The sequence below is a fragment of the Trinickia soli genome, assembly GCF_002879855.1.
Taxonomy (GTDB): Bacteria; Pseudomonadota; Gammaproteobacteria; order Burkholderiales; family Burkholderiaceae; genus Trinickia; species Trinickia soli.
Genome location: NZ_PNYB01000029.1, coordinates 1 through 57,671, shown reverse-complemented (window position 1 = coordinate 57,671; position 57,671 = coordinate 1). Strand labels below are relative to the sequence as shown.

Sequence of the window (57,671 nt, the reverse complement as noted above, 5' to 3'; positions counted from 1 at the left end):
CGATGACGGTGCCGTTCATGCGCGCCTACGCGTTGCATCTGCTCAAGACATGCCATCGACGCAATGCGCCGGCGATCGGCGGCATGAGTGCATTGATTCCGATCAAGAGCGACGCCGCCGCGAACGACAAAGCGATGGGCGGCGTGCGCGCCGACAAGAAGCGCGACGCAACGGATGGCTACGACGGCGGTTGGGTCGCCCACCCCGGTCTCGTTCCGGTCGCGATGGAAGAGTTCGTCAGCGTGCTCGGCGACAAGCCTAATCAAATCGCCAAACAACGCGACGACGTTCAGGTGACGGCCACCGATCTGCTCGACTTCCGCCCCGAAACACCGATTACCGAAGCAGGCCTGCGCAACAACATCAACGTCGGCATTCACTACCTGGGTTCATGGCTGGCCGGCAACGGCTGCGTGCCGATTCACAACCTCATGGAAGATGCAGCGACAGCGGAAATCTCGCGCTCGCAGGTTTGGCAGTGGATTCGCTCGCCGAAGGGCAAACTGGAAGACGGCCGCAAAGTGACCGCCGATCTCGTGCGCGGTCTCATCGCGGAAGAACTGCCGAAGATCAAGGACTCAGTCGGGGGCGACACCGCATCGTACGAGCGCGCCGCGACGATCTTCGAGAAGATGTCGACCTCGGAAACGTTCACCGAATTCCTGACGTTGCCGTTGTACGAGGAGGTTTAAGCAAGCCAGGAAAACTGCGGCGGGCCTCATCGTTGGCCCGTCGCGGGCGCCGCGCAGCTGTCACTATGCGCGGCGCAGATCGCTAAGGAGACAGCACGCCGATCAGCTGCCGTATTTCAGTGAGGTCTCCACGACCAGATCGCGCGCGAGGCGATAACTGACCCAATCGCCAGCCTCGATACGCGGCCGTCCCAAAGCCGAGGCGTTGTCCACCGGATAGAAGAAACAACGCACCGGATGCCCCGCGACGGCAACGACCAGTTCGCGCGATTTGAACAGGCTGTCTGCCCCCGGAGCCACTCCTTCGATTTCGTCGAGCACGGGCACCAGCGCATCGTCGATCTCGTAGACGTCGCCTCGCACCGGACCCGCCAAGTCGTCGGGCACGAGTCCCGGATATTCGCCGAAATCGTACAAGCGCCCACTGGCAGCAGCGCGCCCGATGAGCTTCGGCGCTTTGACGCCATGGCGCGCTGCCGCAACCCCGATGTCGTTGATTTCGCCCGCTCGCAGCGTGCCGTAGATGAATACGTGTCGCATGTGCCCTCGTCCTTGTTGTATGGAATGGACGTCGCCGATCTTGATTCGATTCGTTGCATGGACTTCGCCGGCGAACGTTCAATGCCTGGTATGGTGGACTACCTCACGCCAGGAAAGCGCATTATGCATCTCGAATATCGCGGCCGCGAGGGCATACAATCACTAACATCCTCGCCTTTTTCAGGCATATTCCTTTCATTTCACCAACGGGCCTTCGCCGTGACCCCGACCGACCCGTCGCCCCCGACCGCCCGTGTGCGGCTACTCGACATTCCCCCGCACGTCGCCCCCACGCCGACGCATCCGATCCGTGTGCGCGCCCGCCCGATGCCGGCCGGCGAGCGGATCGCGCTGCATATGCACGCTTGGGCGCAACTGGCGTACGCGTCGCGCGGCGTCATGCGACTTGGCGCCGAAGGCTGCACGTGGATGGTCCCGCCGTCGCGCGCGGTCTTTGTACCGCCGCATGTGCCGCATGAAGTCGTCATCGTCGAAGATGCGTACCTGCGCACCCTCTATATCGACGAATCGGTCGTCCCGCCGGGACTCGACACCTGTCGCGTCGTCGAAATGTCAGGGCTGCTGCGCGAGATCATTGCCGCGCTCGATGCGGACGGACTCGACGCACGACGCGAACGGCTGCTCGGCGAACTTGCGCTGGACGAGATCACGCGGTCGGAACCGTTGCCGCTGTCCGTTCCTATGCCGAAGGAAAAGCGGTTGCGCGCGCTTTGCGAATCGCTGCTGGCCGACCCTGGCAACACAGACCCGCTCGAATACTGGGCGACAAGCGTAGGCGCCAGCACCCGCACGATCGCGCGGCTTTTTCGCCAGGAACTCGGCATGAGCTTTTCGCAGTGGCGCCAGCAAGCCGTGCTGGCGCGCGCCATTCCGCTGCTTACGCGCGGTCGCGCGCTGTCGCAGATCGCCCATGAACTCGGCTACCAGAGCCAAAGTGCATTTTCGGCCATGTTTCGGCGCGCATTCGGCCAAAGCCCGCGCGCCTTCATGATGCGCGACGCCGAGCAGACGCCTGAGCGCACGGACGATGTAGACGCCGACGACAGCATCATGGAACAGTTCCCGCAACCGTGACGTACCGGCATACACACCGCTAGTCAAACGCGCCGGGCCATGTGCCGAATCGGACCCAGCTGTGCGAAACGTGGTCCGGCAACGCGATAGCCCATGCGCAGATAAAGCCTCGCCGCCGGATTATCGACAAACACGCGCAGTTGGAGTTCGCGCAGACCTCGCTCGCGCGCCCAACGGTGCGAAGTTTGAAGCAGGAACGTTCCCGCTCCGCGGCCTCGGTGGCCCTCGGCAATCTGGACATCGCGAATGTGCAGCGAATCGTCCTCTTCGGTCAGCCGAAGCAGGCCGATCGGCTCGTTATCGACTTCGAGGATGAAGTTTTCGGATTCGCGCCAACTGGCGAGAAACAAATCGGCTCGCCAGGTCAATCGATGCCGTTCGTAGTAGTGGCCCATGTTGGTGCGTGTCAACGACTCCGCGAACGCGAAGTCGCTCAGGGACGCTCGGCGCAAGTGAAACGGCGATGGCGCGTACGTTGACGGTGCGTCGGTCGGATCGAACATCGTGGCTCAGATGTAGGAGATCATGACCACAGTAAGACAGCGCAGCGGGACTTGCAATGGCGGATTGTCCGATGGCCCACGCAAGCCTCGAGCCGCTCCGCTGCGTGCCGGCGTTGTTTGGCGTATTGGTTGCGCACAAGAAAAATCCCGCTTGAACCAATGTTCAAACGGGCTTTGATTTGGCGGAGTGGACGGGACTCGAACCCGCGACCCCCGGCGTGACAGGCCGGTATTCTAACCAACTGAACTACCACTCCAATCTTGCATCTTCGCTCGCGAGCGTTGGCTTGTCTCGCGAACCGCAGCACTTCGTTGCCCAGGGATGACCAACAAGCACCGCCGATGTTTGGCGTCCCCTAGGGGATTCGAACCCCTGTACTCACCGTGAAAGGGTGATGTCCTAGGCCTCTAGACGAAGGGGACAACAGTACTGCTTACACTTTTATTGAAAAAGCCCGTTCAAGAAACACCTGAACGGGCTTTGTCTGGCGGAGTGGACGGGACTCGAACCCGCGACCCCCGGCGTGACAGGCCGGTATTCTAACCGACTGAACTACCACTCCTTTACTGCTCATCATACCCGCGAGCGTCGGTCTCGTCTCGCAAGCTGCTGCGCTCCACACTGAAGCGCCGCCGATGTTTTGGCGTCCCCTAGGGGATTCGAACCCCTGTACTCACCGTGAAAGGGTGATGTCCTAGGCCTCTAGACGAAGGGGACAAAATCTTTTCACTTACTGCTTTTCGCTCTCAACTTTCGTCAACAGCGAAGAACGCTATTCTAACTCGCCTTTTAGGCTTTGTGAAGCTTTTTCTTTCAATCACTGCCTGTCGAAAGCACTTCACTACTGGCCCCGGGCCGGATCGCGCAATATAAAGCCACACGCAACACCTTGAACAGCAGAGCCTCGAATTATACGCATAGCTTGCGCCGCTCTGCAAGCGGTTTTGCATCGCGGCAGTCATGCCGGCACTCAGCCCATCGACGCCGCCGCCTTATCAAAAAGACAGGACAAATGGGCCACCCCGCGATCGAAACGTTGCCGCAATTATCGACGTAAGACGGCGACGCGAAACCGTGGCGGAAATAAAAAAAGCCCTGGAATCCAGAGCTTTTCTTGAGTCTGTCTGCGTTGTTTGGTGGAGGTAAGCGGGATCGAACCGCTGACCTCTTGCATGCCATGCAAGCGCTCTCCCAGCTGAGCTATACCCCCTTGCAGAACAGAAATGAGATTGTATAGACCCTTTCTTAGCTTGTAAATACCCTGGGCTGAACTTTCTTCATTTTTCTACGAAAAGGCGTGGCAGATAGCAAACGACGCGTTGGAGCAACCCGCGCTCAGCCGGCCAATCCCTTTTCAATACGGCCCACGACCGCCTCGCGCCCGAACAACACGAGCACCGCGTCAATCGACGGCGTGTGCGTCGTGCCGGCGACAAGCAATCGAACCGGCATCGCCAGTTGGGGCATCTTGAGCTTATGCGCCGCAAGGGTCGCCTTCAACGCGGCCGAAACGCCCTCTTTCGTCCACTCGCAACTTCCCAATGCGCCCGCGAGTTCCGCCAGCGCGGGACGCACGGCATCGGTCAGATGCTGTGCGAGGGCTTCGGGCTCCGGCGCCGGTACGCGATAGAAGATCGCCGCGTTCTCGGCGAGCTCCTTGATCGTCGTAGCACGGTCCTTCATCAGCGCAACGACGCCAGCCGCATCCGGGCCTTGCGCGATTGCGCCCTCGTCGATGCCGAGCGCCGCGAAGAACGGCTTGGCCAGCTCGGCAAGCCGCGCGTTGTCGGCCTCTTTCATGTAATGGTTGTTCAGCCAGTTGAGCTTGTTGTGATCGTACTGCGCAGGCGATTTGCCCAGGTGCTCGAGGTCGAACCACTCGACGAATTGTTCGCGCGAAAACACCTCGGCATCGCCGTGCGACCAGCCCAGGCGCGCCAGGTAATTGAGCACGGCTTCCGGCAGGTACCCGGCATCGCGATAGCCCATCACGCTCATCGCGCCGTGTCGTTTGCTCATCTTCTCGCCGGCCTCGTTGAGCACGGTGGGCAAGTGAGCGTAGACCGGCGTTTGTCCGCCCAACGCACGCAGAATGTTGATCTGGCGCGGCGTGTTGTTGACGTGATCGTCGCCACGAATCACGTGCGTGATGCGCATGTCGAGATCATCGACGACTACGCAGAAGTTGTAGGTCGGCGTGCCGTCGGGCCGGGCGATGACGAGATCGTCGAGTTCGTCGTTCGAGATTTCGACGCGTCCTTTGACGGCATCGTCCCACGCCACGACGCCGGTCAGCGGGTTCTTGAAACGGATCACCGGCTCGACGCCGGCCGGCGGCTGCGGCAAGGTCTTGCCCGGCTCGGGCCGCCACGTTCCGTCGTAGCGCGGCTTTTCGCCGGCGAGACGCTGGCGTTCGCGCAACGCCTCGAGCTCTTCCATCGACATATAGCAACGATACGCAAGCCCCTGATCGAGCATTTGCGCCACGACCTCGCGATAGCGATCCATGCGCTGCATTTGGTAGAAAGGCCCTTCGTCGAAGTCAAGACCCAGCCAGGCCATGCCTTCGAGAATCGCGTCGACCGATTCCGACGTCGAACGCTCCAGATCCGTATCCTCGATGCGCAGAATGAAGGTGCCTTTCATCTTGCGGGCGAACGCCCACGGGTACAGCGCGGAGCGGATGTTGCCAAGGTGAATGAAGCCGGTCGGGCTTGGGGCAAAACGAGTGCGGACGGTCGTCATAGGTGGCGTCGAAAGTTCGGCAGCGCGCGTCGGAAACCGATGCGCAACGAAGCCGAGCGAACAAAAAGTAAACGGCAATTATAACCGCCGCCTTCCCCTGCCTGCCCCGCACCGACCGTCCGCGCCCCGATCGAGCCGATTCGCTTTTGCCGTATCATGTGCCCGCGCCGCCTGGCGGCACAGATCACACCCTCATGCCGGCGCATCGTTGCGCGCCGGTTTGGGCGCGTTGTTGGAGATACCGTTGAAACCGTCTTCCCCCCGCCTCACCCGCCGAAGCTTCACCGTCGCGTGCGCATCGGCCCTGCTCGCCGCGTGCGCCTCGCCCGCGACCAGGCAAACCGATTCGAACACCGAAGCGCGACCGCCCGCCGCGCCGCCCAAACCGCTGCGCATCGGCCTCGCGCTCGGCGGCGGCGCCGCACGCGGCTTCGCTCACATCGGCGTGATCAAGGCGCTCGAAGCGCGCGGATTGCAGGTCGATCTCGTGTGCGGCACAAGCGCCGGCTCGGTCGTCGGCGCACTCTATGCCTCGGGCATGAGCGGGCTGCAAATCAACAAGCTCGCGCTGACGATGGATCAGGCGTCGATCAGCGATTGGGCCATGCCGTTTCGTACGCGCGGTTTCCTGCAAGGCGTCGCGCTGCAGAATTACGTGAATTCGACGCTGCATGGCCGGCCGATCGAAAAGATGACGCGACCGCTCGGTATCGTCGCAACCGACCTGCGCAGCGGCCAGCCGATACTGTTTCAGCGCGGCGACACGGGCATCGCCGTGCGTGCATCGTGCAGCGTTCCGTCGATCTTCGAACCCGTGAAGATCGCGGGGCGCGAGTATGTCGACGGCGGGCTCGTGAGTCCCGTGCCGGCGTCGTTCGCACGCAGAATGGGCGCCGATTTCGTCATCGCTGTCGACATCTCGGCCGATCCCGAAACCGCATTGACGCAAAACTCGTTCGATGTGCTGCTCCAGACCTTCACGATCATGGGTCAGACGATCAAGACATACGAGCTGGAGAAGTACGCCGATTTCGTCATCCGGCCGAACCTCGCGGCGATGAGCGGGGCCGACTTCGGTCAGCGCAACGCCGCGATTCTCGCAGGCGAAGAGGCGGTGGCGCGGCTTTATGCGGACTTGCAGCACAAACTCGTCGAGCACCGGTCAGGTGTGGCCGCCGCGGCCTGATGTGGCGGGCTCGCGGCGGCATCGGGGGTCGCCGAGCGGCGGCCGGACGGCCACCGGACCATGAGCGATGCTTGAAGTGCCGCGATGCTTGTCAATGCGCTGCTTGTGGGGGCGGCCTTGCGGCCAACGCATGCAGGCATGCAGGCTGCCCCGCCCGACGGCACACGCAAAAAAGCCCGCGTGAGCGGGCTTTTTGCTTGTCTCTTTAGCGAAGCCGGCGCTGAAGCCGGAATCAGTCAACCTGGACCGGTGGAACCGTCAGTTGCCCGTTACGCCGTCGCCAAAAGTGGCGCTGACACGCTGACGCAGATCGTCGTCCTTCGTCTGGAACTGCGTTTCGATCCGACGCGCGCCCGTGAACCGCTTTTCCCAGTAGCCGTCGTCGAGGTCGTCGACACGAATGGTGCTACCCGTGGAAGGCGAATGCACAAACTTGTTGCCGCCGATGTAGATACCGACATGCGAGAACGTCCGGCGCATCGTGTTGAAGAACACCAGATCACCCGGTTTCAAATCGGCCATCCTCACCTTTTCGCCAACCCGGCTCATTTCCTCGGCGCGACGCGGCAGCGCCATCCCAAGCGTATCCTGGAACACATAGCGCACGAAGCCGCTGCAATCGAGCCCCGAATCGGGCGAGTTGCCGCCCCAGCGGTACCGCACGCCGATCATGTTCAGCGCACCCACCACGACATCGCCGGCTTTGCCCGCGACACCGGACAGGAACGCCTTGGCGCGCCCACTCGTGGTGCTCGGGTTAAACGATTGCGAGGAAGCGGCAAGTGGAGAAGACGACGCATCGGACTCGTGCTGAGCCGAAGCGGTTGAAGCGATCTGCTGCGAATTGTTGGTTTCTTCTGCGAACGCGCCGGCTGTTGCCGTCATCAACACGCCAATGAACATCCCGGCGACGACGCGCGTACAAGCCTGGGCAAAATATCGGTGCTGCATTGGTCGGTAGGTTTTGCTTAAGAATCAGGGATCTGCGAAAAGTTTGGACGATACTAGCCACGAAGTTACCGAATGTCAAAACAAATTAAAAAAAACAATCGGGGTACCGTCGTAATTGTCAGAAATCACCCTTGAAGGCTCGCGTCCAGGAGTTTTTGCGTATACGGATGCCGTGGATTCGAGAAGATTCTTTCCACGTCCCCGGTCTCGACAATGACCCCGTTCTGCATGACTGCCACCCGATGGGCCATCGCCCCGATGACGGCCAAGTCATGACTGATGAAAACGAACCCGAGGTTGTATTTGCCCTGGAGCGCAGTCAGCAGGGTCAGAACCTGCTGCTGAATCGACACGTCGAGTGCGCTCGTCGGCTCGTCGAGCACGAGCATTCGGGGTTCCAATACGAGCGCTCGGGCGATCGCAATCCGTTGTCGCTGTCCGCCTGAAAATTCATGCGGGTATCGCGCGAGGACGGTGCGATCCAACCCCACTTCCCGCAGAACTGCGATGACCTTCTCCCGGCGCGCTGCGGCGCCAAGCTGCGGACGATGCAACGCGAGCCCCTCGCCGACGATTCGTTCGATCGTCTGCCGCGGCGACAACGAGCTGAAGGGATCCTGAAAGACAACCTGCATATTCGAGCGCAGCACCGTCTGCTCGCGCCCTCGATAGCTCGATAGCGCGCGTCCCTGGAATTCGATCGAGCCCTGTGCCGTTTTCTGCAACCCGAGCAGCGCCATCGCGAGCGTCGATTTGCCCGAGCCCGATTCGCCGACGATGCCGAGCGTCTCCCCTTGCCTGACGTTCAGCGTGGCGTTGGACACGGCGTCGAAGCGGCCCGCTCGGAACCAGCCGCGCAAACCGCCCGTCTTGGTCGCAAATGAAACCGACACGTCGCGGGCGTCGAGTAGCACCGGGGCAATGGGCAGCACCGGCGTCACGTGGCGCTGCGGGCGACTTGCGATCAGTCGCTGCGTGTAAGGATGCTGAGGCGCTGCGAAGACGCGTTCGACGGGGCCGCTTTCCACCAACACGCCCCGCTCCATCACCGCAACGCGCTGCGCGAAGCGCCGCACGAGGTTCAGGTCGTGCGTGATCAACAGCACGGCCATGCCGCGCTTTTGCGCCTCGTCGCGCTGGATTTCGAGCAGCAGATCGACGATTTGGGCACGAATCGTCACATCGAGCGCCGTGGTCGGCTCGTCGGCCAGCAGCAGGCGTGGCCGGCAAGCAAGCGCCATCGCGATCATGGCGCGCTGCCGCTGCCCGCCCGAGAGCTGATGCGGATAACTGAGCACGCGCCGATGCGGCTCGGTGACGCCCGTGCGCGCCAACAGCTCGATCGCGCGCAGGCGGCCCTGCTGAGGCGATACGCCCTCGTGCGCGACGATCGTCTCGGCGATCTGCTCGCCGACGGTATAGAGCGGATTGAGCGCCGTCATCGGCTCCTGAAAGATCATGGCGATCTCCGAGCCGCGCAGCCCCTGCATCGCCCGCTCGCTTTTGCCGAGCAGATCTTCGCCGCCGAACCGGACCGCCCCGCTCACCTGCGCGTCGCGCAGCAGCCGCAGGATAGCGAGTGCCGTCACGGTCTTGCCCGAGCCCGATTCGCCGACCAGCGCCACGCGCTCGCCCTGCCCGATCGCGAAGGTCAGATCGTCGACAGCAACGGTTTCGCCGAAAGCGACGTGCAGATGTTCGAGTGCAAGCAACGGCTCGGATTGCATCGCTGCCGCGCCGGGCGGCACGCCGGAAGTGGTCGACGTTGCGCTCATTGATTGCCTCCCGCGCGCATGGCGTCGGCAATCCGGGTATCGAGCGCATTGCGTAGCGCATCGCCCATGAACGTCAGCAACAACAGCGTCACGACGAGCACCCCGAACGTCGATAACGAGATCCACCATGCGTCGAGATTGGCTTTACCCTGGGCCAGCAATTCGCCGAGACTCGGCGTCGGCGCAGGCACGCCCAGGCCGAGAAAGTCGAGGCTCGTGAGCGCCAGAATGGAGCCGCTCATGCGAAACGGCAGGAACGTGATGACGGGCGTCAAGCTGTTCGGCAGCACATGACGCCAAATGATCTGCCAGTTCGACAGCCCCATCGCACGCGCCGCGCGCACATAGTCTTGCGTGCGATTGCGCAAACATTCGGCCCGCACGTAGTCGGACAAACCGATCCAACCGAACAGCGACAGCAAGACGAGCAGCAACAGCAAGCTGGGCTCGAAAATCGAAGCGAAGATGATGAGCAGGTACAGCTCGGGCAGCGCACTCCAGATCTCGATCAGGCGCTGGCCGACGATATCGATCCTCCCGCCGAAGTAGCCTTGCACGGCGCCGGCCACGATGCCGAGGATGCTGCCGATCAGCGTCAACACCAACGCGAATTCGACCGACACGCGAAAGCCGTACAGGAGCCGCGCAAACACATCGCGCCCCTGCGAGTCGGTGCCGAGCCAGTTCTCGCGCGAAGGCGGTGCCGGATTGGGTTCACGCGAAAAGTAGTTGAGCGTGTCGTAGTAATAGTGATTCGGCGGATAGAGCGCGAAATTGCCCGGCGCGGCAAAGCGACGGCGCACGTAGGGGTCCAGATAATCGGTCGGTGTGGGAAAGTCGCCGCCGAAGGTCGTCTCGGGATAGGTCTTCACGATCGGGAAATAGGTCTTCCCGTCATAGCGCACGACGAGCGGTTTGTCGTTCGACCATAACGGCCCCGCAAGGCTCGCGCCAAAGGCCACGAGAAACAGCACGAGACTCCAGTAGCCGAGGCGCTGCTGTTTGAAGCGTCGCCAGACGCGCCGCATCGGCGACGGAGAAGCCAGCACGCTCGGCAGTTCGCTACGCGGTTGCGCGTCGGCGCCGGTACGAGGGCGAACATGACTCACCGTTAGCGCTCCAGTTGTTCGAATTGAATGCGTGGATCGACCCAAACGTAGCAAAGGTCCGACAGCAGTTTGGTTGCAAGCCCGATCAACGTGAAGATGTAAAGCGTGCCGAGCACGACAGGATAATCGCGACGGACGACCGATTCGTACGAAAGCAGCCCGAGACCGTCGAGGGAGAACAGCGTTTCGATCAACAGGCTACCCGTAAAAAAAGCGCCGATGAACGCAGCGGGAAAGCCGACCACGAGCGGCAGCATCGCATTGCGGAACACATGCTTCCAAAGCACGCGCTTTTCGCTCAAACCCTTTGCCCGCGCGGTCAACACGTATTGTTTCTTGATCTCGTCCAAAAATGCGTTCTTCGTCAGCATCGTCACGACGGCGAAGCTGCCGACGACGGACGCCGTGACGGGCAACGCGATGTGCCACAGGTAATCGGCGATCTTGCCTCCCAAGCTCAATTGCGCGAAGTTGTCCGACACGAGGCCGCGTAACGGGAAGATCTGCAGGAACGAGCCGCCGCCGAACAGAACGAGCAACAAGACGCCAAGCACGAAACCGGGAATCGCATACCCGACGAGGACGACGAGACTCGTCGCGACGTCGAACGGCGAGCCGTTGCGGACGGCCTTCGCGATCCCGAGCGGCACGGAAATCAGGTAGGTGAGGAAGAACGTCCAGAGCCCGATGCTGATCGATACGGGCAACTTCGAGACGACGAGCGACCACACGCTCTGATGATGAAAGTAGCTTTGCCCGAGGTCGAAGCGGGCGAAACGCGTGAGCATGAGCCAGTAACGCTGCAGCGGCGGCTTGTCGAAGCCATACAGCGCTTTCAGTTGAGCGAGTTGCTGCGCGTCGACGCCCGAGTGCGCGCGCAAGCCGAACGACGGCGCCTGCCCCTCCTGGGCCGCCCCTTTGCGCAGTTCGTAGACGGCTTGCTCCACCGGCCCGCCGGGGACGAACTGAATGACGGCGAACGTGACCGTCAATACGCCGATGAGCGTCGGGATCATCAGCAGCAATCGTTTGAGAACGTAGCTCCACATATTCGTGTGTCCGTAATTGAGCGAAGCGCGGGCGATGAGCGCCGCGCGCCCTACTTCGCCGAAACCGGCGCGAACCACCAGGTCGAGACGATCCAATCGCTCGCGGAATAGTACAGCGGCAGCGTCGACGGATACCGCAACGCGCGTCGATAGGCGATCCGATGCGTGGTGCTGTACCACTGCGGCACGACGTAGTACCCGTGCATCAGCACCCGATCGAGCGCCCGCGCCGCATCGACGAGTTGCGCGCGCGTCTGCGCATGCACGAGCCTGCGCAAAATCGCGTCGACGGCCGGCGACTTCAATCCCATCAAATTGTCCGATCCCTCTTCGTCTGCGGACTTGCTGCCGAAGCGCGAGACCTCTTCGGTGCCGGGCACCTGAACATCCGGGTAGCGCAGCGACGTCATGTCGAAATCGAACGTGTCGAATCGTTTTTGAATCAGCGCGAAATCCACCGTGCGAAAACGCGCTTCGATCCCGAGCTTCTTCAGGTTCCGGATGTAGACGCTGGCTACGGGCGCCATCGCCGCACCGGAATCGTCGAGAATCTCGAATGTGAAAGGTTGTCCAGCCGCGTTGCGCAGCGCGCCGTCACGATAATGCCAACCGGCTTCGCCCAATAGCGCGCGGGCTTTGAGGAGATTGGCACGCAGCGAGCCCGGCGGATCGGTGTCAGGCTGCACCGTCATCGGCCCGAACACGGCCGGGTCCAACTGAGCGCGCAACGGCTCCAGGATGGCCAGCTCGCCAGCGCTCGGCGTGCCGCGCGCTTGTTGCTCGCTGTCGGCGAAATAGCTGTCGAGCCGCGTGTAGCCGCCGAAGAACAACTGTCGGTTCAGCCATTCGAAGTCGAACGCGAGGTCGAGCGCCTGGCGCACACGCACGTCTTGAAACAGCGGACGCCGCAGGTTCATGACGAAGCCTTGCATGCCGGCGCCGTTGTGTTGACGGAACTCCCGCTTGATCAGTTCGCCGTTGTCGAACTGCTTGCCGACATCGCGCCGCGCCCAATTGCGCGCGATGTACTCGACGAGGGCATCGTATTCGCCGGCTTTGAACGCTTCGAGCCTGGCGGTGTTGTCCGCATAAAGCTTGTACGTGATGTGGTCGAAGTTGTTGGTGCCCACGCGAACGGGCAACGCGGCGCCCCAATACGACGTATCGCGCCGATAGGTAATCGTGTGGCCGCCGTCGTAATGATCGATGACGTACGGCCCGCTGCCAATCGGCTGTTCGAACGCAAGTTGATCGAACGGCACCTGCGTGCCATCGGGCTTTCTCCCCCACTTGCGCGAGAAGACCGGGATGCCGCCCGCGATCAGCGGCAACTCGCGGTTCGGCTGGCGAAACTCGAAACGGATCGTGGCGGCGTCGACCACGACCGCACGCGTGATGTCGCTGTAAAACACCGCGAACTGAGGCGCGGCTTTGGGGCTCTTGAGCGTGTCGAACGAATATTTGACGTCCTCGGCCGTGACCGGATCGCCGTTCGAAAAATGCGCTTGCGGATTCAGATGAAATGTCACCGAGAGCCGATCGGGTGCGATGCGAATGTCGTCAGCCAATAAGCCATAAGCCGAAGCGACTTCGTCGGAGCTGCCCGTGGTGAGGCTTTCGAACAGCATCCCGATGCCAGGCGCCGGATTGCCCCGCATCGTGAACGGATTGAACTTGTCGAAGCTCGTGAGCCGGTTCGGATTCGCCAGCACGAGCGTGCCGCCTTTGGGCGCCTGCGGATTGACGTAGTCGAAATGCTTGAAGCCGGCCGGGTACTTGGGCTCGCCGAATTGGGCAATGGCATAGATGGCCATGGCTGGGCGCGCCATGCCGAATGTCCAAGCAAGACAGCATGCGAACAGCAGACGCCAAGCGAGGCGCGCGCGGGTGTTTCGTGGCGCAAGCGGGCGCCGGCCTGGAGTCGTCGTCACCGTCATCGGATGATCATAAGTGCCAATGTGAGAGAATTCTACCCAAACCGATACCCGCCACCGCTGTGCGGCGCTTGCGCGCACGGCGCCCGGCACTGACAACGCTAGGAGAATTCATGGGCTTTCTCGCTGGAAAACGCATTTTGCTGACCGGTCTGCTTTCGAACCGCTCGATCGCTTACGGCATCGCGCAGGCTTGCAAACGTGAAGGCGCCGAACTCGCCTTCACGTATGTCGGCGATCGCTTCAAGGACCGCATTACCGAATTCGCTGCTGAATTCGGCAGCGAACTCGTGTTTCCTTGCGACGTCGCCGACGATGCGCAAATCGAAGCGCTGTTTGCCGCGCTCAAGCCGCATTGGCCGACGCTCGACGGCCTCGTCCACTCGATCGGCTTTGCGCCGCGCGAGGCGATCGCCGGCGATTTCTTCGACGGCATGACGCGCGAGAACTTCCGCATCGCTCACGACATTTCGGCCTACAGCTTCCCGGCGCTCGCGAAGGCCGCGTTGCCGATGCTGTCGGAAAACGCAGCGCTGCTGACACTCTCCTACCTCGGCGCCGAAAAGGTCGTGCCCAACTACAACACGATGGGCGTGGCGAAGGCTGCGCTCGAAGCCTGCGTGCGTTACATGGCCGGCCCGCTCGGCGCGAAGGGCATCCGTGTAAACGGCATCTCGGCCGGCCCGATCAAGACGCTCGCGGCAAGCGGCATCAAGGACTTCGGCAAGATCCTCGGCTTCGTGGAACGCAATGCGCCGCTCAAGCGCAACGTGACGATCGAACAAGTCGGCAATGCGGCTGCCTTCCTGCTGTCGGATCTCGCAAGCGGCGTGACGGCCGAGATCATGCATGTCGATAGCGGCTTCAGCACGGTGGTGGGCGGCATGGCGGGCGACGCGGCCGAGTAAGACCGCGTAAGACCGGCTTCAAGGCGTCGATCGTCGGCGCTTGTTGGACGCGGATCAAGATCGGCAGCGCAATCAGCGCTCAACGTTTCACAAAAAAACCGCCTGCGGCGTATGCCGAGGCGGTTTTTCTTTATGTCGTTCGGCACGCGATGTCCGCATACCGAAGTTGTTCCCTGATTGCCTGTCGTCTACGATGAGCGCCAATATGCGCGGGCGATTTCACCGCAAGCGCGCTTCGGGCTCTGCGTTCGTCAACGATCCCGACCGCGGTGCCCTCCGTGCCCCCAACCGTGGCCGCGACCATGATCCCAATCCCCGCGACCATGATCCCAATCCCCGTGGTGGTGATACCACTCGTCGCGTCCCCACCAGCGCCGGCCGTCCCAGTAGCGGTCGTCGTGCCAACCGATGACGATCTGCGGTGCGACATAGACGGGCGCCGGCTGGTAAATGACGGGGGGCGGCGGTGCGTAGACCGGTGCCGGCGCCACATAGACCGGTGCGGGCACACCGATGTTGACACCGATGTCGACCCTTGCCATCGCCGCGCCAGAGGCGCCGATAGCGAGCGCACCAACCGCCAACGAAACGATGCGGGCAACGGACTTCATGATTTCACCTTTCAAATAGGTAGCGTGGTTGGATGCCACTATAGCGCGCGTCAACCAATAGGCGTATTTCAAACTTGTAACTCTTGCTGCAGAAGTTCCAACGCCGACGCGCATCGCGGCAATGTTTCCCGGATGAAGGCGCTGACTTGATTGTCTCGCTCTTGCAGACGCGCCCACCGTTTCCTTCGGATGTCAAGGAACGTCGAAACGCTTGCACTACTTGCGGGCAGGCGGTTCAGTCAAGGTCGCCGAATGCGAACAACCGCCTTGGCAATGTGTTCCGATAACGCAGGATCGCGCGTGGTTTCAGACCACGCACGATGCCTGTTGCCCTCGCGGCGCAAGAGCAGAAGCCTGCTCAGATGAAAACGAACATCGCGATCACCGCGGCGGCCATCACGCCGGTTGAAAGCCATCCCAACAATCGTAGCGGCGCAGGCGTAACGAAGGTGCCCATGATCTTCCTGTTCGACGCCATCAGCATCATCAGCACCATGATCGGCACCGATGTGACGCCATTGATGACGGCACTCCAGAACAGTGCCTTGATCGGGTCGATCGAGGTGAAGTCGAGGGCGAGGCCTACGACCGTCGCAAGCACGATGATCCCGTAGAACCGCTTCGCCATTTGCGGTTCGAGCGCAAGGCTGTTTTTCCAGCGGAAGGTGCCGGCCATCGCGTAGGCCGCCGAGCCGGCCAGGACCGGTAGCGCGAGCAGCCCCGTGCCGATGATGCCGAGACCGAAAAGCAAAAACGCGAACTGGCCGGCGATCGGTTTCAACGCGGACGCGGCCTGCGACGAACTCTGGATGTCGGTCACATGGTGTGCATGCAGCGTGACCGCGGTCGTGAGAATGATGAAGTACGCAACGAGATTGGAGAACGCCATCCCGATTATCGTATCCATGCGGATGCGGCTCAGGTTTGCAGGACCCTGCGACGGCATTTGCGTCAACGCCTGCTGTCCTTTCTTCGCATGCAGTTCCTCGACTTCCTGGGACGCCTGCCAGAAGAACAAATACGGGCTGATGGTGGTGCCGAACACGGCGACCACCGTCGTAATGTAGCCGCCGCTCCACGAGACGTGCGGGAGTATCGTGCGCACGGCGACTTCCGCCCATGGGATCCGGACCGCGAAGATCACGCCGACATAGGCGAACAGTGCCAGGGTGAGCCATTTGAGCACGCGCACATACCGGCGATATGGCATGAAGACCTGCAAAGCCAGTGAGAACAGGCCCAGCGCGACCGTGTAAGCGCGCGTGGGACCGCCGACGAGCAGATTGACGGCCGCACCCATGGCCGTCAGGTCAGCTGCAATGTTGATGGTGTTCGCCGTCAGCAGGAGGACGACAACACCGTACAGCAGCCACCGCGGATAGTGGCGTCGCAGATTCGACGCGAGACCATGGCCGCTAACGCGGCCGATCCTCGCACTCACTACCTGAATGGCGACCATCAGCGGATACGTCAGCAAGACGGTCCACAGCATGTTGAAGCCGAATTGCGAACCGGCCTGCGAATAGGTGGCAATACCGCTCGGGTCGTCGTCCGCCGCACCGGTGATGAGTCCTGGTCCGAGCTTGGCAACCCACGAATCGGCTCCGCTGTCGACTTCGGTATCGACTTTTGAAGACGAGGTCATGTCGTGTGCCATAAGCGCTCGCAGGGGTGCGCGTCACGTGAGGCGTCGCTCGGAACACCGATCGGACCGGCGCCTTGGCCTTGCATCGCTAACGGGGCAGCGCCAGCGCTCGGGCGCAGACGTTGTCGGTAGTGAAACCATACTCGCGCAACAGAACATCGGATGGCGCCGACGCGCCGAATCGCTCCACACCCAGTACCTCGCCACGTTCGCCGACATAGCGATGCCAACCTTGCGGCACGCCGGCCTCGATCGCCAGTCGCGCGCCGACCGAAGGCGGGAGCACCGCATCCCGGTACGCTTGCGGCTCGGCATCGAATAACGTCCAGCATGGCAGCGAGACCACGCGCACCGCGATGTTCTGCGCCAGCAACCGCTCACGTGCGGCCATCGCGAGCGCGACTTCCGACCCGGTGGCGATCAGGATCAGCGTCGGCTTGCCGCCGGGTGCGTCGGCGAGGATGTAGCCGCCGCGCCGCAAGCCATCGGCGGGAGCGAACTGGGCGCGGTCGAAGGTCGGCACGTTTTGGCGCGTCAGGATCAGCGCGGTCGGCCGATCGCGCGTTTCCAACGCTACGCGCCAGGCGACGGCGGTTTCGTTGGCGTCGGCGGGGCGAATCACGTTCAGGTTCGGCACGGCCCGCAGGTTAGCGAGCTGCTCGATGGGCTGGTGGGTCGAGCCGTCCTCGCCGAGCGCCAGACTGTCGTGCGTGAAGACATAGATCACCTGCAGATGCATGAGCGCGGCAAGCCGAATCGCAGGACGCATGTAATCCGAAAAAATCAGGAACGTCGCGCCAAATGGCACGGTTCCACCGTGCGCGGCCAGGCCGTTCAGGATCGCACCCATGCCATGCTCGCGCACGCCGAAGTGCAGATTGCGGCCGGCACGACTCCAGCCGCCGCCCTCGGAACCTTGCCGGTCGCGAGCGCTGGCGCCGGGAGCTTCGAAGTCGCCAAGCCCGGAGAGCGCGGTAAAGGTAGACGGATCGAGATCTGCGGAGCCACCCATGAACGACGGCAGACGCTGCGCGATCGCATTCATCACCTTGCCCGATGCGACGCGCGTGGCGATGCCTTTGACGTCGGCGGGAAAGTTCGGGATATCCTGATCCCAGCCGGCCGGCAATTCACCGCGCGTCGCATTCAGCAGTTCTTCCGCGAGCGTTGGAAACGCTTGTGTATAGGCGCGGAAACGGGTGTTCCATTCACTCTCCGCGTGTCCCCCCTGTTCCAGCGCGCGACGAAAATGGACCTGTGCGGGCTCGGGGATATAGAAAGCGGGCTCGGTCGGCCACCCCAGGTTCTGTTTGGTCAGGCGCACTTCTTCCTCGCCGAGCGGTGAGCCGTGTGCTTTGTAAGTGTCCTGCCGGTTCGGCGAACCGTAGCCGAGATGCGTGCGCACGAGGATCAGCGAGGGACGGCGCGTGTCGGCGCGCGCGTTGTCCAGCGCCTGCCCGATGGCGGCAAGATCGTTGCCGTCGTCGACAGACTGGGTATGCCAGCCGTACGCCTCGAAACGTCGCGCGCAGTCTTCCGAAAACGTGAGATCCGTGCCCGCAGAGAGCGTGACCTGATTGTCGTCGTAGAGATAGATCAACTTGCCGAGCTGCAAATGGCCGGCGAGCGAAGCGGCTTCGGACGCGACCCCTTCCATCAGATCGCCGTCGCTGACGATACCGTAGGTGAAGTGATCGACGATGTCGAAGCCCGGGCGGTTGTAACGTGCAGCGAGATGCGTCTCCGCCATCGCCATACCGACCCCGTTGGCGAAGCCCTGACCAAGCGGCCCTGTGGTCGTTTCGATACCGCGTGTCAGGTCGCGCTCCGGGTGACCGGGCGTGAGGCTGCCCCATTGGCGAAACTGTTTGATCTGCTCGAGCGGCATATCGTAGCCGGTCATATGCAGCAGGCTGTATAGCAACATCGAGCCGTGGCCGGCCGACAGCACAAAGCGATCGCGGTTAAGCCACGACGGATTTGCCGGGTTGTGGCTGAGAAAGCGGGTCCACAGCACGTACGCCATGGGCGCGGCGCCGAGCGGTAGACCAGGATGGCCACTGTCGGCCTTCTGCACCGCATCGACCGACAGAAAGCGCAGCGTGTTGACGCACAGATCATCCAGCGTCGAAGCCGCAGTCCGTGGAGTGGAAATCGCTGGGTTCATGCAAACTCTCCCTGGTTGCTGGCGACATGGGCCATACACCGTACGGGACCATGCGTCGTCATTGGCAAACCGATCCGCATTCCAGTCTCACGCCGCGCGATGCATGCAGGGTCGCAGGTATTCAGACATGCGCAGGCATGTGGATGTGGCGTCGTCCAGCCCGCTGCATGCACCATTTATCCCCTCAAGTGCAGTAGCACGTACCGAGCCAGGGCACGTCAATTGGCGTTGCCGGCAGTGCCGACTGGCCCGGCGAGCGCAGCTGTATTCGTAGCGAGCAGTATTCAGGCATAGCCGAAACTTACGATGGCGCCCTGCGCATAGAGCGGTAGCGCCGGATCAACGCATTGGTCGAGCTGTCGTGCGCCAGTTCGGACTCGTCCACGCGCTCGAGCTCGGGCGCAATGCGCTGTGCCAGCACCTTGCCCAGCTCGACGCCCCATTGGTCGAAAGAATCGATATTCCAGATCGCCCCTTGCGTAAAAACGCTGTGCTCGTACAGCGCGATCAGCCGCCCCAGCGAATCCGGGGTCAGGCGTTCGGCGAGAATGGTGCTGGTCGGGTGGTTACCCTCGAAGACGCGATGCGGCACCAGCCACCCCGGCGTCCCTTCGGCTTCGACTTCGGCCTGCGTCTTGCCGAATGCCAACGCTTCGGTCTGCGCAAACAGATTCGCCATCAGCAGGTCATGTGTATCGCCGAGCGGGTTCAGGCTCTGGCAGAAGCCGATGAAATCGCAAGGAATGAAGCGAGTCCCCTGGTGGATAAGCTGGTAGAACGAGTGCTGGCCGTTGGTGCCCGGTTCCCCCCAATAGATGGGGCCGGTCTGATACCCGACGCGCACGCCATGAAGCGTGACGTGCTTGCCGTTGCTCTCCATCGTCAATTGCTGCAGATACGCGGGAAGGCGCTTCAGGTATTGCTCGTAAGGCAGCACCGCGACTGTCTGCGCATCGAAGAAATTGCTGTGCCACACCGCGAGCAGTCCCATCAACACCGGCAGGTTACGCTCGAACGGCGCGCTCCGGAAATGCTGGTCCATCGCATGAAAGCCGGCCAGCATGGCGCGAAAGTGCTGCGGTCCGATCGCGAGCATCGTCGATAGGCCGACCGCTGAATCCATCGAGTAACGACCGCCCACCCAGTCCCAGAAGCCGAACATGTTGGCGGGATCGATGCCGAACCGGGCAACCCCCTCCGCGTTGGTGGACACCGCAACGAAGTGTCGGCGTATCGCACGCTCGTCAGCCAGCTTGCGCAGGCTCCAAGCGCGAGCGAGGCGGGCGTTGGTCAGGGTCTCCTGCGTCGTGAAGGTTTTCGAGCAGACGACAAAGAGCGTCTCCTCGGGATCGAGATCGCGCGTGGCTTCGGCGAAGTCGGTACCGTCGACGTTCGAGACGAAACGCAAGGTCAGGTCGCGCTGGCTGTAATGACGCAGCGCTTCGTAAGCCATCGCGGGGCCGAGATCGGAGCCTCCGATGCCGATATTGACGACGTTGCGAATGGGCCGATCCGTGTGACCGCGCCAGTGGCCGCTACGGACGTCTTCGCAGAAGGCGGCCATGCGGCCGAGTACCGCGTGCACGCCGGACACCACATCGACACCGTCGAGCAGAATCTGCTCGTGTTCCGGCGCACGGAGTGCGACATGGAGCGCAGCCCGCCGCTCGGTCACGTTGATGGTGGCACCACTGAACATAGCGTCGATCCGCTCTGCGAGACCGCATTCGCCAGCCAACCGCACGAGCAGCGCGATCGTCTCGTCGGTCACCCGATTCTTCGAGTAGTCGAGGTACAGACCGGCGGCTTCGACGCTCAGGCGTTCACCTCGCAGCGAATCGCCGGCGAAAAGTTGCCGCAGATGCAGGGGGCGCACCTTCCGGTGATGCGCCGCCAGCGCCTTCCACGCCGGCCGCTCAGTCAGCGGTTGAAGCTGAGGATCCCGTTTCGTGGTCACGAATGTCCCTCACGCGTTGGATTGCCCTTCTCCGGCGCGGTGCTCTTCCCGTCGATGCGACCGATGAGATCTTTCCACGACTGGTCGAACGCTTGCGCCCCTTCGCGCTGGAGTTGCGCGGCGAGCGCCACATCGTCGACGCCGGCCCGCGCGAATTGCGCGAGCACGTCCTCCGCATCGCCGCCATCGATCGGCAATACGCCCCTCAGTTCGCCATGATCGGCGAAGGCCTGAAGGGTCTTGTCGGGCACGGTATTGATCGTATCCGGGGCCGCCAGCGACTCCACATAGAGCGTGTCGGCGGCGGCCGGGTCCTTGGTGCCGGTGCTGGCCCAGAGCAGACGCTGCGGCCGGGCGCCGGCAGCAGCAACGTGTTGCCAGCGGGGCGACGCCAGCAGGTTCCGATACGCCTGGTAGGCGCGTTCGGCGATGGCAATCCCGAGGCGGTTGCGAAGCGGCGGAGGAACCTTGTCCTTCACCGCGACATCCCAGCGGCTGACGAAAATCGACGCGACGGAACCCACCCTCGGATCGAGTCCCGCGGCGATCCGTCGCTCGATGCCACGCAGGTAGGCCTGCGCGGCATCGATGTATTGCTCGCGCGAGAACAGCAGCGTGACATTCACCGGCACGCCGGCGAAAATCGACGCCTCGATCGCGGGAATGCCCTGCTCCGTGCCCGGAATCTTGATGAACAGATTGGGACGCTGCGCGGCGTGATGCAGGCGCGCAGCCGCGCTGATGGTGCCGGCCGTATCACCTGCCAGCAACGGGGACACCTCCAGCGACACCCAGCCGTCGATCCCACCCGTGCTGTCGTGGACGGGGCGGAACAGGTCGGCGGCCCGAGTCAGATCCTCGATCGCGAGTTCGAAAAACAGCGCCTCGCCGGATTTCCCTTCGGCCGTCAACCGCTGGATGGCAGCATCATACAAGCCGCCCTCCTGAATCGCTTTATCGAAGATCGTAGGGTTGGACGTCAATCCGGTCACTGAAAACTCGTCGATATAACGCTGCAGTGTGCCGTGCGTCAGTAGCCCGCGCGTGATGTTGTCGAGCCAAATGCTTTGGCCGAGGTCATGCAGTTGTCCGGTCGGCTTCATACGTACCTCCTGCTATGCGCCTGCCCTGCCGTTCCCGAACAGCGCGGTCAGATCGGCATCGGCCAGCTCGCCGATGCGCTCGATCGTGATGTCGGCCGGGGGATAGGCGGCGAGATTCGCCGGGTCCAGCGCGTAGTGTCCCTGGCGTGGGAAGATCGTCGTCAGGCGATCTTCCCAGGTCTCTTTCATCGCTGCCAGAATACGCAGCTTGTCGTCGATCATCACGTAGCGCCGGGCGGGATAACGCTGCGCAACCGCATCGAGTTGCATTTCCTTATGGATATAGATCAGCACGCGACCATCGACCGCCCCCCAAAGCCCGGAGCGCTCGATCTTGCGCGGCTGGAAGACCACATCGCCATCGGAAAGGATGACCGTCAATCCCCGGCTCCGAAGATGCCGGATGGCGTCGAGCGCGCCCGGGTACAGCACGTTGGCAAACGGGTAGTCGATGAGAAATGAGGACATCGATAGCATCCGCGTGTCGCTCTGATCTTCCAGCCGATAGCGTTGCAGCGCGCCCAGGTAGTCGGCATAACCCAACTCGGCGCGCAGGGCTTCGAAGATTTCCCAGTATCGGTCGCTGGCCGCAGAACCGAACTCGCGTGCGAGATGGGCGCGCAGATCCTCGATGACACGATCGTTGTCGAGCAGCGTGTTGTCGCAATCGAACAGAAACACCACGTCATCGGGCGCGCTCATTCGGTCGCCTCCTGCGTGACGGGATTGTGCCAGCCATCTTCGTCAGCCACGATCTGTCGCGCCGCGGCGGGCCCCCAGCTATCGGGCCTGTATCCGGAAACCGGTGTCACGTTACCGAGGACCGGTTCGACCACGCGCCAAGCCGCCTCGACGCATTCATCGCTCGCAAACAGCAATGCATCGCCGCGCAACGCGTCGCCGAGCAGACGCTCATACGGCATCATGTCGTCCCCCGTGTGGCGCCGCGCGATGAGCTCCACCGGTTCGCCGATCATCGCCTCGCCCGGCTTTTTGACACTCGCGCCTAGCGAGAGCAGGACGTCCGGACTGAGCCGGAAGCGGAAATAGTTCAACGGGACGGCCCCCGTTTCGTCGAAGACCGGGTGCGGCGGCCGCCTGAGCTTGACTATGACCTCGGTGGTCGTCACCGGAAGTCGTTTTCCGGTCCGCACGTAGAACGGAACGCCCGCCCAGCGCGGCGTGTCGATGTGCAGCCGCAGTGCGGCGAAGGTCTCGACCTGGGAGTCGGGCGCCACACCGGCCTCGTCGCGATAGCCTTCGAACTGGCCGCGTACGAGCTCCGCCGGGATCAGCGGACGCATCGATCGGACGACATCCAGCTTCTTGTCGTGGAGAGCCGGCGGACCGCCGGTTGGCGCCTCCATCGTGAGCAGCGCCATCACCTGCAACATGTGGTTCTGCACCACATCGCGAATTGCGCCCACCTCTTCGTAGAACTGGCCGCGGCCGGTCACCCCGATCCGCTCCGCCATCGTGATCTGGACACTCGCGACATAGTCGCCATTCCAGACCGGTTCGAGAAAAGCATTGGCAAAGCGGAAATAGAGAAGATTCTCGACGGGCTCCTTACCCAGGTAGTGATCGATGCGAAAGATGGCCGATTCGGGAAAGGACTGGTGGAGCGTGCGGTCGAGCGCCTGCGCGGAGGCGAGGTCGCGGCCAAACGGCTTTTCGACGATGACGCGTGCATCCCTCGCACAGCCCGATCTGGCCAGTCCATCCACCACGGTCGCGAACATGCCGGGCGGGATAGCCAGATAATGCAGTGGCCGCGCCGCACCGCCCAGCGTATGGCGCAGCTGTATATACGTCGCCTCGCTACCGTAATCGCCGGAAATGTATTGAAGTTGCGCCGCCAGCTTCGCGAACGCGGCGGGGTCGAGGCCTCCGTGCTGCTCCACGCTGTCGCGCGCACGCGCTCGAAACTGATCGAGACTCAGGTTCGCCCTGGCCACGCCGATGATGGGGATGTCGGGGTGACCGCGCCGGATCAAGGCCTGCAGCGCCGGGAAGATCTGTTTGTATGCCAGGTCGCCCGTCGCGCCGAAGAACACAAAAGCGTCTGAATGCGAAGCCGGCATTCGATCATCCCTTCTGCGTGTCCGGCTGATCAGCGGTCTTTTCCACGTGGCCACCGAAATCATGCCGCATAGCGGACAGCACCCTGTCGGCAAAATCGGCCGCGCCGCGCGAACTGAAGCGCTCAGAGAGCGCGATGCTGAGGATCGGTGCGGGCACGCCTTCGTCAATGGCAGCCGAGAGCGTCCAGCGCCCCTCGCCCGAATCCGACACGCGCCCCGTGTAGTTTTTCAGTCCAGCGTCGTTCACGAGTGTCGCGGCAATAAGATCCAGCAACCACGAGCCGATCACGCTGCCACGGCGCCAGACTTCCGTCACCTCGGCCAGGTCCAACTCGTACTGGTAGTGCTCGGGGTTGCGCAACGGCGTCGTCTCGGCATCCGCATCGCGCGCCCGCTTGCCGGCATCGGCATGGCGCAGGATGTTGAGCCCTTCGGCGTAGGCCGCCATCACGCCGTATTCGATGCCGTTGTGGACCATCTTGACGAAATGACCCGCACCGATCGGCCCACAATGCAGATACCCCTGCTCAGCAGTGCTGTTGCCCTTCTTGCGCCCGGGCGTGGGCTGCGCCGCGTCGACGCCGGGAGCCAGCGTAGCAAAGATCGGCGCGAGATGCTGCACGACGTCTCTTTCCCCGCCGATCATCAGGCAGTAGCCGCGATCAAGTCCAGCGACACCGCCGCTCGTTCCGGCATCCACGTAGTGAATCTGTCGCGGCGCCAATGCCGCGCTGCGCCGGATGTCGTCCTGGTACCAGGAATTGCCACCATCGATGAGCACGTCGCCGGATTCGAGAAGCGGCACCAATCCCGCCAGCGTCGAATCGACCACTGCCGCGGGCACCATCAACCAGACCGCGCGCGGCTTCGCCAGTCGAGCGACCATGTCTTCGAGTGAAGACGCACCTGTGACACCTTGCTGGAGGAGCTTCTGGATGGCCGCCGGCTGGACGTCGTAGACGACGCATTCGTGGCCGCCCCCGATCAGGCGCCGCACCATATCGGATCCCATGCGTCCCAATCCGATCATACCGAGCTGCATGTTGCCACCTCCCTGCGAATGCGACGCTGCCCCCCCGAGACGGCGAACGCGGCTCGCCAGTCCGTCGCGCCTGGTCTGACGCCGCTCAGCGCGTCGTAACGATTGGCAGTCTGAGCGTGAATTCGCTACCGGCACCCGGCCCGGCACTCGTCGCCGACACCGTCCCGCCGTGGGACTCAGCGACCGCTTTTACGACAGCAAGACCCACGCCCATGCCGCCGCCGCTAGCCGAAATCGTCCTGCTCGATTGCGCAAACAGTTCGAAGACATGCGGCAGGATGGCCTCCGAAATGCCGAGTCCGTTGTCCCGAACGGAAACAATCAGCTCGATTCCCTCGGCCCGCGCAGTCATGCTGATCTCGCCATCGGCGGGCGTGTACTTCACCGCATTGTGCAGGAGGTTGGCGACAGCCTGCGCAAGCCGTACCGGATCGCCCTCAACGCGCAATGGGCCGTCCGGCATATGCACCGTAAACGTCTGCCGTCGCGCGGCAGCCGCCGACGCGATCATCTCGCATGAATCGGCCAAAATGGTAGCGAGATCGACATTGAGCTTATCGAGGCGGAGCCCGCCCTGACCGACTCGCGTCGCGTCCACGAGATCTTCGGAAAGTCGCGCTATCTCGTTGGTTTGCCGCTCGATCATGTCAAGCATCCGAAGCATGTCGGGGCGATCCGCCAATGCCGAGCGCATGATGTGGGCGCCAAATCGCAACGGAGTCAAAGTCCCGCGCAGTTCATGTGCGACCATCGCCAGGACTTCGTTCCTGAGTTGTGGCGCATGGCCGTTGTGAGCCGGCCATGGGGAGTCGTTGAGAGCAGGAACGCCGCCCCGTTGGGCCGGCGATTTCATGATTTCGTCCGCTAAAGGATGTTTAAAGCCAGAATCGTCGGGAGACGACCGAAAGAACACCGGATGCGCTGACATGTTCATCCTCATTTCGCGCAACACGAGGCGCGATGAAATAACGGGCCCACCGAATGGCGGACCGTACAGTCGCTACGAAGGCCCGCGGCGCAGCACCGTTCACCGGAGGTTCGCAAACGCCTGCGTCGGAAGAGCGAGCCTGAGTCGGCCGATACGAGCAGGTTTGAATCAGCACAATCGCATGGAGGATGGGGTGGGTCTGTACGGTGACGGTCAGATCGGCAAAAAGGCTCGGTCCGCGTGGATTCGCCAGGTACCTTTTCGGGACCCGGTACGGCACCGTACCGATTTCTCTTCCCGGTTGCCTGCATCGTTGCATCGTCACCACCGGGCGCTCTGGATCTCCGTTCTCGATACCCGGCTCAGGAGGAAATCATGACCACACTCGACCCGACCATTCGGCCTTCGACCAGCAGCACAGGTGCCGCGATTGTCGGCAGCGGGACCGGTGCGGGGCCTGGTCCCGACGTGATGGCGGCGGACACGCTAAAACGCAATAAGCTCTTGACCTCTGACCGCGTGGAAATCGGGAGAATTTCCGAAATCATGCTGGACGTACGCAGCGGCCGGATCGCCTATGCCGTGCTGGCAAGCGGCGGGTTTCTGGGCATGGGGGAGCGGCTTTTTGCCATTCCGTGGAACGCGCTGACGCTGGACACGGACGAAAAGTGTTTCCGGCTGGACGTCACCGCAGAACGCATCAAGAATGCACCCGCCTTCGACAAGGACCATTGGCCCGCGATGGCCGATGAGCAGTGGGGTTCGTCGCTTCACCAGTACTACGATCGCGAGCCGTATTGGTTGACCACGCAGGACGTTGCCGGGAATCGCCCGCCCGAACACTGAAATGCACTCGGCAGCCACACAGTCGCCGATGATGTCTCTGGAATACCGATTCGTCCGTGGCGGCTTTCACGCTGAGACGAGGCCATCGGGATCGCACAACCGGCAGGCCGACGGTGAGCGATCCTCCTCCTCGCTCGCGTGCTCTCGCGTGCTGATAGCACGTCACCTATAGCGCTTTCAAGTCAGGCAACAGCCGATCGAACTCTCGTTTCACGACGCCATAGCATTCGCAGACACGTTTTTCCAGCCCCGGTCGATCCAGCACCTCGATGTGACCGTAGCTGTAGCGGATCAAGCCTGCCTCCTGAAGTTTCATGGCGGCTTCGGTCACGCCTGGCCTGCGCACGCCGAGCATGTTGGCGATCAGTTCCTGAGTCATCTTCAACTCGTTGGACGGCAGCCGGTCGATGCTCAGCAGCAGCCAACGGCACAACTGCTGATCGATCGAATGATGCCGGTTGCACACCGCGGTCTGCGCCATCTGCGTGATCAGCGCCTGGGTGTACCGCAGCAGTAGCCGCTGCATCGGCCCGGCGCGATGGAATTCCTCCTTCAGAATTCGCGCATCCAGCCGGTACGCCTTGCCCGCGCTCTGCACGACCGCGCGACTTGGCGTGGTTTCGCCCCCCATGAAAAGTGCAATGCCGACCACCCCTTCATTGCCGACGATTGCAATCTCGGCAGATGCGCCGTCCTCCATCACATACAGCAGCGAGATGATCGCAGTCGATGGGAAATAGACATGATGAAGGCGGTCGCCGGATTCGTAGACGACCTGCCCCAATGGCATATCCACCTCCACCATATGCGGGCCAATGCGTTCCCACTCCGCTTCCGGCAAGACCGCAAGCAGGTGGTTGTCATGAGGTTGAGTTGTGTTCGACATAAGTACGACGTTTCGACGGGATGAGGCCAGCGCACGCCTGCCGAACTTCCAGCCGTTCACGTCAGCCGGCGAATGGCGCCGACCGCTCAGGAACAAGACGGGGAATGGGCAATGCGAGGGAAGTCTACCGGATGAAGGGGGTTGTGCTTTGACCGATACCGTACATCCGGTTGGCCAAGATCGCCCTGCTTCTGCGCTCGAATGGCCTCGTTGCACAAGCCGATTCAAACAGAAACATTTTCAATTGCTTCAGGATGCCCCGTCGTCCTCTTGCGCTTCGATGTCCGGCGGCGCACGAGGTGCAGGTTGTGGCAACGGATCGAGTTCGAGGCCGCCCCCCGGAAAGACGACCCGGAACACTTCAAGCAACTGCGCCACGCACCGGCGTGCGTCGTCGGGCGCATTCGCGTCCATCACCTCGACGAGGTTGACGAACACCGCCAGGAATGCGTCGGAAACCGGCGTTTCGCGCGAATGCGCGCGCAGATAGGCACAGTAGCCAAATACATGCTTGATGAATTCGACCTGATGAGCCGCAAATTGATCGTCGTCGAGCGGAGTGGAAACGACGGCCAGGGTGCGGTCGGAAAGCGAGAAGGGAAGACGGACAAATGAAGGCGAATCGCTCATGCGGCTATCCTAAGAAGTGCACGAGCGCGGCATGAATGCAAAAGGCATGAACCTGGCATCACGACAAGAGGGTGCGTATGCTATAAGTGTCGAACGGATTTGACACATTGACCCGCTCGTCACTATCTCATTGCGCTCGGTCAATGTCAAATAAATTTGACACTTTCTTTGGCCAACCCACGATGCAGTTCGATTGGTATGAGTTGTTCGATGAGTTGAAACGCAGAGGCCAGTTCGCCAGCGATGCCCAACTGGCCGAGAGCCTCGCGCTCACGCGCGCGCAAATCTCCGCGTGGAGGACCGGCAAGAGCGACCTCGGGACGTTGACCAAAATCAAGATTCTGGATGCGCTGGGCCATGACACATTGCGCTCGGCAGTGCTGAGCCTGCTGCCCGAGAAGAACCGGGAGGAGCAGATTCGACAGCAGGCGCTCCTCATCGCGAGAGTCCGCCGGCGAGATCATGCGCTCGATGGCGGATCCACGAGTTCGCGTGGGACTGCCGGCCCCCGCTCCCACCTGAATTATCTGCTGGCTGCACTGCCCCGGGACGAGCGCGACCGTATCGAGCCGCATCTGTCGCCGGTGGCCATGCCGCTCGGCCAGGTGGTTTACGAGTCGGGCGACCATCTCAGCCACGTCTACCTGCCTACCACCGCCATCATTTCGATGCTGTACGTCATGGAAAACGGCGCGTCGGCGGAAATCGCCGTGGTAGGTCGCGACGGTCTTCTTGGGGTTGCGCTGTTCATGGGCGGCGAGACCATGCCGAACCGAGCGATTGTGCAAAGCGCCGGCGAGGCGTTCCGCTTGAGCGGCCAGGTGGTGAAGGAGGAGTTCGCGCGCGGAGGCGCAATACAGCGTCTGTTCCTGCGCTACACGCAGGCGCTGATCACGCAGATGGCGCAGACAGCCGTGTGCAACCGGCATCACTCGATTGCGCAGCAGTTCTGCCGCTGGCTGCTGCTAAGCCTTGATCGTCTGGACTCGAACGATGTGCGGATGACCCAGGAACTGATAGCGAACATGCTGGGGGTACGCAGAGCCGGTGTGACAGAGACAGCAAAGAAGCTTCAGGAGGACGGCGTCATCCGTTATAACCGGGGGCTGATCGAGGTATTGGACCGCCACGCCCTCGAGGCGCAGGTTTGCGAATGCTACAAGGTAGTCAAACGCGAAAGTGACCGCCTTCTGAACGCACTATGACCGGACGGCGCAGAAGTTGCGCGCCCGTTCACTGTACGCTGTCGTACGGCATCCGCACGCCCGATGGCGTAGCGTCACACTGATTCCGCGAGATCGCGAGGGATATTATTCCGCTTACCGCCGCGTTCCGGCTGTCGCAAGCCGTTGCGCGCTCCGCGTTTCTTTCGACGTGCTACCCGGGCTATTCGTCACTCCCCCGCTCTAGCCGGAATCACCCGCGAAAATGAGTGCATTTGCGAGCACCGGCAGTCATGTCCAAGTCGATGGAACCGCGTCCTACGAGGCCGGCAACGCAAGTCGGGCCTTCTGAAACGCCGGGCGTGCAGGGCTTGATCACGCTCGCCGTCGGGCTGGCGGTCGTCGCGAGCCTCTATTTTGCGCGGGAGATTCTGGTCCCCGTCACGTTCGCCATTCTGTTGAGCTTCCTCGTTTCGCCGCTGGTCAATGTTCTGATCCGCATCCGGCTCGGACGTATCGCTGCGGTTTTCGTCGCCGTATTGATTTCACTCTCGGTGATCGTCCTGCTTGGCGGCGCCATCGCCACCCAGTTGAGCAACCTCGCTGTCGGCATTCCCCGGTATCAGGCGACGATAGAAACGAAGATCGATGCGGCCCGCGCGCTGACGCTTGGAAAATTGAACGATCTGGCCGCCGCCGCTGGCGATGCGCTTCAACAGGCAACAACCCGTCACCCACAACCCACTCGCGAGCCCGCCTCCGCTACGTCCGCGAACCCACCCACGGCCGCGCTTCCGGTCGAGGTGCGCGAGCCGGTTCCCACCGCCTTTCAGCTTATCGGGCGCGTGCTGGCCCCAGCCGTCCGTCCGCTTGAAACGACCTTCATCGTATTCGTCGTCACTATTGTCATCTTGCTTCAGCGCGACGATCTACGGGATCGAGCGATCAGGTTGTTCGGCTCACGAGATCTGCACCGCACGACGACAGCCATGGACGAGGCCGCGCGGCGCCTCAGCCGGTATTTCGTCTCGCAACTTGCCGTGAATACCGGGGTGGGTGTGGTCATCGGCACAGGCCTGTTCTTCATTGGCGTACCCAATCCCGTGCTGTGGGGCATTCTGGCCGCGCTGTTGCGCCTTGTGCCCTACGTGGGTATTTGGATATCGGCACTCCTGGCTACCGTACTCGCAGCCGCAGTCAGTCCCGGATGGTCGATGGCGATCTGGTCGCTCACGCTTTTTCTGACGGTCGAGTTGCTGGTCGGTCAAGCCGTCGAGCCCTTGCTATACGGACATAGCACGGGCCTCTCCCCGTTTTCGGTCGTCGTTGCCGCGATTTTCTGGAGCTGGATATGGGGGCCTGTGGGACTCATCCTGTCCACCCCGCTCACGCTTTGCGTTCTGGTTCTCGGTCGCCACGTTACCCGGCTCGAATTTCTCGACGTGCTGCTCGGCGACCAACCAGCGCTGACCCCGATCGAAAATTTCTACCAGCGCGCGCTCGCCGGCGACCCCGATGAAGCACTGGAGCAAGCGGAGATCCTGCTGCGCGATCGGTCGCTCTCCACCTATTACGACGAGGTCGCCATCAAGGGATTGCAGCTTGCAGCCGACGATGTAATGCGCGGCCGTGTCACAGCCGCACAACTGACTCGAATCCAGAACGCTGCGACGGACCTCATCGAGGGTCTGGACGGCTTCGCGGATATTGAGCCGACACCGGCCGCTGCCGATGACAATCCGAGCGCGTTGGCGCCCTCCGGCGCTGAACACGAGGTGCCGCCCTCCCTCATCCCTCCCATCCCGCCGACCGACGCAGACACTTCGATCTCGCAGCGCGCCGACAATCAGATTCTTTGCATAGCAGGAAGGGGCCCGCTCGACGAATTGGCATCGACGATCCTCGTTCAGCTTCTGAGAAAGCACAATCGCGATTGTCGGGTCGTCCCGGACGATGCTGTCTCGCGCGCGCGAATCGCCAGTCTGGACGTCACCGCGGTGACGGTGGCGTGCATCTTCTATCTCAGCATCGAGGGTATTCCATCGCACTTGCGCTACCTGCTGCGACGCCTGCGGCAACGCTTGCCGAACGCATCGATCGTCGTAGGCCTGTGGCCGGCGGACGGAGCGGATCAGTGGAGCGAAGACCTTCAGAACGCGATCGGCGCCGACCACTACGTTATTTCCGTTCGAGAGATGGTCAGCGCATGCCTTGCCGCGACGGGCACAGTCGGGGCAGTCGGCCCTCAACCTCAAGACGAAGGCGTGACGGGGTAACAGATAGATCCGGCGCGATCGGACTTCGCCGATGCGTCGTTCAACAGACCGTGAGCGCCGCCGCACGATCGCGGCCTTACGTGGCACCCGCAAGCGACTATAGAAGACGGCCCCACAACCGGGCTGTCCACTCTTTGAGGCGCAGTATCAAGGACCTGTGCTTCCAGCTCTCCTGACTGATTTCATCGGAGGCGGCCATGTCGTCGGCGAAAGCGGTCTCCATTCTTTGCGCGAATGTCGGACTCAAGATGACTGCATTGATTTCATCGTTGTCCAGCGCGCTGCGCCAATCGAGGTTGCTGGAACCGACACATGACCACACGCCATCCACGATTGCGGTTTTCGCGTGCAGCAGCGCGCCCCGCCGCTCGTAGATTTTGACGCCCGCGTCCAGCAGAGCCTGGTAGTGCGAGCGGCCGGCATAAAACGCCGATGCCGAATCGGATTTGCCGGGCAGAATCAGTCGGACGTCGACGCCGCGCTTCGCAGCGTCGACCAACGCCTTGACCAGTTGCGGATCAGGGACGAAGTAGGCGTTGGTGATGTAGACACGTCGTTGCGCATTGGTGATCGCTGCGATGAGCATCAGGTAAATGAGACTGAACGGATCATCTGGCGTGCTTCCAACGGCGCGAACGATTTCCTGGCCCTGAGGCAACAACGCAGGAAAATAGTGACGATCGGTCAGCGGTTTTCCGTTCTGCCTGTTCCAGCTGACCATGAATAGTTTCTGAAATTCAGCGACGATCGGGCCGCTGATCTGCACGTCGGTGTCGCGCCATCCGAGCGCTGCGGCGGCGCCGGTCGAGTCCGAACGACGTTTACCGGAAGATCCGCTCGAGTAGACGCTACTGATGTTGATGCCGCCAAGGAACGCAGTGCGCCCATCGACAATCAGGAGTTTGCGGTGATCGCGATGATTCAGCGTCCAGGCCTTGTGCGTCGACAACGGATTCACCGGATTGAATTCGACCACCCGTATTCCGGCGGCCCGCAGTCGATCGAAATACGATTTGGGCGTGCCAAACGCACCGACGCTGTCGTAGATCAGATTCACCTGGACACCGCGCGCTTGCTGGGCGATCAACACATCGGCGAAACGTCGGCCTACTTCACTGTCGTCAATGCCGAACGTCTCCAGGTTGATGTGATCTTTCGCCGCGGCCATGGCCGCAAACATGGCCTGGTACGTCGTCGGACCATCCTGCAACAAGCGGACCTGGTTGCCGACGACGAGCGGACTGCCCGTGATGGTTTGCGCGAGTGCAATCTGCTTGTCCAGAAGCGTCGTATCGTCGGCGTTGCGTTCGAGGTTCGCGACAATGGCAGCGCTGCGTTTCGCCGATAGCGGCCCCCACGCAGTTTGAAAACGCGCCGCCTGGGCGGCGTAGCGATCGCCCAGGAACCAGGTATCGGGCAGGCTTGCGCAACCGCCTGCGATCGTCAGGCAGCAGGCTGCGGTCGCAATGCCCTTCAGTACTCGCATCATCATCGACTTCCCCGAAGCACCGCCGCGCATTCCTCCGATGTATTTCGCCTGATCCGCGCGATGCGTTACCTGCAAGCATCCGGGACCGACGGTCGCAGCGTCGTATTCGAACTGCACGCGGTAGGTCGTGCTGACTTCTTCGGCTCTGTCGATACACAGCCCGAAAATACGCGCTTCCCGACCGCAACAGGGCTACACTCGAAACAGATCCAACCCGGGAGCAGCACCATGGCCGACGCTAACCCTCAAAGCACGTTTCGCGGTCTTCCCTTGACCCCGGAGCAAGACGCAGAAGTCAGGCATTACATCAAAAGGAAAAAGCAGCACGGCGAGCCGTGGGACACGCCGGAGCTGAAGGCCATGCTTGAAGACATGCTGTCGCCCCCGGACAACGAAAACGGAGAACCGGGCGCCACCGTCGACGAAACCAGGGCAGCCACGGAGCGCGCGACGGCTTCCATCGATGAGGACATGGAACCCATTGAGGCGAGCGAGGAACGCAATGCGGCCATGGAAACCGAAGGTATGAAGGGTCCCAAACGTTGAATCGCGGACCACGCCGCGACGTGATGACTCCCGGGTCGCCACGGCGGCCCCCGTGGCGCTGCACAGGCACAGGCGTGGGTCATTCCGGTCGTGGTCGGCCACCGCGCGACGAGCACGTGAACCAGGGGTTTATCTCAAGCCGAAATAGCCGAGGACAAACAGAATAATGACTACAGCTCCAACGATCCATATGATGTTGTTCATGACAACTCCTTTAAGTGAGAAACCCGTCTGGTCTGTTCTGCGGCGCGACGCGTAGGCCGCAGAGCCGCACTGACGAAGCTGGCAGCGGTATCCGGCGTTCTGCCATGACGAAGACTTGCGCGGTTGTGCCGGATATCGGTTTCGAATGCGCTTGGGAGAAAGGCCCGGCCCGGGGATATGTTACGTAACCGGTGCGTCTCGACTTTCGTCGGGTTACCCGGCCACACGCCTCCCGCACCCTCGATGAATGACCGACTTACCATCCTTCTCCCCGCCGGGGCCCATGCGGCTCCTCGTCGTTCGAACGCCTCGACCGATTCATGTTTTCGCCGCCGGAGGAGCGGCCTTGATGCCACCCACTGTCATGACGATCGCCATAGTCGCCGCCATACCCCCCGTTGCGATCACCGCGATTGCCGTCGCCGGGTACCCAAAGGCATCCGGCCAGTGCGGCCGTCATAGCCGCAGCAGACAAATAGATCGACATACGCATGTTGCTCTCCTTCCCGGTTGCACTCGGGCGTGGCACTTCGCTCGATCGATCGGCGACGAATGACAAAATCAATTTCCACTGATCCGGGCCAGGTCGATGATCGTGAAGAGAGAGATCACGTACGAATGAATGCTTGTAAGAGTCATCTTCATGTCAACGAGATGGCGTGTCTGTACGCTGAAGGACCTTTGCCGAGCCAGTGCGAACGGCGGACCGGCGTCGCCATTGAGGATCCCGGGGGCGATTTCGCAGGCGCTACGGGGACAGGTTGCGCCGGCTCGCCAATATCGGTTCCAGATCGAGCGTGCGTGGTCGCGCACACCTTGATGAGACATGTATCGACACTATAATTTTTGGACGCCGATTCGGGTTCGAGCGGTCATCCCGGATTTGAGTGGCTCGTCTTGCCGATTGCTGCTGCGCCCCGTCGGCCGGATCCTCCGTCGTTACCCGGGCGCACGTGCAGGAGCCAGGCATGCCGGACACCCCGCTCTTCATCGAAAATCACCTGCTTGCCGTGCTACCGGAAGACGAGCGTGCCCGCATCGGCCCGCACCTGACGCTCGTCGAGATGCCGTTGGGAAAAGTGCTGTACGAATCGGGCGGCCAGCTTCATCACGTCTACTTTCCGACCACGTCGATCGTTTCCCTGCTCTATGTGATGGAGGACGGCTCGTCCGCGGAAATCGCGATCGTCGGCCACGAAGGCATGATCGGCGTCTCGCTGTTCATGGGCGGCGAAACCACGCCGAGCCGGGCCGTCGTGCAATGCGCCGGGCAGGCCTATCGGCTCGAAGCGACCATTCTGAAAGCAGAATTCCGGCGCGGCAACGCGATGCAGCGCCTGTTGCTGCGCTATACGCAGGCGCTCATCACGCAGATGGCACAGACCGCGGTGTGCAACCGCCATCACTCGATCGATCAGCAACTGTGCCGCTGGCTGCTGCTCAGCCTCGACCGGCTTCCTTCGAACGAACTGCGCATGACGCAGGAACTCATTGCCAACATGCTGGGCGTGCGTCGATCGGGCGTGACGGAAGCGGCGTTGAAGCTGCAAGACGCGGGGCTCATCCGCTACAACTACGGCCATATCGAAGTACTCGACCGGGCAGGCCTCGAAAAACGCGTCTGCGAATGCTACGCCGTGGTCAAGCGCGAATTCGATCGCCTGCTTCCCGATTTGAAGCGACTCTAGCGGTCATTGCGCGGCATCGTATTGGCCTGATGCAGATCTACGGGACATGGTGTCATTCGATCCAGTAGGGCGTCCGGTTGTAGTACTGGTGAATCGACAAACCCCACGGCGATGGCGTCATCGCCGGCCGATGCTCGTCGTCGAAACCCGGGGTGGCGTTGACATGAGCGGCGGTCACATCAAGATGGAAACATTTGCCGTCGGCATCGTATTTCATCGCGTTCCACGGAATGGCGCAAAGCATCTCGCCAATGCCTCCGCTGGAAACAACCACGTAGGCAATTCTGCTGCCATGCAAATCGAGCACGATGTCGAACACCTTTCCGATAGCCTCACCGTCCGACGCGATGATCTTGCTGTCCTTCAATGCATTCGCGGTCGTGACCACATGACCGCCGTCGTCGACGGCGTCGCGTTCGGCAGCGCTGCCCCCCTTCCCCTTGCTGTCATCCCCAGACCTATCGGGGGTGTGGCGCATCCTCATGATCTCCTCCTTGGATAAGATCCAGGAATACCCATTGCGTGCACCGTCCGCACATCGACAACGGTACTCGTCGCACGAGGAAACGCTGCGCGTGCAGGCAGCGGAAGTCGGTACGGTTCCGTACCTGAATGGCGGTCTGCTTTGCCGGCCCTAGGCGTTTGTCCGGCGCAGCGAGTACGAGGTTATCCATGGAGGGAATTCAAAGTGAGCGAAACGATCGGATGCCTCATCTTCGGATCCCTGCTGATTTTCATGGGGCTTATCGGATCGTCGCTCAAGCGCCTGCCGCTGAGTGCTGCCATGGTGTATCTCGGGATCGGATTTTTGATCGGACCGTCCGGCGCCGATTTCCTGTCGATGACATTGCCGGATGACGTTACGCGTTTGCGCATCGCCGCCGAAATCGGCCTGCTGATCTCGCTGTTCGCCGTCGGCCTGCGGCTGCGTGTCCCGCCCGCCGATCGCCGTTGGATCCTGCCGCTGCGACTTGGCGTCGTCGCGATGATCTTCACCGTTGCGGCGATCGCCGCGCTCGGTGTGCTGGTATTGCATTTGAGTCTCGGCGTCGCGGTACTGCTGGGCGCGATGATCGCGCCGACGGACCCCGTGCTCGCCCATGAGGTCGGCGTGCGCGACGCGGGCGACGTCGAACGGGTGCGTTTCTCATTGTCGGGCGAAGGCGGGATCAACGACGGCACTGCCTATCCGTGCGCCATGCTCGGCCTGCTTTTGTGCAGTTCCGGCACGACTTCGGAAGCGCTCTGGCGCATGGTTGGCGGCATTGCATGGGGCATCGCCTCGGGTGCGGGCGTCGGCTGGTTGCTCGGCTTCGCCACCGCCAGGCTCGTCGCGTTCCTGCGCAGCCGTCACGGGCAAGCGCTCGGCCTCGAAGGATTCTTCTCGCTTGGCCTGATCATGCTGTCGTATGGCGTGGCGCTCGGCATTCACAGCTACGGATTTCTGGCCGTGTTCGCCGCGGGCGTCGCGATGCGGCGCGTCGAGCATCTCACGAGCGGCCGGAAAACGCCGAAGGAAGCGGTCGGCGTGGTGGACAGCAAGGATATCGAGGCCACCTCCACCCATCCCGAGAAAGCGCCTGCATTTGTCGCGGAGTCGGTCATGGGATTCACAGTCGAGCTCGAACACCTCGCCGAAGCGGGACTGATTCTGCTGACCGGCGCCCTCGTTTCCCGCTACTGGGCGGACATGCTCACCTGGGCAGCCGCGGGCCTGGTCGCGATATTGCTGTTCGTGATCCGGCCGGCCGCGACCCAACTCGCGCTGATCGGCTCCCGAGCGTCGCATCACCAGCGCCGGTTGATCAGTTGGTTCGGCATTCGCGGCGTGGGGTCCCTGTACTACCTCACGCTGGCGCTCGAGCAAGGGCCACGCGCGCAATTGTTGCCGCTGGTTCCGTGGGTGCTGTCCATCATCGCCGTGTCGATCGTGCTGCACGGCATTTCAGCAGCGCCGCTCATGCGCCGCTACGCGTGAGACCGGCAACGGCGGCAGGCAACCCGGCCGGGAAACCCACAACAGCGGGACGACAACGTACGTCCCTGCGTCAATTGTCGTTGCCGTGTCCGGCGGCTCTGGGTTTGTGCCGCTCGTCCCCTACTCCGGGAAAGAACGCATCCCACGCGTCTCGGACACCTTCCGCCGCGATGGCATCCCCGGCAATGGTCTCGAGTTCGCCCGACTTGGAAGGGTCGGCGCGCAAGCCTCGCCAACGATGAAAGGCGAGCATGGGCTTTTCGGTCCATTCGCCATCGCTGAACTTCGCAAATGCTGTGTCCCCGCTCACGAGTTGAACCTCATACCATCCGTCGCGCACAGGCGCATATTGGTCGAGCGGAAACCACCGGGTAGATTGGGTTTTCATCATTTCCTCATGTGTCTATGGATGGTCGTACACTACAAACGTATGCTCAATCGTCCGATGCTTCTGCTCGGATGTTTTTGCTTGCGCCACCGACATTAAGCGCGCACACTGCGAACACCTGCCAGTTTATGTCAAGGCATCGGCGCACTCGAACCCTTCGACGCCCACAGTTGCCCTGGCAGGAGCAAATCCGGCGACCTCTGCGACGGCGCCGCGCTACTCGATCATCTTCCTGAATGGCGATCCGCACACGGCGGCGCTCTCACTCAAGCTGACGATTCAATTCGGCAAAGACATCGTGGACGGCCACCGTGCCCCTCCTGCGATCTGATCTGCCCGCCGCATCCGGTTCCGCACGGCACTTTGCTGCGCAGTGCGCACCACTTAGGAGTGATCCATGAAATATTCTGTAAGCACCTCACTTGATCGACGCGATCAAGCGACGCGGCAAAAGCACCGGGACGATCTGGCTCGCGCCGACGTCGAACGCGCCGAAAAGCGCGTCCACCAGGATGCCAGCATCGATTCGAATGCGAGCAAGTGGCGTTATTCGCCTCCCGACGGTCGGGCGAGATAACCGACGCTCGTGCCTCACTCCGGTTGCGTGCCGGCGCCGCACAGCAGGTCGCGGGCAAGCAACCAGGCGATCCTCGAAGGCATTGCCCGGGTTCATGTACGCGCCTCGCCAGTGGGATCGCCGGACGATGCCACCGGCCATGGCGCGATCTCCGCGCCGAGGGTCACGATCACACTATGGCGTTCACCGTCGTCCACCAATTGCACCGTCGTCTTGCCCGGTTCGAGCACGATGCCGTCCACGACCATGCTGCTCACGCCTCGGCTAACGCCTTGCGGATTGCGCACCGTGATGTCGTATCGCGCGGCGCCGTGGCCAAACACGGCATTGAAGCCTGACCAGCTCTTCGGCACACACGGTTGGATCGACAGTTCCTTGCCATGCTTGCAGATGCCGAGCAGCCCCTCGATGCCGGCCCGATACAGCCATCCCGCCGAGCCCGTGTACCAGGTCCATCCGCCGCGCCCCACGTGCGGCGATACCGAATAAACGTCGGCGGCGACAACGTACGGCTCGACCTTGTAGCGGCTCTCCCCGCTTCGCGTACGACTGCGATTGACCGGGTTGAGCAGCGCGAACAATTCCGCGGCGCGATCGCCGTCGCCCATCTGCGCGAAGGCCAGCACCGACCACACGGCGGCATGCGTGTATTGGCCGCCGTTCTCCCGAATGCCTGGCGGATAGCCTTTGATATATCCCGGATCAAGCGTCGAGCGATCGAACGGCGGCGTGAAGAGCAACGCCAAGGCGTCGTCGCGGCGAATCAGCCGGCTATCCAGCGCGGCCATCGCACGTTCGGCCCGCGCGGCGCTTGCCGCACCTGATAGCACGCTCCATGACTGAGCAATGGAGTCAATCGTGCATTCGCCGTTGCTGGCCGCCCCCAAGGGCGTGCCGTCGTCGAAGTAACCGCGACGGTACCATTCGCCGTCCCATGCGGCACTCTCGAGTGCGTCGCGCAATGCTTGCGCGCGCTCGATCCAACGGTCCGCCCGTTCGCCATCGCCACGCATACGCGCGAGCGGCGCGAACGCCGACAGCACCGCGTACAGAAACCAGCCAAGCCATACACTCTCGCCGCGCCCCGCCTCGCCGACCCGATTCATGCCATCGTTCCAATCGCCCGTACCCATCAACGGCAAGTCGTGTACGCCGAACAGACCAAGGCTTTGCTCCAGCGCTCGCACGCAATGCTCGTAGAGCGACACGCTGATCTCTGAAACGGTGGGCACAAAGTAGGCGTCTCGCTCGCCGGCGGCGAGCGGCCGGCCTTCGATAAACGGCAGGGCCACGTCGAGAATCGCCAGGTCGCCGGTCACATCGACATATTGCGCCACCGTATAGGCGAGCCACGCGCGGTCGTCCGAAATGCGCGTGCGCACGCCAGCACCGTCTTGTGGCAGCCACCAGTGCTGCACGTCGCCCTCTGGAAACTGCCGCGCCGCCGCTCTCAGCAGGTGCTCGCGGGTCAGGGCCGGGCGCGCGATGGCGAGTGCCATGCCGTCTTGCAACTGATCGCGAAAGCCATATGCACCACTCGCCTGATAAAAGCCCGCGCGCGCCCAGATGCGGCAGACAAGCGTCTGGTATAACAGCCACCGGTTGAGCATCAGATCCATCGTCCGATCCGGCGTGGCCACCTGAATAGTCCCCAGCGTCTCATCCCAGAACGCGGTCACGTCGGCGAGCACCGCGTCGAGGTCGGCTTCGCGATAGCGTGCGATCAATTGCCGTGCGGCCTCGGGGGCGTCCGCTTCGCCCAACAGAAACAACACCTGCGCGATGCCGCCGGGCTCCAGTTCGATCGAGGCTTGCAAGGCCGCGCACGGATCAAGGGCCGCCCCCACCTTTCCGGACAGCGGTAAGGCATCGGCGCCGGCGGCAAGCGCGGCAGGATCACTCAACGTGCCGTTTCGGCCGATGAATTCGCGCCTGTCGGCGCTCCACGCGGTCTGCCGGCCACCCAGATCCGCGAAGGCGACGCGGCTGCGATAAGCCTGGCTCCATCCATTGCGAGCAAACATTGCCCCCGTCACCGGGTCGATCTCGCTGATGGTGTGCGGTGCGGCAATGCTGCGCGACGCACCGAGCGCCCATTCGGCGTAGGCCGTCACCGAAAGCCTGCGCCTTCGGTTCGACAGGTTGTGCAGCGTCAGACGAGAAACTTTGAGCGGGTCGTCGAGCGGCACGAATTGCACCAGCTCGAGCGCAACCTCTTCAGCGGTATGTGTAAAGCGGCTGTAGCCCTGGCCGTGACGGGCAATGTAGGGCGCAGCGCCTGGGGCATTGTCGCGCACGGGGCTCGCTTGGGGCCCCCACAGCGCGCCCGTGTCGTCGTCGCGAACATAAAACGCTTCCGCGGGTGGGTCGCTGACAGGATCGTTCGACCACGGTGTCAGTTGATGCTCACGGCTGTTCGATACCCACGTGTAGCCGCTACCCTCGGCCGACACCAGAAAGCCGCATGCAGGATTGGCGATGACGTTGACCCATGGCATCGGCGTGCATTGGCCGGGCCCGAGGATCGTTACATACTCCCGGCCGTCGTTCGCGAAGCCGCCGAGGCCATTGAAGCATTCAAGTCCGGCGCCGGGCTGAATGCTCGCGGCGGGCCCGGGTACAGGCGGCGGCGAAGGCGGGCGCCTGACGCGCGGCTGGATGGGGGGCGCAATGGGGTTAGGGCTTGCCAGCCGCTGCAACTGATCCAGCAAACGGCCGTTGCGCGCCGCCAGCACCACGCGCGCGGCAACGGGAAAGAGCGCGCGCGCGTCGCTCGACATCAGGTCCGCACGCAACACGAAGATGTCGCCGCGCGCGGCACCTCCGGGCTGCTGCCTCGACGGTCCCGAGCGCACCAGCGTTTCGAGCGCGACCTGCAAATCCTGCACGTATGACGGCGCGCGCTCGTTGACGATGACCAGATCCACCGCAAGCCGCTTCATGCGCCAGTACTCGTGGGCGTGAATGAGTTGCTGCACCAGTGCCATCTGCTCAATGTCATCGATTCGCACCAACAGGATCGGCAGATCGCCCGACACGCCATGCGCCCATAGCGGCGCGGCGCCCACGCCACCCGCCGCCGCCGCCGCCGCCATGCCGCGCAGCAGGGCAGCCGAACTCGGCCGCTTCGAGGGGTCGCTATACAGAATGGAGCCAGCGATCCTCTGGAACTGGCTGGCCTCATCGAGGCTCACGCCGTTGTGGCGCAACTGCACTTGCGCCTGAGTCCAGGCGAGCATCGCCGCACGCGCGAACGATGCGCCGTCGCGATGTTTGTCCACCAGGTCAAGCAGTTTCGCGCGCGACTCGGCGACGATGGTCCAGAAAGCGATGCTCGCGGTCGCGCCCGGCTGGACGCAGAAACGCTGCCGCATCGCGAACGCAGCGTCGAGCACCACGCCCGCAGAGTTGCCGAGGGGCCCCTCGGCAACGAGCCCCAGTGGCGAGCGGACGCCCCTTCCTCGCCCGATAAAGCGGGCGCGATCCGTTTCGACTTCGATGAGCCCTACAGCATCGCCTTCGAGCACCGCAAGATGTGCGGCCCAGACCTCGGGCTCGTCCGGTTCGCGACGTCGCCGCGTCGCCAGAATGACGCCTGATTCAGGCAAATACTCAGTCTCGATGAACAGCTTGGAGAACGCCGGGTGCGCCTGATCGGCGGCCGGCGGTGCGAGTACGATCTCCGCGTAGGACGTGAGTTCGATGGTACGCGCGCGCGCGCCGGTATTGGCCACGGTTATCCGTCGCACTTCCGCGTCGTCTTCGGCGGATACCAACACATCGAGCGAGGTGGTCAGCGTGCCGTCGCGCCGGACGAACTCCGCACGGTCTTCCGCGAAGGTCACCTCGTAGCTGTCCGGCGCTACCCCGGTGGGCTGCCATGTGGCTGACCAGAACTCGCCGCTCTCGACGTCGCGCAGATACAGGTAGCTGCCCCAGTCGTCGCGCGTCGCATCCTCGCGCCAACGGGTGACGGCCAGATCGTTCCAGCGGCTGTACCCCGAGCCGGCCGCCGTCAGCATCACGGCGTAGCGGCCGTTGGAGAGCAAGTGGGTCGCGGGCGTGGGATCGTTCGCCGAGAGCAGGCGCCGGGCGACTGCCGGCTCCGCATCGCGCAACCGGCCGGCATTTCGGTTCTCGTCGACACGCAGATGGGCGACGGCCACCCTGCCCGGCGTGCGTTCCTGCAACAGCAGTTCGGTCGCCTGGATGGCGGGCTCCGCATGGAAGAAGGTGCGGATGCGCCCGCCCAGCAGTGCATTGGCGATCGAGGCGATCGACATGCCCTGATGATGCGCCATGAAAGCACGCACCACGGCCACCTGCTGGCCCTCGGGCACACGCGCGGGCGTATAGTCGAGCGCCTCGTAGAAGCCGAAGCGCCCGCCTGCGCCCGCCGAGCCCAGGCGTTCGAAGTTGCGCGCGGCCGCCGACGGCGCGACCATCGCGGCAAGCGCGGTCGCATAGGGCGCGATGACCGCGTTATAGCCAAGACCGCGTTGTAGCCCGAGGTCGGGGATGCCAAAACTCGAGTATTGATACGTCAATTCGAGATCGCGCGCGTTGTAGGCGGATTCGGAGATCCCCCACGGCAAGCCCAGCGTAGCGCCATAACTGATCTGCTTGCGCACGACCAGGCTGTTGGTCCGTGCAATCAGGCTGCTCGCCGGCGCGCGCATCACCAGCGACGGCATCAGGTATTCGAACATCGAGCCCGACCACGAGACCAGCGCAGCGCCGCCCGCCACTGGTGTCGCGACGCGTCCCAGCCGGAACCAGTGACGCGCGGGAATATCGCCTTTGGCGATGGCGATGAAGCTCGCCAGCCGCGCCTCCGACGCCAGCAGGTCGTAGCTGTTCGGATCCAGTCGCCCCTCGGTAACCGCATAGCCGATCGACAACAGATTGCGCGCCGGGTCCAGCAGGAAGCCGAACTCCATCGCATCTGCCATTTTGAGCGCGGTATCGGTCAGTGCCGTCAAGCGCGCGAGCCGCGCGGCCGATCTGTCCGACGCGCTGGCGCTATCGCGGCAGTGACTTTGAACCGCAAGCTCGAGCGCGGCGCCCCAGAACAGCACATCCTCGCGCCGGCCATCCTGATCGCGGCGCATTTCATCAGCCAGGGCGCGCACGATATCGACCACCGTGGCAGTGAGCGCCATGATCGCAGGCCATGCCGGCGCGCTGCCGTCCGTGGCCGGCCCGGCCGGACGCTCGTCTGCGAGCGCTGCCTGCAGCGCCGCCACGGCCTGATCGAACTCGCCGTAGAGTGGCGCCCGTGTGCGCTCCCCCCCACTCTCGCGCACGGCTTCGCACAACAAGGCAAGGCTGTCGCGGATGCCCTCGAACGCTACCCATCGGCCTGCGTCGGCAGATTGTGCCGCCCACGCGCGGCAGGCATTGCCCACGGCGATCAGATGCCCGGCCAGATTGCCGCTGTCGACCGAGGACACGTACCTAGGTTCCAGCGGCCGCAGATCCTGGGTGTCGTACCAGTTGTAGAAGTGACCGCGGCAGCGCGGCATGCGCTGCATCGTGGCGAGCGTCGCTTCCAGCCGCGCGATGGCGTCCAGCGTGCCGAGCCAGCCGAACTCCCGAGCGCTGACAATGGCGAGCAAGTAGAGCCCGAGGTTGGTCGGCGACGTACGATGTGCTAGGACCGGCCGTGGATCTTCCTGGAAATTGTCCGGCGGCAACATCTGGTCGGCGGCGGTGACGAAGGTCTCGAAATAGCGCCACGTCCGGCGCGCATGAAGTCTCAGTTGCCGCGCGTCGCCGGGGGACACGACGAGATCGCCCGCCGGTCGCGGCGCAAGGCTCGACCAATATGCGAGGGCAGGCGACGCAAACCAGGCAACCGCGAACGGAACGCCAGCCCATGCACCGTGGTTGCCGAATCGCCACACCGCCCATGCGCTCACCGCCATGCCAAAGAGGGTGAGCACAAGGCCCGCACGCATCCGCACGAATGTGGCGGCAAGCGTGAGCCGGCCACGCGCACTCGCCTCGGCCGCGGTTGTCCATTCGAGCAGGTGCCGGTGACTGAGCAGCACGCGGAACAGCGTCCGGGCTATCGCGTCGGTCATCGACCACGCCTGCTGCGGGAGAAAGACGAGCGACAATCCAAGCCGCGCGAGCGCGAGCCGCAGATCGGCCAGCCAGACGATGAGCAAGCTGCGCACCGTCATTTTCACATGCGCACGTTGCCAGCGCGGCACCAGCGCGCTCAGCGTGGGCAGCAGCACCGGCAATGCGATTGTCGCCACCACGAAGGCCGTCCAAACCAGCGCGACCGGCAACGGCAGTGTCCAACCGGCCAGCAGTGCGACAAACGCCGCGGGCGCCGTCAACGTCCGGCGCAGGTTATCCAGCATCTTCCAGCGGCCCGTTGCGTCCAGCGCCAGATCGGTGCGCCGGTGCGTCGCAGTCAGCCAGGGAAGAAGTTGCCAGTCGCCGCGCGCCCAGCGATGCTGGCGGGCCGCGCACACGTCGTAACGGGCTGGAAACGCCTCGACGACTTCAATATCGGATGCGAGGCCGGCGCGAGCAAAAATACCTTCGAACAGATCGTGACTGAGCATCGTGTTCTCGGGCACTCGCCCGGCCAGCGCGGTCTCGAAAGCATCGATATCGTAAATCCCCTTGCCGGCGTACGACCCCTCGTCGAAGAGGTCCTGATAGACATCCGATACGGCAGCGACATAAGGATCGATCCCGCTCGGACTCGACGAGATGCGCTGGAACAGCGAGCCCTCATGACCGACCGGCAGCGACGGCGTCACGCGTGGCTGCAGTATCCCGTAGCCGTCGACAATGCGCTGGCTTCCCCGGTCGAAAACGGGACGATTGAGCGGATGAGCCATCTTTCCGATCAACCGGCGTACGGTGTCTCGCGGCAAGCGGGTGTCGGCATCGAGCGTGATCACATAACGCACCTGGGACGGCACGGCGAGCGGCTGCCCGTCGATGGGCATGAACGAGGTGTCGAGCGCGCCACGCAACAATCGGTTCAACTCATGCAATTTGCCCCGCTTGCGTTCCCAGCCCATCCATTGCTTCTCCGCTTCGTTCCACGTGCGTCGGCGATGCAGCAGGAGAAAGCGCTCGCCATCCGGTCCACCAGGATAGAGGCGATTCAATCGGGCGATGCCGGCTGCCGCGGCCGCCAGCACCTCGTCGTCGCCATCGGCATGGGCAGTCGGCGAATCGGTCCAGTCCGAAAGCAGCGCATAGTAAAGCTCTCCCTTCGGGCTTGCCAGGTGATGGATTTGCAACCGCTCGACTTGTTCGGCCACGGCGGCGGGCGTTGTCAGCAGTGTGGGCACGGCCACCACGGTGCGCAAGGAGGCCGGGATACCGTGGCGCAGCGCCAGACCGGGAAGCACGCTCGCTCCGACGTCGCGCATGACGCCGCGGTTGACGATCGCCACCGCCACATCCATCGCGGGCAGCAGACCGGCCGCGCCCAGCCCGATCAACCAGCCGGCGTGAGGTGCGAGACCGGCCAGCAACGCCAGCACGCCAGCCAGCATCAGCGCGCAGAGCAACAGAATACGGCCGACGTAGCCGGTGAGTCCCGCTCGGCGCGTCAAACGATGCAGCCACACCGCAACCGGGGCGCGATAGCCGATCGCGGCCTCCAGCGCACGGCGGCCGTCAGCCAGCAGGTAATAGCCGGGATCCATTGCGCGCCGTGGCGCCGTAGCGGCGGTCGGCGCGTCCGTGTCGTGGCCCGTGCAGCGCTCCGCATTCGCTTGCTGCGCTGCGTCCTGGGCGGCGGCGACGGCACGGCGCGCGATATCAGTCTCGCTCACCCGTGAGCCGCGTGCCAGCGCCTCTATGGCGCCGCGATACAGGTTGCGGGTCGCAAAATCCATCTCCACGAAACCGGGATGCGTACGCAATATCTCGTCGACGGGGCTGATGCGCTCGAACATTTGCGTCCAGTCGACGTCGGAAATCAGGCGCATGCTGGTGATCACATTGCGCACGGTCAGCGTGGCGGCGCCCTGCTGCTGCTGCACGGCAGCCACGATCCGCTCCGCCGTGGTGCCCTGGAGGGCGAGGCGCTCGTGCAACCAAGTGACCGCGGGCGTCACCTCCGGGTCCTGGTCGTGCAGCCGTTGCAGTAACTGAACCGCGAAGGTGTCGCGTAACGCCGAGCTTCCGTAGCGCTCAACGAGCGTCGCAACGGGCTCTGGCGGTTGCCCCCTGACGCCGAGCAAGCGATCGGCCATCGCGTCGGCGTCGAGCCGCGCCGTCCGCCCATCGGTGATCTGATCCGCGAGGCGCCGCAGATTCTCTATCAAGACGATACGCAGCGTGATCGCCACCGCCCAAAGTTCGCCGATCGTCAGCGGCTGCACCGTCTGGTAGGCCTGGACGAACCGGCACAGCAGGTCCGGATCGAAGCGGCTGTCGGTATGGGCGACGAACGCCCACGCGATTCCGAACACACGCGGATACCCGGCGAACGGGCCGCCGCTCAATTTGGGCAGTTGCCGGTAGTAGCTGGGCGGCAGGTCGTCGCGGATTTGCCGAACCTGCTCTTCGACCACGTAGTAGTTGTCGAGCAGCCACTCTGCTGCCGGCGTAATCGCCTCATCCTGCGCGACAGCGGCCATCGTCGCTTCGTAGGCGTGCAACAGGTGGTCCACGTTGTCCTTCAGCCTCGTTGCAAGCGGCGGTCCGGCGGACGATTTCGGCGAAATTGCCTGAGCGCGGGCGAGGCTGCGCGCATGCTGCGCCAACCGCTCTTCGCCGAAGAGCTCTTCGCGGACCGGCTCGGTGCTATTCCATGGCGATGGCGATACGCGACCCTGCCCCATCGCGCCCCCCCGTCCACGTCCGGTTGCGTATCGCTTCCTTATCGAGGTCTTCAGCATGCGCGTAATCCAGATCGCCGACGTAACGAAGCGGCAAGCAGAGATCGTCTCGTCATCTACGCCGCAAGTCTGTACGTCAATGCACTTTTTGCGGCTTCCTGCGAGCGGGTGCCCGGCGTCACGTCGCCGCTCTCACGCACTTTCAGCGCTTTACTGCGGGGTGCCATCATGCGCGGCCGTCTGTGCCGCGAGCATCGCGTCGACCATCGCCTGAGCCTCGTCGACGATGCGTGTCAGGTGCGCCTCTCCGCGGAAACTCTCCGCGTAGATCTTGTAGATATCTTCGGTTCCTGAAGGACGCGCGGCGAACCAGCCACTCTTCGTGATGACCTTGATGCCGCCAATGGCGGCCTGATTGCCTGGCGCGCGGTCGAGCACCTGCTCGATCTTCTCGCCAGCCAGTTCGGTATGGGGAAACTGCGCACGCGAGAGCCGCGCCAGTAGAGCACGCTGCTGCGCCGTCGCCGCGGCTTGCACGCGACGTTCGGCCGGCTCACCCAATCGCTGAGTCAGGTCCCGGTAGATCTCCGCGGGATCACGGCCTACGCGCGTCGTGATCTCGGCCGAGAGCAACGCAGGCACGATGCCGTCTTTGTCGGTCGTCCAGGCCGAGCCGTCGAGCCGCAGACAGGTAGCGCCCGCGCTCTCTTCCCCCGCGAAGCCCAGCGAACCGTCGAGCAAGCCATCCACAAACCACTTGAATCCAACCGGCACTTCGTAAAGCCCACGGCCAAGCTTCTCGCTCACGCGATCGATCATCTGGCTGCTGACGATGGTCTTTCCCACCGCCGCATGAGCGGGCCACTTCGGACGATGCGCATACAGGTAATCGACGAGAACCGTGAGATAGTGATTCGGCGGCAGCAGCCCCGCCTCGCGCGTGACGATGCCATGCCGGTCGTGATCCGTGTCGCACGCAAAGGCCACGTCGAAGCGTTCTTTTTGCTCGAGCAGCATTTGCATCGCATACGGCGACGAAGGGTCCATGCGAATCTGCCCGTCCCAATCGACGCTCATGAAGCGGAAGGTCGGATCGACCTCCTCATTGACCACAGTAAGGTTCAAGCCATAGCGTTCGGCAATCGGCCCCCAATAGTGCACACCGGCACCGCCGAGCGGATCGACGCCGAGGCGGATCGGCGCGCCGCGCACCACATCCATGTCGATCACATTGATGAGGTCGCCGACGTAAGTGTTGAGGAAGTCATGCCGGTGCGTCGTCGTCGCGCGCAGCGCCTTTGACAGCGGCACGCGCAGCACGCCGTCGAGCTTGCTTTCAAGCAAGGCGTTCGCCGCTGCCTCGATCCAGCCGGTGACAGTCTCGTCCGCCGGACCGCCGTTCGGCGGGTTGTATTTGAACCCACCGCTTTCCGGCGGGTTGTGCGAAGGCGTCACCACAATGCCGTCCGCCAGTCCTGACGACCGGTGGCGGTTGTACGCCAGGATCGAGTGGGACACGGCGGGCGTGGGCGTGTATTCGCCGATTTGCGCAATCATGACTTCGACGCCATTCGCGGCCAGCACCTCGAGCGCGCTCGCGGATGCGGGTTCCGAGAGTGCATGCGTGTCGATGCCGAGAAACAGCGGGCCGTCGATACTGTGCTGCCTGCGATAGCGGCAAATGGCCTGAGTGATGGCCAGCACGTGCCATTCATTGAAGCTGCCCTCGAGGGCCGATCCACGATGTCCCGATGTACCGAACGCGACCCTTTGAGCCGGGTTCGACGGATCCGGCATATCGGTGTAGTAGGCCGTGACAAGCCGTGGGACGTTGACGAGCATCGCATGCGTCGCCCGCTTGCCCGCGAGAGGACTGATATTCATTGCGGCCTCTATGTCTGGAACAGGCGTGTTCAGGGCGAGTCGTCCGGGCGTTGCCGTTCTCCGGCAACCCCGCGGGCCTCCCGCCCTTGCCGGAGACTGTGTCCGTATCGAACCAGCGAGACGCCGAAAATCAGGATCAGTCCAATCACGATACCCCACATCGCGACACCCCACATTGAGTAAGTCATAGCGTAACCTTTGGTCGGCTCAGGATCGGTGATCCGGGTTCCCGTAGTAATGAAGTGCCACAGAGAAATCATCGGACCAGCGGATTCGAGAGTCTGTCCGCTAAGGGACTTTTGCGGCTTTCGGCTATCGGGAGAGCGCCCGATGGGATCGCCTTATACGGCGCAACGCATCGTGGTGGAGAAAGACGGGGGTGGGGGGAGCCGCCGATGTAAGGGGGAATCGACTAGCTGAACGGCCCGAGTTGCGATTCGGGCACGTCGATCCTCAAATCCTCCATCAGCACAGTCTCGATCGGCTCGCCCGACGCCCCCTCGCTCGCCGCCCTGACGGGCAGCCCAAGGCCGACATCGAACCACAATTCATAGCGGCACACACCCGCCACCCGCTGGCCCGGGCTACGCGTCACGATCACATGCAACGCCCGGCGCATGCCGATCGTCTGCACGCCGACGACCTGCGTATCGCCGTGTCGTTGCAGTTCACGAACGTTGACCAGCAGGACACCGAGATCGGACTGGTCGATGCGATGCCCTTGCGCACTCTTGATGAGAGGATTGTCGGGGCTGAATTCGAGCTTCGGCAACCTGCCGAAACCAAAAGGCCAAAGCGTAGCTTTCCCCGTTTCAGGGCTGTAGACGACGGTCGTGCCCGCATGCGGCCGGATGCAATCCATTCGAACGAAGCCCGGCTTGCGATAGCTATACCTGATCGCGATGGGCCTCGCTCCCGCAGCGCTCGATTCGAGCGTGACCTGATAGTTTGCGAGCGCGTTGAAGCGCGCCTGCGCATCGGCAATGACATCACGATCCGGAATTCGCGCATCCGTCATCACACAGGTTCGCGCAATGGCGCGAACGCCACGATTGGCATCGCCGCCCCCTACGCAAAAGTAATCAGCCGTAGATGACCGGTGATTTTCGCGCACCGCGTCGCACCTCGCAATGCTGGTGTGAACGGCAAGCATTTCACGCAGGGCGGTGTGTCATCGAATAAGCCCGGGCGCCTATTTCAAATCTCGGCTTTCATACTGCCTCCCAGTATGCTACCTTATACTGCACCCCAGTTCCGATAGCGAGAAAAATGCCACACACCGCAGCAGAGAAAAAGCGCGTCCTGGCCCGCGTGCGCCGCGTGAAAGGACAGATCGACGCGCTCGAGCGCGCGCTCGAGGAAGGTGCAGACTGCGGTCCGATTCTTCAGCAGATAGCCGCCGTGCGCGGCGCCATCAACGGATTGATGGCTGGTGTTCTAGAAAGCCACTTACGAGAAGAGTTTTCGCATGTCGCGCAAACAAACGGTGCGCAGCAAGGATCGATCGATGACGTCGTCTCCCTCGTGCGCTCATATCTTCGTTGAACGGATTCAGCGGCCGCCGATAGCGCCGGCTGAGTTTGCCCTCTTTTGCTCAAAGGACTGACATGAAATCACGTGCTGCCGTTGCATTCGGGCCTGGCAAACCCCTCGAAATCGTCGAGATCGACGTCGAACCGCCGCGTAAGGGCGAAGTGCTCGTGAAGATCACGCACACGGGGGTCTGCCATACCGACGCCTTCACGCTCTCGGGCGACGATCCCGAGGGCATCTTCCCCGCCGTGCTCGGTCACGAAGGCGCGGGCATCGTAGTCCAAGTTGGCGAAGGCGTGACCAGCGTCAAACCTGGCGATCACGTGATCCCGCTCTACACGGCCGAATGCGGCGAGTGTCTCTTCTGCAAGAGCGGCAAAACCAATTTGTGCGTGGCCGTTCGCGCCACCCAGGGCAAGGGCGTGATGCCCGACGGCACCACGCGCTTCAGCTACAAGGGCCAGCCCGTTTATCACTACATGGGCTGCTCGACGTTCAGCGAATACACCGTCGTTGCCGAAGTCTCGCTGGCCAAGATCAACCCCGATGCCAACCCCGAGCAGGTCTGCTTGCTCGGTTGCGGCGTCACCACCGGCTTGGGCGCGGTCAAGAACACCGCCAAGGTGCAAGAAGGCGATTCGGTGGCCGTGTTCGGCCTGGGCGGCATTGGTCTGGCCGTGATCCAAGGCGCCAAGCTGGCCAAGGCGGGCCGCATCTTCGCCATCGATACGAACCCGAGCAAATTCGACCTCGCCCGCGTATTCGGTGCGACCGATTGCGTCAACCCGAAAGATCATGAGAAGCCGATTCAGCAAGTGATCGTGGAGATGACGGGCTGGGGCGTCGACCACACCTTCGAATGCATCGGCAACGTGAACGTCATGCGCGCGGCGCTCGAATGCGCCCATCGCGGTTGGGGCCAGTCGGTCATCATCGGCGTGGCAGGCGCGGGGCAGGAAATTTCAACGCGTCCGTTCCAGCTCGTGACGGGCCGCCGCTGGCTCGGCACTGCGTTCGGCGGCGTCAAGGGGCGCTCGCAGTTGCCCGGCATGGTGGAAGACGCCATGGCGGGGACAATCCAACTCGCACCGTTCGTCACCCACACCAAATCGCTCGCCGAGATCAACGAAGCGTTCGATCTGATGCACGAAGGCAAGTCGATCCGCACCGTCGTTCATTACTGATTGCTGATGACTGATCATTAGCGATCACGCCTCATACCAACCAGGAGACATATCATGACCACGGCAATTCACCCTGGCGTCGACCACGGCATTCAGAAGGGCGCGAGCGATTTCAAAGGCGGTACCTTGCGATGCTCATGCGCAACCGATCCCGTGGAGGTCCGCGTGGATTCGCAAGTCTTGTTCAATCACGCGTGCGGCTGCACGAAGTGCTGGAAACCCGCCGGCGCCCTGTTTTCCGTCGTGGGCGTGGTGCCGCGCGACAAGCTGACGGTGACGGCGCACGGCGAAAAGCTCAAGGTTGTGGACGAATCGGCGCTGATTCAGCGTCACGCCTGCACCGGTTGCGGCAAGCATTTGTTCGGGCGCATCGAGAACAAGGACCATGCGTTCTACGGCCTGGACTTCATTCACACCGAGCTGTCGAAGGACGCAGGTTGGGAAGGGCCCGGTTTCGCCGCATTCGTTTCGTCCATCATCGAAAGCGGCACGCCGCCGTCTGCGATGGCCGACGTGCGCAAGACGCTGCGTGAGAAAGGACTCGAGCCGTACGATTGCCTCAGTCCGGCGTTGATGGACATCCTGGCCACGCATGCGGCCAAAGCCAAAGGCACCTACCGCGAGGCTTGATCGATATGGAACGCGTCGAGCGACACGTTTGTCATGATGGATACCAGGAAGTGTGGAAGCATGCCTCCCCCACCCTTCAATGCGAGATGCGCTTCGGCATTTACCTGCCGAGCGCGGCCTTGCGCGGCCAGCCGTGCCCGGTTCTGTACTGGCTATCTGGTCTCACCTGCACCGAGCAGAACTTCATTACGAAAAGTGGCGCTCAACGCTACGCGGCGGAGCACGGCCTCATCGTCGTCGCACCGGATACGAGCCCTCGCGGCGACGAGGTGGCCGACGATCCGAGCTACGACGTAGGCAAAGGCGCCGGCTTCTACGTCAACGCTACGCGGCAGCCGTGGGCCACGCATTACCGCATGTACGACTATGTCGTCGACGAACTACCGGCGCTGATCGAAGCGCAGTTTCCGGTCACGCAGGCGCGCGCCATCAGCGGACACTCGATGGGCGGACACGGCGCATTGACCGTCGCGCTGCGCAATCCGGCACGCTATCGCAGCGTGTCGGCGTTTTCGCCGATCGTCGCACCAAGCCAGGTACCTTGGGGCGAAAAGGCGTTCACGGCCTATCTCGGCGACGATCGGCAAGCTTGGAAAGACTACGATGCGGTGGAACTCGTCAAGGCCGCGGCAGAACGATTGCCGCTACGGATCGATCAAGGTGGCAGCGACGAATTCCTGGACAAGCAGTTGAAGCCGGAGCTGCTGCGCGCAGCCTGCGACGCAGCGGGACACCCGTTGGAATTGAATCTACGTTCGGGCTATGACCACAGCTACTACTTCATCGCCAGTTTTATCGGCGAACACATTTCCTATCACGCAAGGGCGTTGCGTTGATTCGCATGCAGGCGCCGCAGCGCGTCTAGATCGACCCAGCCCTGCTTCGCCTCGGCAATGCCGTGCGGCAGCGGCCGGGCCGGGTCGCCCAGGTAAGGCAGCACGCCCAGTGCGCCATCGAAACGCTGCCGCGCGGTGTAGGCCGTGGTCGTAATCAACGTCGGGATACCCGCCGCGCGCGCCGCACGCAGTCCGTTCTCCGAATCTTCCAGCGCAAGGCATTCGGCTGCCGGCAACCCGAGTTCGCGCAACGCGGCGTAATACACGTCGGGGGCGGGCTTCTTCACCGGCGCTGTCGACGCGTCGCATACGGCTGAAAACCGCTTGCGCCAGTCGGCCCCCAGCGCCGGGCACAGCAGCGCGTCGAGATTGTCCGGCGTCGTGGTCGTGGCGATCGCCAGCGCCAAGCCGGCCGCGCACGCTTCGTCCATCAAACGGCGGATACCCGGCCGCAGCGGCAACGCGCCGCCGCGCACGCGCTCGACGTAGTAGCGCGTCTTGATCGCATGGATCGCATCGATAGTTTCAGCGATTGCGCCACCGGCTGCCTCCTCAGGCTCGACGCAACGCCAATAATGACCGATGCGCTCCTTGCCGCCCGCCACGTGGAGCAGGCGCGCATAGAGGCTTTCATCCCAGTGCCAGTTCAGGCCGACTTCCGAGAACGCGGCGTTGAACGCATCGCAATGGGCCGCCTCGGTATCCGCCATCGTCCCGTCGACGTCGAAAATCAATGCTTGCATGCGCCTTTCCTCTCTGCGTGACGCACCGTCACGGTTCCCGCCGTGCGGCTTCGGCGATTCCCGATCTCGTGAGCCGTTCGCGGCACGTGATTGCCTGCCTCCGAATAAGGAGAATCGATTCTCGCCGGCCTGCGTCATGGCTTCACGCGCGCGCGCCGTACGACTGCGCCGTTCGTGCAACGGGCTTGATCTTGGACGCCTGCTCATGCCGCGCGGCCTCGCACCGGCCAGCACGAGCCGATCCATGTCCACGCCCTGTTGAATGGCTGCGCCGATCGTATTCAACTGCGCCCAGGCGACTACCCCCGGGCGCACTTGCTCGACGAGTGCGTCGACATCGTGATAGGCCGTCCGTTCGCCGCGGAGCAAGAGTGGCCCGGGATCGATACGCGGCTTGCCCTGCGCATCAACGTAGGTGTGATAGACGAGATCGCCGGGCATCAGGTCGAAGGTGCGCGGCGAGTCATCGGCGTGCTGATCGCGTTCGCGGTCCGAACCTGGACGACGATATCGGGCAAAATCCTGGCCTTCGAACTCATGAAGATGGTTTATTGAGAACCAGCGCCCCCACTCTCATTTGTTCCAATGCAATCCATATGAAACAGATTCTGGTGTATGCCGACTCGCTATCCTGGGGCATCGTTCCCGGAACCCGTCAACGCTTGACGTTTGACGCGCGCTGGCCCGGCGTGATGGAAAACACTTTACGTATGCGAGGGGTCGCAGCACGCGTCTTCGAGAACTGCCTGAACGGCCGCAAGACAGCATGGGACGATCCTTTCAGGCCCGGACGCAACGGCATCGTAGGCCTTGAGCAAGTGGTCGAGATGCACTCTCCCCTCGACTTGGTGATCGTGATGCTCGGCACCAACGATTTCCAGACGGACCACTCCCACACCGCATGGCATTCAGCGGAAGGCATCAGCGCATTGATCGATGCTGTACGCCGTGCCCCGGTGGAACCGGGCATGCCTATCCCCCCCTTGCTGATCGTCGTCCCGCCGGCGATCAGCGTACCCGACGGCCCGGTCATGCCGAAGTTCGTCGGCGGCCAAGAGCGCTGCATCGGCCTGGCAGAAGCCTACAGCGACATCGCACGGGCGCAAGGCTGTATGGTTTTCGACGCCGGTACGGTCACGACGGCCAGCCGCCGAGACGGTATTCATCTCGACGCCGATCAGCATATCGTCCTAGGCAAAGCCATTGCAGATGTCGTGCAGGCCGCACTCGAACACGAAGAAAGCTAGTCGATCGTCGCCGAGGTCCCCACGACAGCGGCGTGGGCTGTTGGCCGCCGATGGCCGCCGTTGGCTGTTAATAGGCCAACGGCCAATGATGGGCCGGAATAGAAAAAGCCCCGCAAGTCCTAGAACTTGCGGGGCTTTGTCACCGCTTTTGGCGGAGACGGAGGGATTCGAACCCTCGATCCAGGTTTTGGCCCAGATGCTCCCTTAGCAGGGGAGTGCCTTCGACCTCTCGGCCACGTCTCCCAAATCTGCGTTGCGCCGGGAGGCAGCGCAACGAGACCAAGATAATAACGGGAACAGTTACGTAGGTCAAATCATGCGGCACATTTTTTTCAATGCGCCGCCGATTCGCTCGACAGTTGTGCTCACGGGCTGATCCGCAAACCGCGGACCGAAAGCGGCAAGCCCGCAGCCTTATGCCTGATCGAGTTCGAACGCCTTATGCAGCGCCCGGACGGCCAACTCCATATACTTCTCGTCGATCAGCACCGAGATCTTGATTTCGGACGTCGAGATCATCTGGATGTTGATGCCCTCTTCCGAGAGCGTCCGGAACATCTTGCTTGCGATACCGACATGCGAGCGCATACCGACGCCAACCACCGAGACCTTCGACACGCGCGGATCGCCCACGACTTCCTCGGCGTTCACGTGGCCTTTCACGTGATTGACCAGGATGTCCATGGCGCGCTGATAATCGCCGCGACCGACCGTGAACGTGAAATCGGTCTTGCCATGCACGCTCTGGTTTTGAATGATCATGTCGACGTCGATGTTCGCGTCGGCCACGGGGCCAAGAATCTGATAGGCGATGCCCGGCTTGTCGGGCACGCCGCGCACTGCGATGCGCGCTTCGTCGCGTTGGAACGCGATACCGGAGATGACTGCTTTTTCCATGGTCTCGTCTTCTTCAAAAGTGATCAGCGTGCCCGATTTCATTTCTTCCTCGAGCGGAATCATCGGGTCGGTCAGGCTCGACAGCACACGCGTCTTCACCCGGTACTTACCTGCGAACTCGACCGAACGGATCTGCAGCACCTTCGATCCCAGGCTCGCCATTTCAAGCATTTCCTCGAAGGTCACGCGGTCGAGCCGGCGCGCTTCTTCGACAACACGCGGGTCGGTCGTATAGACGCCGTCCACATCGGTGAAGATCAGGCATTCGTCCGCTTCGAGCGCCGCAGCGACGGCCACGGCCGACGTGTCCGAGCCGCCGCGGCCCAGCGTCGTGATATGCCCTTCCGGGTCGACGCCCTGGAAGCCCGTGATGACGACCACCTTCCCGGCATCGAGCTCGCGCATGACGCGCTCGTCGTCGATTTCGTTGATCCGCGCCTTGGTGAATGCGCTATCGGTCTTGATCGGCACTTGCCAGCCGGCGAAGCTCACGGCTTCGACGCCGATATCATGCAGCGCAATCGACAAGAGCCCTACGCTGACCTGCTCGCCCGTCGCCGCAATGACGTCGAGCTCGCGCGGACTCGGCTGGCTCGAAATCTCTTTGGCGAGACCGAGCAGCCGATTGGTTTCGCCCGACATCGCCGAAGGCACGACGACCAATTTGTGTCCGGCCTTGTGCCATTTCGCGATGCGCTTGGCGACGTTCTTGATGCGCTCGACCGAGCCCATCGAAGTGCCGCCGTATTTGTGTACGATGAGTGCCATTGTCGTTCTGAACTGGAGGAGAAACCGCGCCGATGCGCCAAAAGCAGAACCGCAAGACTGCCGTTCGGTCTCGCGGCCTCGTGAGCGCTACGACGACGAAGGAGGGCTGCGAAATCGTGGATGCAGCGTGTGCGATTTGCCCGGATGCGAAGCGCCTGCTGCGTGAGCCTGTTGCGGGCGCGGGTAGCGCGGAAACAGGCGGGCGAATGCGCACAATGCGCGCAAACGGCTGCGAAAGCGGATCGGGCGAGCCTTCGAGCGTACTTGAACGCCGCCGAAAAGACAAGCGCATGGCGCCGGCTGTTAGCCCAAAGTCGTAATGTCCCCTTCCAACAAAGTACAAATGTCCCCTTTTGGTTCGTGAGGGGGCGGCACGGTGGAAGGGCTAGTGTCGATGAGCGCGAAGGAACGAGAGCGGCAACGGGTGA

44 protein-coding genes, 6 tRNA genes and 1 pseudogene (1 of these 51 running past the window's edge) are annotated in these 57,671 nt (G+C 62.7%); 17 read left to right on the top strand and 34 right to left on the bottom strand.

Features of this window, described 5'->3' with window-relative positions:
- Positions 1 to 692, top strand: the 3' portion of a protein-coding gene (gene aceB / locus C0Z19_RS24335) for a malate synthase A (protein ID WP_102612396.1). 901 nt of this gene lie to the left of the window's left edge; only the last 692 of its 1,593 coding nucleotides appear in the window; its start codon lies beyond the left edge, outside the window; the stop codon is at positions 690 to 692.
- A 102-nt stretch (positions 693 to 794) separates the two neighbouring features.
- Here aceB and C0Z19_RS24330 read toward each other — a convergent pair whose 3' ends face one another.
- On the bottom strand, positions 795 to 1,232 hold the full coding sequence (locus C0Z19_RS24330; protein WP_102612395.1) for a gamma-glutamylcyclotransferase family protein: 438 nt from the start codon (positions 1,230 to 1,232) through the stop codon (positions 795 to 797).
- Positions 1,233 to 1,451: 219 nt separating this feature from the next.
- Here C0Z19_RS24330 and C0Z19_RS24325 point away from each other — a divergent pair, with 219 nt between their 5' ends.
- Entirely contained in the window at positions 1,452 to 2,327 is an 876-nt protein-coding gene (locus C0Z19_RS24325; RefSeq protein ID WP_233196271.1) for an AraC family transcriptional regulator, read from the top strand.
- A 23-nt stretch (positions 2,328 to 2,350) separates the two neighbouring features.
- Here C0Z19_RS24325 and C0Z19_RS24320 read toward each other — a convergent pair whose 3' ends face one another.
- From C0Z19_RS24320 to gltX, 7 genes are all read right to left on the bottom strand, one after another.
- Positions 2,351 to 2,830, bottom strand: coding sequence for a GNAT family N-acetyltransferase (locus C0Z19_RS24320; RefSeq protein WP_102612394.1), 480 nt, complete (start codon positions 2,828 to 2,830; stop codon positions 2,351 to 2,353).
- A gap of 180 nt (positions 2,831 to 3,010) precedes the next feature.
- Positions 3,011 to 3,087, bottom strand: a tRNA-Asp gene (locus tag C0Z19_RS24315).
- Positions 3,088 to 3,177: 90 nt separating this feature from the next.
- A tRNA-Glu gene (locus C0Z19_RS24310) sits at positions 3,178 to 3,253 on the bottom strand.
- Positions 3,254 to 3,316: 63 nt separating this feature from the next.
- Positions 3,317 to 3,393 (bottom strand) — tRNA-Asp (locus C0Z19_RS24305).
- Positions 3,394 to 3,472: 79 nt separating this feature from the next.
- Positions 3,473 to 3,548: transfer RNA gene (locus C0Z19_RS24300), tRNA-Glu, on the bottom strand.
- Between the two features lie 417 nt (positions 3,549 to 3,965).
- A tRNA-Ala gene (locus C0Z19_RS24295) sits at positions 3,966 to 4,041 on the bottom strand.
- Positions 4,042 to 4,166: 125 nt separating this feature from the next.
- Positions 4,167 to 5,576: a glutamate--tRNA ligase gene (gene gltX / locus C0Z19_RS24290; protein ID WP_102612393.1), complete on the bottom strand. Its 1,410-nt coding sequence runs from the start codon at positions 5,574 to 5,576 to the stop codon at positions 4,167 to 4,169.
- A gap of 97 nt (positions 5,577 to 5,673) precedes the next feature.
- Here gltX and C0Z19_RS24285 point away from each other — a divergent pair, with 97 nt between their 5' ends.
- Positions 5,674 to 6,762 (top strand): patatin-like phospholipase family protein, encoded by a 1,089-nt coding sequence (locus tag C0Z19_RS24285; protein WP_425330311.1) that lies wholly within the window; start codon positions 5,674 to 5,676, stop codon positions 6,760 to 6,762.
- A 258-nt stretch (positions 6,763 to 7,020) separates the two neighbouring features.
- Here C0Z19_RS24285 and C0Z19_RS24280 read toward each other — a convergent pair whose 3' ends face one another.
- The 5 genes from C0Z19_RS24280 to C0Z19_RS24260 form a co-directional block, all read right to left on the bottom strand.
- Complete coding sequence (locus tag C0Z19_RS24280; RefSeq protein ID WP_102612391.1) at positions 7,021 to 7,713, bottom strand: C40 family peptidase; 693 nt, start codon at positions 7,711 to 7,713, stop codon at positions 7,021 to 7,023.
- Positions 7,714 to 7,838: 125 nt separating this feature from the next.
- Positions 7,839 to 9,488 (bottom strand): ABC transporter ATP-binding protein, encoded by a 1,650-nt coding sequence (locus C0Z19_RS24275; RefSeq protein ID WP_233196270.1) that lies wholly within the window; start codon positions 9,486 to 9,488, stop codon positions 7,839 to 7,841.
- Positions 9,485 to 10,516 carry an ABC transporter permease gene (locus C0Z19_RS24270; protein WP_102612410.1) on the bottom strand — a complete coding sequence of 344 codons (1,032 nt, stop codon included), beginning with the start codon at positions 10,514 to 10,516 and terminating at the stop codon, positions 9,485 to 9,487. Before C0Z19_RS24270 ends, C0Z19_RS24275 begins: the two co-directional genes overlap by 4 nt.
- Positions 10,517 to 10,599: 83 nt before the next feature.
- Positions 10,600 to 11,646 (bottom strand): microcin C ABC transporter permease YejB, encoded by a 1,047-nt coding sequence (locus C0Z19_RS24265; protein ID WP_102612408.1) that lies wholly within the window; start codon positions 11,644 to 11,646, stop codon positions 10,600 to 10,602.
- A gap of 50 nt (positions 11,647 to 11,696) precedes the next feature.
- On the bottom strand, positions 11,697 to 13,583 hold the full coding sequence (locus C0Z19_RS24260; RefSeq protein ID WP_102612390.1) for an extracellular solute-binding protein: 1,887 nt from the start codon (positions 13,581 to 13,583) through the stop codon (positions 11,697 to 11,699).
- A gap of 110 nt (positions 13,584 to 13,693) precedes the next feature.
- Here C0Z19_RS24260 and fabI point away from each other — a divergent pair, with 110 nt between their 5' ends.
- A complete protein-coding gene (gene fabI, locus C0Z19_RS24255) occupies positions 13,694 to 14,488 on the top strand; it encodes an enoyl-ACP reductase FabI (protein WP_102612389.1) in 795 nt (264 codons plus the stop codon).
- A 251-nt stretch (positions 14,489 to 14,739) separates the two neighbouring features.
- Here the strand turns inward: fabI and C0Z19_RS24250 are convergent, their stop codons facing one another.
- From C0Z19_RS24250 to C0Z19_RS24210, 9 genes are all read right to left on the bottom strand, one after another.
- Positions 14,740 to 15,099, bottom strand: a complete 360-nt coding sequence (locus C0Z19_RS24250; RefSeq protein WP_102612388.1) for a PXPV repeat protein — start codon at positions 15,097 to 15,099, stop codon at positions 14,740 to 14,742.
- Positions 15,100 to 15,457: 358 nt separating this feature from the next.
- Positions 15,458 to 16,744 carry an NRAMP family divalent metal transporter gene (locus C0Z19_RS24245; RefSeq protein ID WP_102612407.1) on the bottom strand — a complete coding sequence of 429 codons (1,287 nt, stop codon included), beginning with the start codon at positions 16,742 to 16,744 and terminating at the stop codon, positions 15,458 to 15,460.
- Between the two features lie 88 nt (positions 16,745 to 16,832).
- Positions 16,833 to 18,911: a transketolase gene (gene tkt / locus C0Z19_RS24240; RefSeq protein WP_102612387.1), complete on the bottom strand. Its 2,079-nt coding sequence runs from the start codon at positions 18,909 to 18,911 to the stop codon at positions 16,833 to 16,835.
- A gap of 301 nt (positions 18,912 to 19,212) precedes the next feature.
- Positions 19,213 to 20,868, bottom strand: a complete 1,656-nt coding sequence (gene pgi, locus C0Z19_RS24235) for a glucose-6-phosphate isomerase (protein WP_175084093.1) — start codon at positions 20,866 to 20,868, stop codon at positions 19,213 to 19,215.
- Positions 20,865 to 21,971: a transaldolase gene (gene tal, locus C0Z19_RS24230; protein ID WP_102612386.1), complete on the bottom strand. Its 1,107-nt coding sequence runs from the start codon at positions 21,969 to 21,971 to the stop codon at positions 20,865 to 20,867. Before tal ends, pgi begins: the two co-directional genes overlap by 4 nt.
- Positions 21,972 to 21,983: 12 nt before the next feature.
- Positions 21,984 to 22,673 carry an HAD family hydrolase gene (locus tag C0Z19_RS24225; RefSeq protein WP_102612385.1) on the bottom strand — a complete coding sequence of 230 codons (690 nt, stop codon included), beginning with the start codon at positions 22,671 to 22,673 and terminating at the stop codon, positions 21,984 to 21,986.
- On the bottom strand, positions 22,670 to 24,118 hold the full coding sequence (zwf, locus tag C0Z19_RS24220) for a glucose-6-phosphate dehydrogenase (protein ID WP_199180792.1): 1,449 nt from the start codon (positions 24,116 to 24,118) through the stop codon (positions 22,670 to 22,672). Before zwf ends, C0Z19_RS24225 begins: the two co-directional genes overlap by 4 nt.
- Positions 24,060 to 25,097 (bottom strand): phosphogluconate dehydrogenase (NAD(+)-dependent, decarboxylating), encoded by a 1,038-nt coding sequence (gene gnd, locus C0Z19_RS24215; RefSeq protein ID WP_102612383.1) that lies wholly within the window; start codon positions 25,095 to 25,097, stop codon positions 24,060 to 24,062. The genes zwf and gnd overlap by 59 nt, the downstream gene beginning before the upstream one ends.
- A gap of 85 nt (positions 25,098 to 25,182) precedes the next feature.
- Positions 25,183 to 26,049: a sensor histidine kinase gene (locus C0Z19_RS24210; protein ID WP_146012135.1), complete on the bottom strand. Its 867-nt coding sequence runs from the start codon at positions 26,047 to 26,049 to the stop codon at positions 25,183 to 25,185.
- A 351-nt stretch (positions 26,050 to 26,400) separates the two neighbouring features.
- On the opposite strand from C0Z19_RS24210, the gene C0Z19_RS24205 reads away from it, so the two are divergent.
- Positions 26,401 to 26,871, top strand: coding sequence for a PRC-barrel domain-containing protein (locus tag C0Z19_RS24205; RefSeq protein ID WP_102612381.1), 471 nt, complete (start codon positions 26,401 to 26,403; stop codon positions 26,869 to 26,871).
- A gap of 166 nt (positions 26,872 to 27,037) precedes the next feature.
- On the opposite strand, the gene C0Z19_RS24200 is transcribed toward C0Z19_RS24205, so the two are convergent.
- Both C0Z19_RS24200 and C0Z19_RS24195 read right to left on the bottom strand, forming a co-directional pair.
- The gene (locus C0Z19_RS24200; RefSeq protein ID WP_102612380.1) at positions 27,038 to 27,757 is read right to left on the bottom strand and encodes a Crp/Fnr family transcriptional regulator; all 720 of its coding nucleotides are present in this window, start codon (positions 27,755 to 27,757) and stop codon (positions 27,038 to 27,040) included.
- A gap of 249 nt (positions 27,758 to 28,006) precedes the next feature.
- Entirely contained in the window at positions 28,007 to 28,387 is a 381-nt protein-coding gene (locus C0Z19_RS24195) for a hypothetical protein (protein ID WP_175084092.1), read from the bottom strand.
- A gap of 182 nt (positions 28,388 to 28,569) precedes the next feature.
- Here C0Z19_RS24195 and C0Z19_RS24190 point away from each other — a divergent pair, with 182 nt between their 5' ends.
- Both C0Z19_RS24190 and C0Z19_RS24185 read left to right on the top strand, forming a co-directional pair.
- A complete protein-coding gene (locus C0Z19_RS24190) occupies positions 28,570 to 29,592 on the top strand; it encodes a Crp/Fnr family transcriptional regulator (protein WP_102612405.1) in 1,023 nt (340 codons plus the stop codon).
- 251 nt (positions 29,593 to 29,843) lie between these two features.
- Positions 29,844 to 31,826, top strand: coding sequence for an AI-2E family transporter (locus C0Z19_RS24185; RefSeq protein ID WP_102612379.1), 1,983 nt, complete (start codon positions 29,844 to 29,846; stop codon positions 31,824 to 31,826).
- Between the two features lie 97 nt (positions 31,827 to 31,923).
- Here the strand turns inward: C0Z19_RS24185 and cls are convergent, their stop codons facing one another.
- Entirely contained in the window at positions 31,924 to 33,312 is a 1,389-nt protein-coding gene (cls, locus tag C0Z19_RS24180; protein WP_199180793.1) for a cardiolipin synthase, read from the bottom strand.
- Between the two features lie 231 nt (positions 33,313 to 33,543).
- Between cls and C0Z19_RS24175 the strand changes: the two genes are divergently transcribed.
- Together C0Z19_RS24175 and C0Z19_RS24165 are read left to right on the top strand one after the other, a co-directional pair.
- The gene (locus C0Z19_RS24175; protein ID WP_102612378.1) at positions 33,544 to 33,861 is read left to right on the top strand and encodes a hypothetical protein; all 318 of its coding nucleotides are present in this window, start codon (positions 33,544 to 33,546) and stop codon (positions 33,859 to 33,861) included.
- 1,172 nt (positions 33,862 to 35,033) lie between these two features.
- A complete protein-coding gene (locus C0Z19_RS24165; protein ID WP_102612376.1) occupies positions 35,034 to 35,753 on the top strand; it encodes a Crp/Fnr family transcriptional regulator in 720 nt (239 codons plus the stop codon).
- Positions 35,754 to 35,805: 52 nt separating this feature from the next.
- Here C0Z19_RS24165 and C0Z19_RS24160 read toward each other — a convergent pair whose 3' ends face one another.
- On the bottom strand, positions 35,806 to 36,237 hold the full coding sequence (locus tag C0Z19_RS24160) for a PRC-barrel domain-containing protein (protein WP_102612375.1): 432 nt from the start codon (positions 36,235 to 36,237) through the stop codon (positions 35,806 to 35,808).
- Here C0Z19_RS24160 and C0Z19_RS28345 point away from each other — a divergent pair.
- Entirely contained in the window at positions 36,236 to 36,391 is a 156-nt protein-coding gene (locus C0Z19_RS28345) for a hypothetical protein (protein ID WP_158243059.1), read from the top strand. The two genes, C0Z19_RS24160 and C0Z19_RS28345, sit on opposite strands and share 2 nt — an antisense overlap.
- A 50-nt stretch (positions 36,392 to 36,441) precedes the next feature.
- Positions 36,442 to 37,731, top strand: a complete 1,290-nt coding sequence (locus C0Z19_RS24155; protein ID WP_102612374.1) for a cation:proton antiporter — start codon at positions 36,442 to 36,444, stop codon at positions 37,729 to 37,731.
- A 70-nt stretch (positions 37,732 to 37,801) separates the two neighbouring features.
- Here C0Z19_RS24155 and C0Z19_RS24150 read toward each other — a convergent pair whose 3' ends face one another.
- A complete protein-coding gene (locus C0Z19_RS24150; protein WP_102612403.1) occupies positions 37,802 to 38,119 on the bottom strand; it encodes a hypothetical protein in 318 nt (105 codons plus the stop codon).
- Between the two features lie 397 nt (positions 38,120 to 38,516).
- On the opposite strand from C0Z19_RS24150, the gene C0Z19_RS24145 reads away from it, so the two are divergent.
- Positions 38,517 to 38,696: a hypothetical protein gene (locus C0Z19_RS24145; protein ID WP_102612373.1), complete on the top strand. Its 180-nt coding sequence runs from the start codon at positions 38,517 to 38,519 to the stop codon at positions 38,694 to 38,696.
- 92 nt (positions 38,697 to 38,788) lie between these two features.
- Here C0Z19_RS24145 and C0Z19_RS24140 read toward each other — a convergent pair whose 3' ends face one another.
- From C0Z19_RS24140 to C0Z19_RS24125, 3 genes are all read right to left on the bottom strand, one after another.
- On the bottom strand, positions 38,789 to 47,524 hold the full coding sequence (locus C0Z19_RS24140) for a glycoside hydrolase family 94 protein (RefSeq protein WP_102612372.1): 8,736 nt from the start codon (positions 47,522 to 47,524) through the stop codon (positions 38,789 to 38,791).
- A gap of 207 nt (positions 47,525 to 47,731) precedes the next feature.
- Complete coding sequence (gene pgm, locus C0Z19_RS24135; RefSeq protein WP_102612371.1) at positions 47,732 to 49,405, bottom strand: phosphoglucomutase (alpha-D-glucose-1,6-bisphosphate-dependent); 1,674 nt, start codon at positions 49,403 to 49,405, stop codon at positions 47,732 to 47,734.
- 412 nt (positions 49,406 to 49,817) lie between these two features.
- Positions 49,818 to 50,423, bottom strand: a complete 606-nt coding sequence (locus tag C0Z19_RS24125; protein ID WP_146012134.1) for a LolA-like protein — start codon at positions 50,421 to 50,423, stop codon at positions 49,818 to 49,820.
- Between the two features lie 251 nt (positions 50,424 to 50,674).
- Between C0Z19_RS24125 and frmR the strand changes: the two genes are divergently transcribed.
- The 4 genes from frmR to fghA all read left to right on the top strand — a co-directional run bounded on the left by frmR (position 50,675) and on the right by fghA (position 53,588).
- Entirely contained in the window at positions 50,675 to 50,950 is a 276-nt protein-coding gene (frmR, locus tag C0Z19_RS24120) for a formaldehyde-responsive transcriptional repressor FrmR (RefSeq protein ID WP_102612368.1), read from the top strand.
- A gap of 62 nt (positions 50,951 to 51,012) precedes the next feature.
- On the top strand, positions 51,013 to 52,122 hold the full coding sequence (locus C0Z19_RS24115) for an S-(hydroxymethyl)glutathione dehydrogenase/class III alcohol dehydrogenase (protein ID WP_102612367.1): 1,110 nt from the start codon (positions 51,013 to 51,015) through the stop codon (positions 52,120 to 52,122).
- A 54-nt stretch (positions 52,123 to 52,176) separates the two neighbouring features.
- Positions 52,177 to 52,752, top strand: coding sequence for an S-(hydroxymethyl)glutathione synthase (gfa, locus tag C0Z19_RS24110; protein WP_102612366.1), 576 nt, complete (start codon positions 52,177 to 52,179; stop codon positions 52,750 to 52,752).
- Between the two features lie 5 nt (positions 52,753 to 52,757).
- Complete coding sequence (gene fghA, locus C0Z19_RS24105; protein WP_102612365.1) at positions 52,758 to 53,588, top strand: S-formylglutathione hydrolase; 831 nt, start codon at positions 52,758 to 52,760, stop codon at positions 53,586 to 53,588.
- Here fghA and C0Z19_RS24100 read toward each other — a convergent pair.
- Positions 53,567 to 54,331, bottom strand: coding sequence for an HAD family hydrolase (locus tag C0Z19_RS24100; protein ID WP_102612402.1), 765 nt, complete (start codon positions 54,329 to 54,331; stop codon positions 53,567 to 53,569). The two genes, fghA and C0Z19_RS24100, sit on opposite strands and share 22 nt — an antisense overlap.
- Before the next feature lie 183 nt (positions 54,332 to 54,514).
- A pseudogene (locus tag C0Z19_RS29190) lies at positions 54,515 to 54,784 on the bottom strand (hypothetical protein); the annotation flags it as partial.
- A 143-nt stretch (positions 54,785 to 54,927) separates the two neighbouring features.
- On the opposite strand from C0Z19_RS29190, the gene C0Z19_RS24095 reads away from it, so the two are divergent.
- The gene (locus tag C0Z19_RS24095) at positions 54,928 to 55,578 is read left to right on the top strand and encodes an SGNH/GDSL hydrolase family protein (RefSeq protein ID WP_102612364.1); all 651 of its coding nucleotides are present in this window, start codon (positions 54,928 to 54,930) and stop codon (positions 55,576 to 55,578) included.
- Between the two features lie 149 nt (positions 55,579 to 55,727).
- Here the strand turns inward: C0Z19_RS24095 and C0Z19_RS24090 are convergent.
- Positions 55,728 to 55,821 (bottom strand) — tRNA-Ser (locus tag C0Z19_RS24090).
- Between the two features lie 171 nt (positions 55,822 to 55,992).
- Positions 55,993 to 57,243 (bottom strand): aspartate kinase, encoded by a 1,251-nt coding sequence (locus C0Z19_RS24085; RefSeq protein ID WP_102612363.1) that lies wholly within the window; start codon positions 57,241 to 57,243, stop codon positions 55,993 to 55,995.
- Between the last annotated feature and the right edge of the window lie 428 nt (positions 57,244 to 57,671).

Bases quoted from the DNA above. Each gene is read 5' to 3' on its own strand.
- C0Z19_RS24165 (WP_102612376.1), top strand. From the start codon at position 35,034: ATGCCGGACACCCCGCTCTTCATCGAAAATCACCTGCTTGCCGTGCTA.
- C0Z19_RS24250 (WP_102612388.1), bottom strand. From the start codon at position 15,099: ATGAAGTCCGTTGCCCGCATCGTTTCGTTGGCGGTTGGTGCGCTCGCT.
- tkt (WP_102612387.1), bottom strand. From the start codon at position 18,911: ATGAACCCAGCGATTTCCACTCCACGGACTGCGGCTTCGACGCTGGAT.
- C0Z19_RS24225 (WP_102612385.1), bottom strand. From the start codon at position 22,673: ATGAGCGCGCCCGATGACGTGGTGTTTCTGTTCGATTGCGACAACACG.
- C0Z19_RS24175 (WP_102612378.1), top strand. From the start codon at position 33,544: ATGGCCGACGCTAACCCTCAAAGCACGTTTCGCGGTCTTCCCTTGACC.
- C0Z19_RS24275 (WP_233196270.1), bottom strand. From the start codon at position 9,488: ATGAGCGCAACGTCGACCACTTCCGGCGTGCCGCCCGGCGCGGCAGCG.
- pgm (WP_102612371.1), bottom strand. From the start codon at position 49,405: ATGAATATCAGTCCTCTCGCGGGCAAGCGGGCGACGCATGCGATGCTC.
- C0Z19_RS24190 (WP_102612405.1), top strand. From the start codon at position 28,570: ATGCAGTTCGATTGGTATGAGTTGTTCGATGAGTTGAAACGCAGAGGC.
- C0Z19_RS24265 (WP_102612408.1), bottom strand. From the start codon at position 11,646: ATGTGGAGCTACGTTCTCAAACGATTGCTGCTGATGATCCCGACGCTC.
- C0Z19_RS24260 (WP_102612390.1), bottom strand. From the start codon at position 13,583: ATGACGGTGACGACGACTCCAGGCCGGCGCCCGCTTGCGCCACGAAAC.
- C0Z19_RS24195 (WP_175084092.1), bottom strand. From the start codon at position 28,387: ATGAGCGATTCGCCTTCATTTGTCCGTCTTCCCTTCTCGCTTTCCGAC.
- C0Z19_RS24200 (WP_102612380.1), bottom strand. From the start codon at position 27,757: ATGTCGAACACAACTCAACCTCATGACAACCACCTGCTTGCGGTCTTG.
- C0Z19_RS24160 (WP_102612375.1), bottom strand. From the start codon at position 36,237: ATGAGGATGCGCCACACCCCCGATAGGTCTGGGGATGACAGCAAGGGG.
- C0Z19_RS24245 (WP_102612407.1), bottom strand. From the start codon at position 16,744: ATGACCTCGTCTTCAAAAGTCGATACCGAAGTCGACAGCGGAGCCGAT.
- C0Z19_RS24145 (WP_102612373.1), top strand. From the start codon at position 38,517: ATGAAATATTCTGTAAGCACCTCACTTGATCGACGCGATCAAGCGACG.
- gfa (WP_102612366.1), top strand. From the start codon at position 52,177: ATGACCACGGCAATTCACCCTGGCGTCGACCACGGCATTCAGAAGGGC.
- C0Z19_RS24280 (WP_102612391.1), bottom strand. From the start codon at position 7,713: ATGCAGCACCGATATTTTGCCCAGGCTTGTACGCGCGTCGTCGCCGGG.
- fghA (WP_102612365.1), top strand. From the start codon at position 52,758: ATGGAACGCGTCGAGCGACACGTTTGTCATGATGGATACCAGGAAGTG.
- C0Z19_RS24270 (WP_102612410.1), bottom strand. From the start codon at position 10,516: ATGCGGCGCGTCTGGCGACGCTTCAAACAGCAGCGCCTCGGCTACTGG.
- C0Z19_RS24150 (WP_102612403.1), bottom strand. From the start codon at position 38,119: ATGAAAACCCAATCTACCCGGTGGTTTCCGCTCGACCAATATGCGCCT.
- C0Z19_RS24125 (WP_146012134.1), bottom strand. From the start codon at position 50,423: ATGACGGATGCGCGAATTCCGGATCGTGATGTCATTGCCGATGCGCAG.
- C0Z19_RS24330 (WP_102612395.1), bottom strand. From the start codon at position 1,232: ATGCGACACGTATTCATCTACGGCACGCTGCGAGCGGGCGAAATCAAC.
- frmR (WP_102612368.1), top strand. From the start codon at position 50,675: ATGCCACACACCGCAGCAGAGAAAAAGCGCGTCCTGGCCCGCGTGCGC.
- fabI (WP_102612389.1), top strand. From the start codon at position 13,694: ATGGGCTTTCTCGCTGGAAAACGCATTTTGCTGACCGGTCTGCTTTCG.
- C0Z19_RS24185 (WP_102612379.1), top strand. From the start codon at position 29,844: ATGTCCAAGTCGATGGAACCGCGTCCTACGAGGCCGGCAACGCAAGTC.
- zwf (WP_199180792.1), bottom strand. From the start codon at position 24,118: ATGATTTCGGTGGCCACGTGGAAAAGACCGCTGATCAGCCGGACACGC.
- gnd (WP_102612383.1), bottom strand. From the start codon at position 25,097: ATGCAGCTCGGTATGATCGGATTGGGACGCATGGGATCCGATATGGTG.
- C0Z19_RS24085 (WP_102612363.1), bottom strand. From the start codon at position 57,243: ATGGCACTCATCGTACACAAATACGGCGGCACTTCGATGGGCTCGGTC.
- tal (WP_102612386.1), bottom strand. From the start codon at position 21,971: ATGAAGCCGACCGGACAACTGCATGACCTCGGCCAAAGCATTTGGCTC.
- C0Z19_RS24100 (WP_102612402.1), bottom strand. From the start codon at position 54,331: ATGCAAGCATTGATTTTCGACGTCGACGGGACGATGGCGGATACCGAG.
- C0Z19_RS28345 (WP_158243059.1), top strand. From the start codon at position 36,236: ATGATCTCCTCCTTGGATAAGATCCAGGAATACCCATTGCGTGCACCG.
- C0Z19_RS24140 (WP_102612372.1), bottom strand. From the start codon at position 47,524: ATGGGGCAGGGTCGCGTATCGCCATCGCCATGGAATAGCACCGAGCCG.
- C0Z19_RS24115 (WP_102612367.1), top strand. From the start codon at position 51,013: ATGAAATCACGTGCTGCCGTTGCATTCGGGCCTGGCAAACCCCTCGAA.
- C0Z19_RS24205 (WP_102612381.1), top strand. From the start codon at position 26,401: ATGACCACACTCGACCCGACCATTCGGCCTTCGACCAGCAGCACAGGT.
- cls (WP_199180793.1), bottom strand. From the start codon at position 33,312: ATGCGAGTACTGAAGGGCATTGCGACCGCAGCCTGCTGCCTGACGATC.
- gltX (WP_102612393.1), bottom strand. From the start codon at position 5,576: ATGACGACCGTCCGCACTCGTTTTGCCCCAAGCCCGACCGGCTTCATT.
- C0Z19_RS24095 (WP_102612364.1), top strand. From the start codon at position 54,928: ATGAAACAGATTCTGGTGTATGCCGACTCGCTATCCTGGGGCATCGTT.
- C0Z19_RS24320 (WP_102612394.1), bottom strand. From the start codon at position 2,830: ATGTTCGATCCGACCGACGCACCGTCAACGTACGCGCCATCGCCGTTT.